Source organism: Butyrivibrio proteoclasticus P6B7 (genome assembly GCF_000622085.1).
Classification (GTDB): Bacteria; Bacillota; Clostridia; order Lachnospirales; family Lachnospiraceae; genus Butyrivibrio; species Butyrivibrio proteoclasticus_A.
The window spans coordinates 1-57671 of record NZ_JHWL01000006.1; the positions used below are offsets into that span (position 1 = coordinate 1).

Consider the following 57671-nt stretch of genomic DNA (forward strand, 5'->3'; position numbering starts at 1 on the left):
CTCTGTATCCGCTTTCCTGAAAAAGTGGGGTTATCCTTCGCATTCTTTTTATATACAGGGATATAGTCCTTTGCAAGGTAGTCTGCCTTTGATGTGTAGCTTTCTTCTGTAAGGACAAACCTTATACCATATTCAGCAAGTTTGTATCTGAGCATGTCTGCAAATATCAGCATTGGTATCTGCACAAAGTTCTGGTTATTGACATGTCCTATACCTATTTCCTTTTTCTGGTATGTGTTATGTCCCATCACCACTATGTCTACATGGTTATCCCTTGCATAGTCAGCAAGCTGTCTGCTCACCTTATGGAACTGATCCTTTATCCTTCTGTTCCTCTTTTCAGTAAGAGAATTCATCCTCCTTGTCCTGTACCTCTTGTTACATGTCATGGCACAGGAAGAGAGTCTTTTCATCTCTTTGTTGTAAAGTTGGTTGATTGACTTGATCATACCTCCCTTTATCACAAATGGTCTTGCACCAAAAGTGTTTGCTACAGCGGCTATGTTGTCAGTTCCGGGATCGATAGCCATAACTCTCAGATTTTTCAGATCCTCTACAGCCGAAAGGTCAGCGAGGATATCCTTATCAGCCATGGGGGTTATCCCTTTGTCAGGCACTGAAAGAACTACATCCAGGACAAAGCTGTTTCCACTGGGCTTTATGCGTACTTCCTTAAGGCATACTTCTTCCGGGAGCTGACCAAGAGACAGAGTATCCCTGGTTCCGGGAAACTTAAGGCAGCCATCTTTGAGCCTGCATATCTGGTTCGTAAGGACAGATGTCTTGAATGAACCGGAAGGCATATACCCCGGCATCCTGGGACGCCCCGTGAAGGCCTCAGGATTCCTTCCATATACTTTTACAGCTTCAAAGAAAGACTTATAGTCCCTAAGAAGGAGCTTTAATATCTGCTGATTAGCCTGGGCCGGAAGGGCATAGTATGCCTTATCCCTTGTTACCTTTAGCAGATGATCAAGGGCATTATATGAGAGCCACTTGCTGTCACCTAGATATTTGGTTCCAAAGAGACTATCCCTTACGAGCCTGTAAACTACCATCTGGTTTGGGAAAAGAGGCTTGAACATGGCCATTGAATCGACCGATGAAGAATACTGCCTTAAGATGAAATTTGCCCTGTTGTACAGAATGGCTGATGATCTGCAGATATCCCTGCAGTAGTCATAGAGTATGTGGTTTTTGCTTATCCTGTATTGCCTTGTTCTGTACACGGTTGAAAATTCCTTATCAGTATTCTATAGTTAGTATTATAGCACACATTTCAGAAAATCACAAACAAATGTTCTCTTAGGATAAGGAGTAAATTTATGCAGAAATCGATGCTGGAATCAGATATCCTGAACGAGTACAGAAGAGGCTCACATTCCGTATACAAACTCACTTACCATGTGATTTTCGTGACTAAATACAGAAAGAAAGTGATCACAGATGAGATCGGTGATTTCATGAAGAATTACGCCGCTTACCTCTGTGGACGCATGAACAGCAAACTCATTTCAGCAGAGACCGATGTCGATCACATGCATCTGCTGATCTCCATGCCACCTGATGTGGCTCCTGTAAAGCTCATCAACTCGTTAAAATCACAACTTTCTAAAGAAGTGAGAAATACATATAGGACTCATGTAGAAAAGTATCTATGGGGAGATTCACCCTTCTGGAGTGCAAGTTACTTCTGTGCCACTACAGGAAGTGTTTCTCTTGATACTGTTAAGAAATACATTGAAGAACAACGAACAGAAGAACACAAACGCAAATACATTAAGACGGGAAAATACAAAAAGAAAAGCTAGTGCGATTCATCCCACAACCGATTTCATCGGAAGGGGTTTTCTCGCACGTTGTTATAAGTTTTTTCTTCATGTCTTTTTCTCCTCGTTGTATCACTTACTGTATTGTTCTACTGTACTGTGCGTAGTAATACAGTTACAACACTATGCATTATATCTGTCAACAACAAGAGCTATAGTTCTTGTTTTATCTTTTTCCTGCATCTCCAACTATGGTAAAATATGGCATTGAAACATATCAAACTCAAGGAGAATCACATGGGAGTTCCCATCAATTTCAGTAATCACATACACATATCAGACAAAACCTGGTCAAATGGCGCACTGAGTTATCTTGGCTATGCAGATATAGATGATTCCATGTTAAAAGAACTTGTGGCTAATCAGAAACTTCAATACATCCAGATATCTGATTATCTGCCACCTGCTGCCTATCAGATCATTGATAGAATCCTGGGAATGCGGCCTGACCTGACATTCAGGTTATTTCACTTTCTAAATGCCAAGACTGTCGACATTTCTTTTCTCAAAGAAATGCCTCATGTTAAGCGCCTTCAGATAGACTGCATCGACTTTAGAGATAATCCAGAGAGAATCAATCTTGATGTGCTCACCAAGCTTAACTTAACGGCTCTGCACATAGACTGCTTTGACCTTCGGGATTATAGCTTTATTCAGCGTCTGGTTCCTGGGCTTGAGGACCTTGCCATCATGGCGGACACCATGGGCCCTGGCATCACCTTTGACTGCAAGTGGCTCTTAAGATTCGAAGGCCTTAAGACCCTGTTCCTTGGTAAAAAAGCTAAGAAAAACCTTGAGTGCATCAGCAACCTGCCAGACCTTAAGTCCCTGACACTTCGAGGAATCAGGCTTTCAAATTTTGCTTTTCTTAATACCATGAACCTTGACAGGCTGGCTCTTTTGTGGAATTCCAATTCAGACCTTCATGAGCTTGCAGCATTGAAGCAGTTAAAAGAGCTAGAGCTCTGGAGGATCAGCAAGTTAAGCGATATTTCTTTTATCAAAGAATTAAAAGCTCTGGAAGTCATCAAGCTCCAGGACCTTAAGCATGTCCAGAGCCTTCCTGACCTGGCAGACCACGCCAGCTTGCAGCAACTGATTCTCATCGACACGGGCATTAACGTAAAAGAACTACCTCCTTACCTTCAGGATAAAGTCAGCAACTGGGATTATAGATAAAACACTTAGAAATTCATAGAAATAATAAATAATAAAAGGGTTCATTAGCTTCCTGCTAATGAACCCTTACTATAATTCTATTCAACTCTTCTGTTTCCACATCAATTGATCCAAGCACTTCTATCATTAGGATTACTCAATCCCTATACTACCATCTGAATATGTGATTACCCAGTAGCCACCATCCGAACCACAGTCCTCATGATAGGTCTTATCTACAATTTCAGGACGGTTGGCCTTCTCATCATCCTGGTCCTTACTATTATCTCCAGTTGTCTGCTCAATCTCAGTTCCTTTTGTTGTATCCGTCACCAGACCAGTTACTCTGTCAGGATCAGTATAATCCACATCACTTCCCTTAGTATTCATCCACTCACTATCGCCATCACGATCAGCATCCACATTTCTAAACTCGCCGTCAGACAAAGGAATCTTAGGCTCTTCATCAAATGAAATAGTTGTATCTTCTTTCTTTTCATTTCCTCTTACTATTAATGCTAGCGCATCATGATAACTCGGAATGAACAGACACAAAAATACATTTATAAGAAACAAACTAAACACTGATCCAGTTACAACAAACAAAAAACCTAAGAACTTCCTCATTTCATTCCCTTCCTTGATACAAGCGGTGTCAAGCCAAATACTTATTGCTTTGGCCCGCAACCATCCTCATAGCCAACAACCTTCCGCAGCCAATACCTACCGGACAACCACTAATACTCAATCACCCAACTAGCTGATCTCTCAATAGGCCCTGCAGGGTAGCTATCGTAGGTTACTTTATAATAGCCACTACCTTTGGCGTCCTGCATCTCCGGGTCGAATACGTACCACTTGTCACTCATCTTGATCTCAACCCAGGCGTGGCCTGTTCTTCCGCCGGTGGAGGCCCTCACTGTTCCGCTGCAGACCCTGGTTTCGTAGCCAAGTCCCCTTGCAATATATCCAAAGGCCGCTGCGTATTTGTAGCAGTTGCCACTTCCATCTTTTAACATCGCCTCAGCATATGCGCCGGTCCAGTTACCTATCGGCACATCCATTTCCCTCTGGTAGGCAAAAGAGTTAACAAAATAATTAAAGCAGCTCTCAAGCTGTTTCTCCTGGCTCATGCCAGAAGTTGTGCAGTTATCAAGCACCGCTGCTACCAGCTTTTTAAGCTCTGTATCAGGCTGGATCAGAGTTCCATCCTCTTTGCGCCATTTAATGCCATACTCGGTATGAATGAAGTGAGATCCTGGAACTTCCCATTCCATGAGATTTCCTGCGGCCTGAGCATGGATAACATTACGAATTTCCTCTTTTAACCCATCTGGAACACCGTAAAGCGCATTCTCTCCAATAGAGACAACGCTGGCTGGGATCACTGCCCCAGACAAAGCAGCCGGAAAGCACAGAAGCACCGTCATATCCTTGTCATACAGACAGTTACTATAGGATGCGTAATAGGGATTATTATCGCTAACTGTAATGGATCTGAGTCTGATAAGATTTCTGAAGGCACCAGAAGTAATCTCGGTCACGTCGCTTCCGATGTGGACCGTGGTTATATCAAGCTCGTTCCTAAAGGATTTAGCACTTAATACCACACCCTCAGAGGCCTCTACCCTTGCAGCCGGGATAAAAGAGCTTACAAGTGCCAGCACCATTGCGAACGCTATAAACTTAACTTTTGCACCATGTCCCAACATTACCTTCAGAACCTTTCACTGATTCCAGACATCTATTTCACCAACTGAATCTTTCCCAATTTCCAGACATCAACTACTCTCACTGCACCTTTCTCTGGGTCTTAACGTCGAATTTCTTTCTTACCTTCGCATAGGAAACCGCGTTCTTACTGCTTCCGCCCTCGTCAGGATGCTTACCATAGCCTGCCTGAGCGAGGATTGCATCACCGTAACCCTCTTTTCCATCAACAATCACCTGACACCACTGGTTGTCCCAGGAATTGATATTCTTATGAACCCAGGTGATTCCCATGTAATCAAGGATAAGACCAAGAGCTCTTGTAGCTCCTGCGCAGGAGTACTCACCACCGATAAACACGCCGTAAGCGGTGCGGTATATCTGGCCCTCAGTAGTATATGTTCCAAGGTCGCAGTAAGCCTTTACTACGCCAGCAGCGTAGGCAACCTTCTCAACCTCTTTTACCTTATCTCCACCTGCCTCGGTAATTCCGGCAGCTATCTGTTTGGCGATACTTCTGGCCATAACCTCCTGGCCATAGGTCATTCCGCCATTATCGTGCTTGGTCTTTGGGATAACCACAACATCCTCATCCCCTGTAGGAACTACGTACTCAAGATTATCGCCGATAAGTCTGTTGGCAACTCTTCCCTCTTTTTTACCAAATACAACCCAGTGCTCAATAAGCTTATTGGCATCTGTGCCATAAGCATTTCTAAGATCCTCATAGTTGAGGTAATAGAACAGCGCATTGTACTCGTAGGAGTAGTTAACGCCATTGTATGTGGTTGTAGCCTTGGCAAGTTCAGTATATGGATCGTCCTTGGCCTCAACCTGAAGCTCTAAAAGACTCCCGCAGACTAGATAGAATACTGCAAAGAACATAATAAAAGAACTAAGAAATTTCCGAGAAATAGAATTCATACAGATCACCCCATTCTTTTCAACATACATAGCAAAGTGATTATGCTTTGCGGAAATCCCAGGACATTTTTCTGCACACAAAAAAGTGCCGATAAGATTTCACACACTAATCTTATCGACACATTTAATCAATTTCTTAATACCTTTTTCTTCTGGTTATAAACATATATGCTGCTAAAAGAGCTATCGCACATATAAACAGTCTGTACAAATCTTCTGTGGTATCTGAGGTATCCGCTCTTCTGGCTCCTAAGACTCCATCATCACCTCTTGCAGCCAGTTCATAGGTACTATTAGTAACAACCTCTGTACCATCCTCATTAACTACCTTGGTGGTAGATGCCGAACCTGTGCTATTGGCCTTGGTGGTTCTGGTATCATCACAATCTGTCCCGGTTCCCACATTCTTGGCGGCCTTGGAATTATCTACAAGTACAAGTCTTCCCTTTGTAAGGTCCACATCGTACATATAGGTCACATCATTACCCTTGGCATCTCTTATAACAAAGCTTGAAATCTCATTGCTTGTCTCTCCAGGACCTGTCTGACAACCAATGAAGCTGACCTCACAGATTGTGTGTCCCGGCATAAGTGAGCCATCGGTGATCTTGTAAGTATTGTTGGTAAGAGACTTACCATCATCATTCTTAACTGTAGTTCCCGCCTCTAAGGTGATCTCTCTCTTAGTTACCCGGACGGAGGATCTGGTTGGAACTATATCAAACTTACTTGTAAGAGCATTGCCTAAGCTGTCCAAAACATAGATATCTTCTGGAGCTATTATCGCTCCCTTGTAGTAAAAAGGAATGTCGTAATCGCCAATATCTGTAACCTCTACATAGGCTGCATCCACATTGACCCAATACTCTTCGCCATTGTACTCAAAGGTTGTTCCATGTCCATCGCTGGCATAAACCTTGGTCTCCTTAAAGACACCAGCCCAGTCGAAGATATGCTGAAGGAGAGTTTTATTTCTCATAGGATCAATAATATTGATGCTAAAACCACCTACCTTGTGAGGCTGGCCATCATACTCGATTTCCATGTCATCACAGCAGGTCTTGATCTCAATGATTACTTCTGGAGGTCCGGACTCTTCTTCCTTAGGCTCTTCTTTGGTTTTCTCCTTATATGGTTCCTCTTCAGGAACTAGCTCTTTTTCCAGGATAACGCCATCTACATGATAGAAAACATCGTAGTTGTCGCCACCTGTTGTCGCCCATTTGTAAACGTACCATTTAACGTAGTGCTTGGAAGGGTCAAAGCCCTTCACTACGCCTGCGATCTGCTCTGCTGAAGGTACAGCTGCCAAAGCGTTTGTAACCTCGTTGGCAACAGTAAAGCCGTCATCCATAAAGTCTTCCTTAGTGGTGTCGGCAACTACTGCTTTACTGCCCATTCCAGCATTGTTAATCCTGATCGCATCTGAGTAATCCCCTGAAAAGTGATTACTCGGTTCGTAAGGGATGTCTCCCTCCCCAATCTTGCCTCTGATAAAGAAACATACATCCCTGTAACCTACTTTATCTACTGGAGCCACAGCCTCTTTCGTAAGGCCCGGAACATCTTCGCTTACCTCGTCTGTACTATCCTCCGTGGTGTACTCTACCTCTTCCTCAGATATATCTTCATAAGATTTCTCTTCATCCTCATCTACCTCTGAAGGAACTAAAGATGTATCTAAATCCGCAGCATAATCCGATGATACTTCCCCTGCATCATCAGCTTCTTTCTCATAATTGTCATCTGTGACATCCCCATTAGTCACTTCATCTGACAATTCCCCATTTGTTGATTGTACGCCCTCACTAGCATAGACAGAGATAGTGGAGTAGCTATTCTGGAAAACCGCTACACCAATAGCCATACTCATAAGAAGAGCAATCCTTGCATGCTTATGGTTATTCACCGTTCCGACTCCCTAAAATCTATATAAATCATACTGTTATATCATAGCAAATAAAACATCACATAACTCATCATATTTTGGATTATTTTTGCAATTTTTCCTGCCGTTTATGATTATAACCGCATCTTGAGATATTATCCACAAGAAATTACTAGAATTCATGCGTTATATCAGCGCCATAGCATCCGCAACTGAAGAAACACCGCGGATTTCAATATCTTTAAAGCTCTTCTTGAGCTTGCTCTCTAACGCCTTAGGCACAATGCAGACTTTAAAGCCCAGCTTCTGAGCTTCCTGAACTCTGCTCTCCGCCATATTAACTGAACGCACCTCTCCAGAAAGACCTACCTCTCCAAAGGCAATTGTATCCTCACTTATAGGCTTATTCTTAAAGCTGGATATGATAGCAAGGCATATTCCAAGGTCCAGAGATGGCTCAGCTATCTTCATTCCGCCTGCCAGGTTAACATAGGCATCCTGATCCCCCAGCATAAGGCCGATTCTCTTTTCAAGAACCGCCATAAGCAGGTTAACTCTGTTATAGTCCGTTCCGTTGGCCTGGCGTCTTGGGATACCAAAGTTACTACGGCACACAAGGGCCTGAATCTCAATAAGGATGGGCCTTGTTCCCTCAACAGAGCAGGTAACAATAGATCCGCTGGCATCGTGAGGTCTTCCATCTATCATAAACTCCGATGGATTGGACACTTCCATGAGACCCTTTTCCTCCATCTCGAAGACTCCGATCTCATTGGTGGAACCAAATCTGTTCTTAACAGCCCTTAAGATCCTGTAGGAGGCGTGTCTGTCTCCCTCAAAATAAAGAACTGTATCCACCATATGCTCAAGGACTCTTGGACCAGCCACCTGACCTTCCTTAGTAACGTGACCTACGATAAATATGGAGATATTCATGCTCTTGGCAATCCGTAGAAGTACAGATGTGGACTCCCTTACCTGGGATACGCTTCCAGGAGCTGAAGAAACCGCCTCATTATACATGGTCTGTATGGAGTCAATGATAATAACATCAGGATTACTCCTGATAATAGCCTCTTCAATGGTGCCAAGATTAGTCTCACACATGAACTTGAGACTTTCCTTAAACTCACCTATTCTGTTGGCCCTTAGCTTGATCTGCTTAAGAGATTCCTCACCTGATATATAAAGAACTTTCTTATCATCGCCCGAGAGATTTCCCGCCACCTGAAGAAGAAGGGTAGACTTACCAATACCAGGATCTCCGCCCACAAGAATAAGAGATCCCTTTACAAGACCTCCACCCAGGACTCTATTAAGTTCACCAATGTGGGTATCAGCTCTTTCCTCATCAGTCATCACGATCTCTGAAAGTGAAAGAGGCTTGGAATTAGAAGAAGAGGAAGCTCCCCTGCTATCCTTAGCACTTCCCGACTTAGACGGAACCTTAACAGGCTCCTCAACAAAGGTATTCCACTCTCTACAGCCTGGGCACTGTCCCATCCATTTAGATGATTCATAGCCACAGCTCTGACAATAGAACACGTTCTTCATCTTAGTTGCCATACATACTCCCCCAATTAAAATGGAGCTTCTTAGTTACCTAAAAAGCTCCACCTCTGATCTTTAATCTTTAATCTTATTTCTCTACTCTAACCTGCGCTTCTCCCTTACCAGAAAGTTCAACGCTAAGATTAAGCTTTCCTCCAAGGTTGGTGCTCATCTTTCCAATACTATTTCCGTTAACATATACGCTGTATTCAGTATTTTCCAAAAGACCTAATGTGATCTGAGCATCGCTCTCACCCTCTACGTTAAAGCTTACTCCGTTCTCTGTCTCCTTAAATCCTGTAACTGCTGTTCCTGGTACTGATTCATAAACAAAGTTTTCATTGCTTTCAAGTTTAGTGATATCCTTGTAAGTCTTAACCTTAAGAACGTTGCCGTTGTGCTCGAAGTTCTCAAGTTTTTTCTTTTCTGGAAGCTGGTAATTACCAAAGCTGATGCTTCCATCCTGTTCTGCTCTTATCAACTGTTCTACGACAGCCATACTAAATCCTCCTGCAATCTGAAAATCTATCCATTAGTGCCATGAATAGAAAACTCCTTAATGTTACTTACATTATAATTCATGACGGCCTAATGTAAAATTAAATTTTCATTACTTTTTGTTATTCTTTTTGGTGGCTGTTTTTGCCTTATTTACGGGCTTTACTGCGGTTTTCTTAGCAGCAGTTTTCTTTGCCGTTGTTTTCTTTGTAACTGTCTTTTTAGCTGTAGCTTTTTTGGCTACAGTCTTCTTAGCTGCTGTCTTGGTCGCTGCCTTCTTAGCTGTGGACTTGAACTCGATCTTGTCCTTGTTAAGGGTAACAGTTACATCTGTGTCGACCTTGATATTGCCCTTTAAGAGCTCCTCTGCCATTGCATCCTCGATGGTTGACTGGATAGCTCTTTTAAGAGGTCTTGCACCCATCTTGGCGTCAGAATGCTTCTCTACCAGGAACTTCTTAACAGCTGGAGAGATTGTAAGGTTAATACCCATCTGGGTCTTACATCTCTTGCTAAGGTTCTGTGAAAGCAGGGTCACGATCTCCATCATCTCCTTCTCAGTAAGGGTATGGAATACCATGATCTCATCAATTCTATTGATAAACTCAGGCTTAAAGAGCTTCTTGACCTCTTCCATTACGCCTGACTTCATATCCTCGTAGTCCTTCTTGGCATCATCGCCAGCGCCAAAGCCAAGCTTCTTAGGATCAACAATTCTCTGGGCACCAACGTTGGATGTCATAATGAGGATTGTGTTCTTAAAGCTTACCTTTCTGCCCTTGGAATCTGTAATGTGTCCATCATCAAGAACCTGAAGGAGCACGTTAAAGATATCAGGATGAGCCTTCTCAATCTCATCAAAGAGGATTACTGAGTAAGGATGTCTTCTAACCTTCTCAGAAAGCTGACCGCCATCGTCAAAGCCCACATATCCTGGAGGTGATCCGATCATCTTGGATACGGAGTGGCCTTCCATGTACTCTGACATATCTACTCTGATAAGAGCGTTCTCATCACCAAACATAGCCTCAGCAAGGGCCTTGGAAAGCTCTGTCTTACCTACACCGGTTGGTCCAAGGAACAGGAAGGATCCAATTGGTCTGTTAGGATCCTGAAGACCTACTCGGCCTCTTCTGATAGCCTTAGATACTGCCTTAACAGCATCCTCCTGACCGATAACTCTCTTATGAAGGATGCTCTCAAGCTTAAGGAGCTTCTCTGATTCCTTCTCTGCAATCTTCTTAACAGGGATTCTGGTCCACTGAGCCACAACCTCTGCGATGTCGTTCTCATTAACAATATAGCCTGAGCCGTTCTCTTTGCGCTTCTCAGAGTTCTTGACTCTTGAAAGCTTGGCCATGAGCTGATTCTGCTCCTTGTTAAGTTCGCCAGCCTTCTTAAAGTCTGAAGCCTTAAGGGCTTCCTCGATGGCTGAATCAAGCTCTTTTATCTTAACCTCAATGTCCTTAACCTTCTGTGGAGCTCCCATAGTGCGAAGTCTTACAGCAGAAGCAGCCTCATCAATAAGATCGATGGCCTTATCTGGAAGGTTACGGTCATTGATATATCTCTCAGAAAGATCTACAGCAGCCTTCAGAGCTTCCTCTGTAATAGTAACCTTGTGGTGCTCCTCGTACTTACTTACAACACCCTTAAGGATCTCTGTAGCCTCTTCCTTGGTAGGTTCATCCACGTTAACTGGCTGGAATCTACGCTCTAAAGCTGCATCCTTCTCAACGTACTTGCGGAACTCACTGATGGTAGTGGCACCGATCATCTGAATCTCGCCTCTTGCAAGAGAAGGCTTAAGAATGTTGGATGCATCAATGGCACCCTCTGCGCCGCCGGCACCAATAAGGGTGTGCATCTCATCTACGAAAAGAATGATATTGCCGTCATCAGCAACTTCCTTGATAACCTTCTTGATACGCTCTTCGAACTCACCTCTGTACTTGGAGCCTGCGATCATACCTGAAAGGTCAAGGGTCATAAGACGCTTATTCTGAACTGTAAGAGGAACATCTCCTGCTGCGATTCTCTGGGCAAGCCCCTCTACAACTGCAGTCTTACCAACGCCTGGTTCACCGATAAGGCAAGGGTTATTCTTGGTTCTTCTACTAAGGATCTGGATTACGCGCTTGATCTCGCGTTCTCTTCCGATAACGGGATCCAACTTATTCTCAACAGCAAGAGCTGTCATATCTCTACTATACTGAGCAAGAATAGAAGCCTTCTTGCCAGTCTTAGGTGCTACCTTCTTGCCAAGGTCCTCTTTTACCAGATTAGGGTCCTCGCCCATGGCAGCCAGAGTCTCTGCATAAATCTTCTGAGCAGGGACGTTGAGTGTGCTAATAAGTCTTACAGCAACGTTCTCTCCCTCCTTAATAAGTGCCAGAAGAATATGCTCTGTACCTGTGTTAGGAGAATGGAATCTCTCTGCCATTCTGTGGGCCTCCTCCAGAACCTTCTCAGCTCTTGGAGAAAAGCCGTCCCTATCCAGGGTACGTACATTACTATCAGGCACGATAAGATCTCTTATCATGTCCATCATACGATTCTCATCTATTCCATTATCTATAAGAATCCTTGAAGCCACACTTCCATCTTCCAAGATAAGTCCCATTAAGATATGCTCTGTTCCAACATAGTTAAGTTTGAGACTTCTAGCTGTCTTCTTGGCAAGCTTAAGTGCGTCCTCAGCCATGACTGTAAACTTAGAATTCATATTAGTCAGTCCTTTCCCGAGTATTAACTGTTCTCGTAATCATCATATAGTTTGTCAACTAGTCCGTGAATATCCTGTCTGTTAAGGCCCTTACATATGGCTCTTGCAAGAACCACCGCCAGTTCTGATTCTGCCTGACTAAGTGCCTTAAGCTTATTGATATCTATGGCTATTACCGCGCCTCTTCTGCGGTCTATCTTAACAAAGCCCTCCTGCTGCAGGATCGAATATGCCTTGTTGACCGTATGCATGTTGATACCAATTGTCTCAGCAAGCTGTCTTACACTAGGCAATTGCTCGCCTTCACGAAACTGAGACGTGGCAATTCCCAATATGATCTGATTACATAGCTGAACGTATATGGCTTCACCACTATTAAAATCAATTTCGATGATCATATCCGCCTCCATTTCTCTGTGATATATTAAGTATAACAGATAACAGATTATAGTCAAATGACCAAGAAAGCATGTTGCTTGCAACATGCTCGCGCCGAGCGCGGTTGCATTTATGCAACATTTACCTATCGCGCGAGTACGCATCCATAGCGGAGCTTTTTTTATGATATAGGAATTTCGGAGAAATTTCCTATATCATAAAAAAGGGAGTTAAAAGAGCTATCTCTTTTAACCCCCTAAACTATTCTAATTACTTGTCATCATCAAGATCAAGGAATTCGAACTCGAAATCATCCTCGTCGCCGATGAAGTTCTTAGCTCTTCTCTTTGGAGAAGGCTTTGGTCTGTCGTAGTCATCTCTTCTGCTGTCTCTACGATCTCTGTCGTCCTCTTCAGGTCTTCTTGATGGGCGAACCTCCTCATCTCTGTCCCTTCTAAGTGGACGCTCAGGAGCTTCCTCTCTATCTCTTCTTGATGGACGCTCAGGTGCCTCTTCTCTTTCTCTTCTAGTTGAACGATTCTCATACTCGTCCTCAGATCTTCTAGGTCTTGCAGGTCTGACAGTTCTTTCTTCTCTGTCATCCTCTGGATTTCTTCTAGGGCGCTGCTTCTTAGACTCGTCGTCCTTCTCTACATCTCTGTCACGTCTTGCAGGAACACGCTCTCTCATGCCGCCATCACGTCTGTTGTCTGAGTAGCGATCGTATTCCTCCTCTTCATCCTCATAATAAAGAGAATCTCTAAGCTTAAGAGCAAGATATACAACTCCGCCAACTAAGATTGCCACAAGGATACCAAGGATAATGATGATAACTGGATATCTCTTATACTTCTCAGCTGTCTTAATTGCTGAATCTGCTTTGCCAGCAACTTCTACAAGGTCGTTAACCTTAACTCTTGTGGACTGAACGTTATCGTAAAGGTACCATACTCCGTTACCCTCTTCGTCTGTAAGATAAACAAGTGAATATGTTCCGTCGCCTACTTCACTGGCAACACCTGTACCTGAACTAGTTTCTGTCTCCTGATTCTCGCCTTCTGCATTCTCACCCTCAGCGTTCTCAGTACCTTCAGTGTTCTCTCCTTCAGCAACCTCAGTTACCTCTACTGGAGCATCTGAGATCTCAAGAAGATCGCTTCTAAGGAAGCCTGTCTTGTCGCCAAATGTGATCTGATACCAGGTCTTGGAATCTGTTCCTGTAGCCTCACCTGTAATAGTAACTGTTGTTCCCTTAGTTACCTTACCAACTACGTCGTAGCCTGTTCCAGCACCCTTTCTAACGTTAGCACTGTCAGCAAGAACTGTTGCGCTCTTCTGATCTACAGAAACAACGCTTGTCTCTGGAAGTGAAGCCGCAGAGGAATTACTTTCCGTGGTCTTGGTTGTTGTCTCAGAACTACTTGTAGAAGTGTCTGTGGTAGTTGTGGTGGAAGATGAAGAACCACCCTCCTTCTTAATAAGGTCACTTCTTACATATCCGTATTCACTCTTGTTGACTCTTATCTTGTACCATACATAGCCTGAAGCATCTGTAGCCTCGTCAACAATATCGATAACATCGCCATTCTTAAGACTTGATACCTGCTTAGCTGTTGTGCTGGCAGACTCTCTAACCTTAACATTGTCTGATGTAACAGTTCCTGTGGTAGGTGTATAAGCAAAAGCTTCAAGAGCAGCACTAAAGATGATACCTATCACAATTGCTAAAGATAGTACAATTGCTCCTATTCTCTTCCCTAACTTTTTATTCATTTTACCTCCTTCGCATCATCGATAGCCTTACCTATATCGTGACGCATATACTTATTCTCAAAGCTGACCCACTCTGTAGCCTCATAAGCTTTGGCACGGGCTTCACTTAAGGTGTCTCCCTTAGCTGTAATGCCCAAAACTCTTCCGCCATTTGTAACTACCCCCTGGTCGGTCAGTTTGGTTCCGGCATGGAAGCAGTAATAGCCATCCTTACCCTTGAAATTCTCAAGGCCGGATATAAGCTTACCCTTCTCGTATTTAACCGGATATCCTTCACTTGCAAGGACAACGCAGACAGCTGCCTTATCCTCGAATTCAAGATCAGTCTCTGCAAGCTTTCCATCAATGCAAGCTTCACACACATCAATTATATCAGTTTTGAGCCTTGGAAGCACAACCTGTGCCTCAGGGTCACCAAATCTTGCATTGTATTCAAGAACCTTAGGTCCCTCAGGTGTAAGCATAAGTCCAAAGAAGATAACTCCCTTAAACTCTCTGCCCTCTGCAGCCATAGCTTCTACAGTCTTACCATAGATGTGCTCTCTGCAGAACTTATCAACCTCTTCTGTATAGAATGGGCTAGGTGAAAAGTTGCCCATACCGCCTGTGTTAAGACCTGTGTCTCCATCTCCTGCTCTCTTGTGATCCTGAGCAGATGACATAAGCTTATAGGTCTTGCCATCTACAAATGAAAGAACTGAAACCTCTCTACCAGTCATGAATTCCTCAATGACCATGTGGTTACCAGCATCACCAAACTTCTTATCTCTCATGATCTCGTCTACACCAGCAAGAGCCTCATCCAATGTGTTGCAGATAAGAACACCCTTTCCAAGTGCCAGACCGTCAGCCTTAAGAACAATAGGGAATTTAGCATTCTTTAAGTACTCAACTGCCTTGTCGGCATCATCGAAGGTCTCATAGGCTGCTGTAGGAATTCCATACTTCTTCATAAGATCTTTTGAAAAAGCCTTGCTTCCCTCAAGTATTGCAGCATTCTTCCTAGGTCCGAATACTCTAAGGCCCTCAGCCTCAAATACGTCTACAATACCGCCAACCAGTGGATCATCCATACCTACGATGGTAAGGTCAATCTCTTTTTCCTTGGCAAAAGAAACAAGCTTGTCAAATTCCATTGGAGTAATAGGCACACACTCTGCAAGCTCAGCAATTCCGCCATTACCTGGTGCGCAATAAATCTTATCTACTCTCTTACTTCTAGAAACTGCTTCTGCAATAGCGTGCTCACGGCCGCCTCCACCAACAATCAAAACCTTCATTACAGTACTCTTTTCCTTTCTTAATTCCCCAGATTAAACTCGTAAAACGAACAAATTACAAACTTAAATCACAATATCCGTCGATTACAACCTTGTTATCCACAATCTTAACCCTGTTATTAGCAATAAGATCGATAGCCATAGGAAGAATCTTCCACTCAGCCTGCTCCATGATGCGCTTCTGAAGAACCTCTGCTGTATCATCAGGCTGTATCATAACGGGCTTTTGCAAAATAATAGGTCCTGTATCTGTTCCCTCGTCCACAAAGTGAACTGTGGCTCCTGATACTCTGACACCTCTCTCCAGAGCCTTCTCATGAACCTTAAGTCCATAGAAGCCTGTTCCACAAAATGATGGAATAAGAGATGGATGAATATTGATTATTCTGCCTGCAAATTCCTTAACCACGCTCTCTGGAATAACCACAAGGCATCCAGCCAGCACGATGAGATCTGGATTTGCATCCTTAAGTATCTGTAAAAGAGCTTCATTAAAATCTTTTCTGTCTGCGAATTCCTTAGGGCTCTTAACTGCATAAGGAATTCCTGCCTTCTTAGCTCTTTCTATAGCATAGGCATTGGGATTATTACTATATACAAGACAGATCTCAGTATTAGTGATCTTCCCGCTGTCTATTGCATCTATAATTGCCTGGAGGTTGGTACCGCCACCAGACACCATTACTGCGATTTGCATTTACTCCGTCCCTTCGTAAATGTATTCGCATGCACATTCCAGTTGCCTTTGGCAAGTGCATGCTCACTCCTGAATCATGTACTCACGCCCTCATCAGCGAGTGATTCGGGCTGCTGCATCAGATAAGCTCTACGCCCTTATCACCTGCAGCGCACTTACCAACTACCCATGCCTTGTCGCCAGAAGCCTTGATAGCTTCCATTGTCTTGTCAACGTCAGCTGGATCAACTGCCAGCACCATGCCAAGGCCCATGTTGTAAGTGTTGTACATCATGTGATCCTCAATCTGTCCCTTCTTCTGCATAAGAGTAAAGATTGGAGGAATATCATAGCTGTTCTTCTCAACAACAGCCTTAATTCCATCAGGAAGCATTCTAGGGATGTTCTCATAGAAGCCGCCACCTGTGATATGGCTGCAGCCCTTAACCTTAACCCCTGCATTCTTAATGGACTTCATCATCTTAACGTAAATTCTTGTTGGAGTAAGAAGTGCCTCTCCAAGAGTTGTGCCAAGCTCATCATAGTAAGTCTCAAGGCTCTCTTTAGTCATATCAAAGACCTTACGTACAAGAGAGAAACCGTTACTATGAACACCTGTTGAAGCAACACCGATGAGAACATCGCCGTCCTTAATAGTGCTGCCGTCGATCATGTCCTTACGATCAACAACACCAACAGCAAAACCAGCTACGTCGTACTCATCCTCAGGCATAAGACCTGGATGCTCAGCTGTCTCACCGCCAATAAGAGCAGCATCAGACTGCTTACAGCCCTCGGCAACACCCTTTACGATTGCTGCGATCTTCTCAGGAATATTCTTGCCACAGGCAATATAATCAAGGAAAAATAATGGCTCACCGCCAGCGCATGCAACGTCGTTAACGCACATCGCAACTGCATCGATTCCTATGGTATCGTGTTTATCAAGGAGAAATGCAAGCTTGATCTTGGTTCCAACACCATCAGTTCCTGATAAAAGAACCGGGTCATCCATCTCTTTGATCTTGCTAAGAGAAAAAGCTCCTGAAAATCCTCCAAGGCCACCAAGTACCTCTTCTCTCATTGTCTCCTTAACATAAGCCTTCATAAGTTCTACAGACTTATATCCTGCCTCAATGTCTACGCCAGCTTTCTTGTAATCCAGTGCCATAATAACTCCTCATTTCTTATAAATTATATATACAGAGCTGCACCAAACAGAAAGCTGATGCAACTTTTGTATCAAGTTATGTTACATCAATAGGCTTCGTAACCTACTTTCTGAAGTCTTGCGTCCTTAGCCACCACGCTGTCCTTAAGGGACGCTGTATACGCTTTAAGTTTAGATAGGATTTCTTTATCACTTGTTGCCAGAATCTTGGCTGCCAAAATACCTGCATTGGCTCCGCCATTTATTGCAACTGTAGCTACAGGGATTCCTGTAGGCATCTGAACAATACTATATAATGAATCACGACCACCAAGGGAAGTTGTGTGCATTGGAATGCCAATTACAGGCATAGGGAAAATAGCTGCACACATACCTGGCAAATGAGCTGCCATTCCTGCGCCTGCTATGATAACCTTAAAGCCCTTCTCCTCAGCTGTCTTAGCATATTCAAAAAATTCATCGGGTTCTCTGTGAGCAGATATGATTCTCATCTCATAAGAAATGCCAAGCTCCTTAAGAATATCAGCAGCCTTGGCCATTACTGGCATATCTGAATCGCTCCCCATTACAATTCCAACCTGTGCCATGATCTTCCTCCAACAAAAAAATCAAGTATAAATCCCTAGTATAATAACACACCACCAAATATTGTGCCACTTATTTCTTTTCTTATTATATGTGGTGTTAAATTATCGTTTTTACATCAAACCAATAATGAATATAAACACAACAAAAACAAACGCCACAGAATTAAGTATTATTCCAAGATTCGGGAATAGCTTAAAAATGTCGCGTTCAAATCTGGACATGATGCCAAGCACCAGTCCAACTGCAGAAAATAATGCCGCAACAAGAGCTGCTACGGCATATTTAGCTAGAGCCTGTCCACCATTCTTGTATGTGAAAAAAACTGCTGCCATCAGTGTGGCTACAGATAAAGCACCTAAAATTGCTGACATTATCCCCTTCTCAGGGTGTCTATTGTCAGTAAACATGTACTTTTCTCTAGACGGTTCAAACTTTTTTAACTTGGTTTTCAGGGCTTTTAAAATCTTCATATAATTATTCTTTTTCTACTTCCTAAAAGCTTGGCTCCACTAACGATAAGAAGCACTCCAGTGGCAATTCCTGCCACGATTGAGATTACTCCAAAGGCAATATTAAGTCCGCCTGTGCTACCTAATACCTTGTATGTATGCTCATCCATAGTCTAAACCTCCTGATCAATCTCTTTTTGCGCCGTACTCAGCGTAGTATTCGTCGATAGACTTCTTGATATCCTTGGTCAAAAGAACTTCTCCATCGATTGGTCTGTTGTAGAGATAGCTTACAACGTCGTCCATAGTGACGATGGCATTTGCTGAAAATCCGTATCTCTCCTTGATTTCATCAAGGGCGCTCATATCTGAATCCTGGCCCTTCTCCTGTCTGTTAAGAGAAACCATAAGACCTACGATATCGCAGTCAGCCTGCTCCTGAATAATAGGCACTGTCTCCTCAATGGACTTACCTGATGTTGTAACATCCTCGATGATGAGAACTCTGTCACCGTCGCGAAGCTTACTTCCTAAAAGGATACCCTTATCGCCGTGATCCTTGATCTCTTTTCTATTAGAGCAGTATCTGATCTCTCTGCCGTATAATTCGCTGATAGCACAGCTTGTAACTACTGAAAGTGGAATTCCCTTATAAGCTGGTCCAAACAGAACGTCAAACTCAAGACCAAAGGTATCGTGAATTGCTCTGGCATAATAGTTGCCAAGCTTTCTAAGCTGAGAACCTGTAACATAAGCTCCAGCGTTCATAAAGAATGGAGACTTCCTGCCGCTCTTAAGTGTAAAATCACCAAACTTAAGAACATTGCTGTCTACCATAAACTCGATAAATTCTTCCTTGTACCTTTCCATACCCCTCAAACTCCTTTATTTATCTATATTTCTAGTTAATAATAAATATTGCTGTAATATTCGACATCATTATACCATAAATATCTGCACAGAAAAGACCTTTATGCACATTAGTTGAGCATTAGTCAAAAATCCCGGAAGTGGCTTAGCTATTGGTCTTGTGGAATTTACAGTAAGTCATAAACCGATAGCAGTGCTTCGTGAGCTCTTTTTCTTGGATGCATTGGATCTGTAATGCCGCTTGAATCAAGCTTCCTCTGGGAGTCTGCGATCATGTCAGCCAGAAGGCTCTTGTAGATCGCGGTTCCTGAATCCTTATCCTCTAGCCCCATCTGTATTATCTCAGGCGCAAAGCCAAGACTTGATGTGGTGTAGTAATTGCCCCTAAAGGCGCTTAGAGTCTCATCTCCCGGCAGCAGCGTTGAATGTATCTTATTGGTTAAAAGAACTATGACCATGTTGTTATCTGGATCGATCATGGTAAGTGTTCCTGTAAAGCCCTGATGTCCATAGGTTCTGGAGCTTGTCACTGAGCCAAAGTACCGGTCTCTTCCGTGATCTGCCTCTCTCCACCAGCCAAGGCCATAGGTTGGAACTTCAAGACTCTTTGGCGCCACGAACTGATCAAGAACTTCCTGTGAAAAGAACTTATTCTCACCGAAACTTCCTGTAAGCATGACGGATGCAAGGATTGCAAGATCTGAAGCATTAGAAAACATGCCTGCGTGGCCTGAAACGCCGTCCATACAATAGTAGGCATTTGGGTCGTGAACCTCTCCCCAGACAGTGTCTGTGCGGATTCCGGTGTAGTGAAGATTGCCGTCGCGGCTGTTTCCCATAAGCTCTGTAGCTACGCAGTCTTCTTTACTAAAGCCATTTTCCAGTGGATTGTAGGTCACGTGGGTAAGTCCCATGGGATCCCAGAATATTTCTTTTAGATAGTCATCAAGCCTCTTTCCTGTTATCTTCTCGATGCAGTAGCAAAGCACCATATAATCCACATCGCTGTACAGAGTCTGGGTTCCAGGCTTGTACATAAGAGGAGTCCTGCATATCTGCTTAAGAGTCTCTTCTCTTGCGGCAGCGTCTGCGCCTGTTCCTACGTAGAGGATATTTTCATTATCAGAATCAAAGTCAAAGGTGGCGTTATCGTACCTGTCATTATAGTAGTTAGGGCCTGCCGGGAATCCTCCCTGGTGCATAAGTAGGTCTTTTACGGTGACAGAGGACTTCCAGGCCTTGTTGGTCTCAAGGGATACTGCATCATACCCTTCGTAGGCGATTTCTATGGTGTCATCCGCAAACTCTTTTCCCAGAATATCAACGATTCTGGCATCCAGAGAAATCTGACCATTGGTCATAAGGTACTGGATGGCGTAGTTTACGCTGTACATCTTGGTGTTGGAAGCAAGATCATAGAGAGAATCATTGGTTACAGGGGCTTCATCCACGAGATTGCCCTTTTCGTCGTAGGTTCTTATGTTGCCCCAGCTGTTTGCATAGACCAGCTTACCATCCTTAACAATTGCAAGCTGGGCGCTGGAGAAGCCATTCTCGATGTCCGCAGTGATTATCTTGTCTATTACGTCAATGGCATCTGCTGAGATGCCGCTATCTTCAAGGGTTCCACTGATTACAACGGGGTAAGGGATTGCGACTCTTACATTTCCACTTGTCACATCACTTACTTGGATAGAGTTGATGCCATTTACGGCGATTGCGGAAATATCTAGCTGGTAATTGTGGGAAGTTTCGATGTTATCAGTAGGAATCTGGTAACCGTTGATATATAGAGAAAAGGAATCGCAGTCGGAATCTGGGCATACATAGATTACACCCTGGTCCTCATATCCATAGAAACTGACTCTGTTATTTACAGCATAGGTGCTGCTTGGCTTGTCCTGCCAATCCGGGAAGGAAACATCAAGCTGGAAATCGCCTGATGGGAGATTGTTGTTTGAGATTTCTGTGATAACAACATCTGCGCCTGAAGCGGGTGTTACGCCGGCTGCGTTATTTGCGGCGGATGAATTGCCTGAATTAGTGGCATTGCTCTGGCCCGCTGCGCCATCCTGATCTGCAGCGCCATTCTGATCTGCAGCGCCATTGATATTACCTGCATTTGCGTCTTCGCTGACAGCTGATGGATCAGCGCTGCTACCATCCCCCTGAACTGCGCTGCACCCCAGCGTTGCAGCCACCAATATAACAAGTTCAATAATTGCTATCTTTCTTCTCATATTCCCCTCCATACCTTTCTATTATAGCTCATCAATGGTACGGAGAAGAAAATAACTTCGAATATAATGAGCCATGCAGGATGATTTCCGATTGGGCCGATGGGAGCTTGCTCACAAATCGGCACATATCGGAATCAGCCTATAAGGCGACAAGACGGATGAAATAGAATGCGTCAGCATTCTATGAATTCGCCTTGTCGCGCATGGCGAGTGGTAATATACATTTCCCAGAGTTTACGGCTTTTTTAGAGCTTTTCAAATTTTGGATGCCAAGAAAAAAATGTGCTACGTCTTTATCTTTATTTTTTCTTTTTAAGCAGTACTGAATCCCACAAATTAGCTTGTAGGCAACTTTTGTACGCCTAATCTTACTGCTTAAAACAAGTTTTCTGTTTTTTAGCAGTATGCTTGCAACTAGATTAGTTCATCAGCTTCAATTCCTTACTGCTTTTTCTGGGAAATCATAAATACAGACGTTTGGCCCGAAGATTCTCTGCATCTTTTTGGGAGAAAATGAATAAAGAGCCGTAAAATCCTCCCTTTACTTTCTTAGTATCACCACTCGCTCCCGTTTTCCCTTATCTGCCTTGTACACCACGTCACAGCCCTGGACAAGCTCATCTATCTCCTCCCAGTCATATGGATGGAACAGCATTCCACCGCTCTCTTGGCATCCGCAACAATCAGGTAGTCAAATACCGCATGGGCTATGACCCCGTCAAAAGAAGCATCCTCATATCCGGTATCCAATATACTTGCGACTTTAATCTCCGCAATTCTAACAAATCATTCTTCCCCATCCAGATTCATGAACACCTGATTGGCTTTCCTGATCTGCATAAAAAAGCTGACATAATAGACTATTGCACCTACAACATAAGGAATTGTAACAGATACGAACATATCTCTATAAGCAGATGGCGCATTCTCAGTAAAATGTCCTCCAATCCAGATAGCTGCAAACACCACTCCGATCAGTAGCAGGTACTGGCCCACAACCACAGGAACAAATGGAAAGCGCTGTAAATAGTAATGAAGCGAAAGAATAGCTGTTGCAAGAACAGAGATTCCAAGGCATGTGAAAATATTCTCAGTATAGTAGATGTCTGTAAAGCCAAGGCTCTTCTCAAAAAGAAGCTTGCCACAGACGATCAGCGTAAAGCTGACGCAGACGATAGATATGAAATTGCTTCTATTTATGAGCTTCATGGCTTCTTCCTCCCCTGGAGTTTATTAAGTGCCGCATAGAACTCCGCTCTGTAGCCTCTGTTCATAACCAGGCACTCGTCATTCTTAAGATAGATCAGGGTTCTCATATTAAGGTCACCCTGAAGCCTTTTGATTTTGTAGAGATTAACCACCGAAGACTTGCTGATTCTTACAAATCCAACCTTCTCATACTCATCGATGATTCCCTGCAGGGTCTCTTTTACCTCCACGCAGGAATCCTTAGTATATCCAAAGGTCTTTCTGTCCACGGTTTCAAAGTAGAACATGTCCGCCAGTGGTACTGTAAGTTTCTTGCCATCTGCGGTTCCCTCGATATATTTAAGAGCAGGCCGCAACCTTTCCATCACTGCGGCAGTCTCCTCATCTATCTCGTCGTAATGTAATTCTAAATAGTTTTCTTCTAAATCTTCTTCTCTGGTCTTAATGAACTTCATTGTGTCCCCTTACAGAATAAACATGATGCAGAGGAATAAGTATGTAAGCTTAATGTTTCTGTTTGTAAGAAGGTATGCGCCTCCGAATACAAATCCACCGATTGCTGTATAGATGCCCATTCCAAGGGATCCCTTTGTGAACCAGTGGCCAAGGCCCCAAGTGAGACCTACAAGAATTCCTCCAAAAGGAATCTTATCATTTTTAAACCACTTTTCAAATGCGTACTGACCAAAAACGATGATCAGGGTCACCATTACAACTTCTGCAAGATAGTAAAGATACTGCATTGGGAAAAGAACGCCGTTACTCTTAATCTCTCTTAAGACCTTGCTTCCGCCCCAATCAATCCATGTGGAGATAAGACACATTACTGTTCCAGCAATGAGAAGTACCCACTGAAGAAGAGACATCTCTTTTGCGCCCTGGATAAGGCTCTTTTCCTCAATGTTCTTAAAAAGGTCAACGCCTGATTTCTTAGCGCACTCTCTAACAACGTACCATGCTCCGAACAGCCAAACAGCAATTGTAAGTGTCCAGTGAATGATGGTCTGGGTCATTGTAAATCCTGAGAAGTCACATCCATATAAGTTAAATTCGATTACGTAACCAAGCAAAAGCTCGAATCCGATAAAAGCAAAAATCTCAAGTCCGTAGCTAAGGAAATCAAGTCCCTGGAAAAATCTGTTTCTGTTCTTTGCAATAGTCATTGTTTTCATTTTAATAAGCTCCTTTTGAAGTAGTCGTTGCATTTCATATGCATACCTTACGTCAAAAGGAGCTTACTCACAATATTTATGGTGTTAAGTTGCAATCAGGGATGTCTAAGTTGCAAAAATCCCTCTACAAGTTACAAATTTACTGATCCCAGGTCCTCATATTCTTCTTAAATTCAAAGCCCAGCATAGTGATATCATCAAACTGATCCGCATCGCCCTTAAAGGCATTGACGCTGGCTGAAACCCCTGCAAGAGTGTCCTGAATGGAATCGTTCTTAACCACATTTAGAACCTCGATCATCCTGTCTGTACCATACTGCTCAACGTTCTCATTAATGGCCTCAGGAACACCGTCAGTATATACAAAGAGCTTATCTCCAGGATTCAAGGTAATCTCATACTCCTTGGCCTTTAGATTCTCCATGGCTGCAAGAGCAAGGCTGTGCTTATCCTTTAAAAGCTCGTAGTCTCCGCCGGCACGCATGATGGCAGGATACTCATGGCCTGCGTTGGCGCACTTCATAACACCGGTACAAAGATCTATGATTCCAATCCACACAGTGACAAACATCTCAGCGTCATTACCTTCGCAGAGGGCATTATTAGCCTTGTATATGATCTCTGCAGGCTCCAGTCCTGATTCAGCAAGGCTTCTTATGGCGGTCTTACTTCTCATCATGAAAAGAGCTGCCGGAATACCCTTTCCGGATACATCAGCAATAACAAGGGCCATCCTACTCATATCAATGAAAAAGAAATCATAGAAGTCGCCACCAATTTCCTTGGCAGGCTTCATGGATGCATAGAGCTCAAACTCATCTCTTTCAGGGAACACAAAGGTCTTAGGAAGAGCGTTCTCCTGAATTGTCTTAGCAAAGATAAGCTCCTGTTCAATTCTCTTTTCCGCTGCATCAATATAGCTCTTAAGAACCAGCACCGTCTGGTTAATATCATCAGAAAGAGACGCAAACTCAGAGGAGCTCCTGACCTGAACCACCTCGTTAAGATCACCATTTGTGATTTTATTAAGAGACTTATTCACAAGCTGAATGTTTATAACAACAATCTGATTAACCAAAAAGGCGATCAGCACATAAATAACCGTGAACAAAAGAATGTCTGAAAGAGCCGTCTCATAGGCCATGGCGTTTCTGTACCAGTAAACCTCTTCATCCACCATGTAAACCACAAGGAACACATCCTTATCAGCTCTATCCACCCTGATAAGATAATTGTCATCATACATCCTGCCTTCAAAGGTCTTTCCCTCATAGCTCTTTGCCAGCTTGACCTTATCTTCCGGGATTCTGACGCCCTTATGCCTCCCCTGAATGATACGGCCATCCTCTGTAAAGAAATCAAACTCCACATTACTCTGATCAGGAATATTGGTATCTCCAAGGAGATAGCGCTGTTTAAGATGTTCTGCTGACTTTTCCAGGGATAAGCAACTATTCTGATAGGCTGACTGATTCTGAAGGGTAAAAGAAAAAATGAAACTAAAGACAACAACTATGGATGTTACAAGGAACAGCCACCGCTGGAATTTCTGAGATACTGAAATAGATTCCTCCGACCGCTTTACAAATGGATTCTTCCATTCACCGGTAAAGCACTGGAGCATTATAGAACAGCAGGCAAGACCAATTCCTGTAAAGATGATCATTGGAACAGAACAGGTCTTAACCACGGTAAAGGCCATACGCATGTCGCTTCTGTGGGTCACAAAAACGACATACATGTGAAACACCTCCATTACAGCACCCATAAAGAAAGCGTACACAGGAGATGGCTTCTTGCCTCTAAAAACTTTTTTATTCATAAGAAGGGCCACAAAGCCCGCAAGACACGTGGAAACAGAGCAGGCGACCCTTGTGTAGGTACCTACACCAAAATAAGTACCAGCGATATATCTTTCTACACCGCCGATAAGACCTGCGATCACACCAGCATAAGGTGAAAAGAAAAGGCCTGCAATAAGAGGTCCCAAATCCCTTACGTTAATGATCATATCCCCGAAGGATACGCCATAATGGGTGGCCAGGATAGCACTTATTCCGTATATGATACCTATTGCCAGCTTGTGAAGTCTGTTAAGCCCATACTTTCTAGTCCACAGCCAGACCATGGCAGTGAAAAAGAGATACAACATTACCAGCAGGATCATTTTTATTATCATGATAATCATCTAACCGCGCTCCGTTTTCTATAAAGCACACTCTGTTAATTATCTGGATGAAAGAGCATCCGCTATATCTTTTTTCATATCAAGAACTGCTGCTCTGGCAGCTTCTCCAACCTTACCGTCAGCAAACTTACTGTAAGCCTCGCTCTTCCAGGCTGCAATTATTCCTCTTGAAGAATTGACGATAGCGCCAAGACCATCCTTATTAAAGAAATGAACAAGATCTGCACCCTTGCCGCCCTGAGCTCCATAGCCAGGTACAAGAATGTAGGCATGTGGCATGATATCCCTAAGAACCTTACCCATTTCTGGATAAGTAGCCCCAACAACAGCTCCAACATTACTATAAGAACCATCCATGGACTCAAGGCCCCATTTTTCTACCATTTCGCCCATATGCTCATATATAGGTCTTCCATCCACAAGCTTATCCTGAAGCTCTCCACTTGATGGATTAGAAGTCTTAACAAGAACAAAGATTCCTCTGTCCTCTTTGTTACATACATTTATAAATGGCTTAACACCATCTGAACCAAGGTAAGGATTAACAGTTGCAAAATCCTCATCAAATCCTCTAAAGCTGTTACCACCGATTGTTACACTTCCAAGATGACCGATAGCATAGGCTTCTGAAGTGGATCCAATGTCACCTCTTTTAATATCTCCAATAACTACAAGACCCTTTTCCTTACAGTAATCCACAGTCTTCTTATAGGTGATAAGTCCTGGAATACCAAGAGTTTCATACATTGCAATCTGTGGCTTAACAGCAGGAACAAGGTCGTAAATGTTATCAATTATCTCTTTATTGAACTGCCAGAAGGCTTCTGCAGCGCCTTCGAGATTCTCTCCCTTTTCCTCAAAACATCTTTTCTTGACCACGTCCGGTACAAAATCCAACTTAGGATCAAGTCCCACAACAATAGGTGCACCAGTAGCTTCAATCTTGTCAATCAACTTCGAAATCATAAAATAGTTAGTCCTTCCCCAGGTTATTTTTTGTATTCAGCTATTGCAAAGTAGTCATCAATTGATCCTATAAGCTTTTCCTTAGGCATAGACTTAAGAAGGTATTTCTCTGGCTTTAGATTAACAACCTTCATAACGCTTTCTTTATCGTCTTTTGCAGTAAGGAAAATAACGGGTAGATCTTTGAGTTTGTCGTTTTCACGGATTTCTTTAAGAACGTCCGGACCACTCATAACAGGCATCTCATAGTCAAGCAAAATGAGATCCACAGGGGTCTGGGCAAGGAAAGACAGAGCTATCTTCCCAGAACTTGCCATATAGACATGGTATTTTACAGAAAGCCATGTCTTCATCATTCTGAGCATAGCACCATCATCATCGATGATAAGTATTTTCTTTCTAAGGCTGTCATCCACGGCGCTGTAATCCACCAGTGTATCCAGCTTCTCAGCAAGGATTTTAACATCAAGAGGTCGTAGATAGGTCTCCTGAACCTTCTCCTTACCAATGATGGCAAGGGCCAGATCCAGCTCCTCTCTATTACCGATAAGATGAAGGTCGAATCGCTCAGTATCAATAGCCTCGCGAATATAGGTAAAGAGCTGTGAACCTTCCTTGGACATTTCGCCAAGATATAAAACATATATCTTAGGTCTGTCTTCGATGGCATTAATAGCCACCTGACTAGGCTCTGCACATATAACTGCATAGCCTTCCTTTTCCAGTCCTTTTGCGATTGCATTTACCATGAAACTCTTTTCATGACCAATTAGGAGAACCCGTTTATCCATAACAACATCCTTCCATAGCATGCACTACTTCTACAATATATTTAAAAGTCCATCTCTGTCAACTGCTGCCATAAGTCGCTTAACTTCGTTGTATTTCTCCTTACTTCCCTCAGGAATCTGGTAGTCATCAAGCATCTTAAGGATGTCATCAGCGCTGTCAAAATAGGAGGCTGATACAAATTCCTTGATGGATGCAAATGCACTTTCCAGCTCCTCTACAGGAATCTCAGGCTTAGCTTCTTCCTCTTCCTCGAATAAAGAGCTAAGCTTTACAAGATAGCTTCTGTAGAGCTCCAAAAGTTCTGGAGTAAGCTCTTTTATCTTCTCCTGATTCCTTTCGTTACCACAGCGTTCAAGGAATTCAGCCTGCTCTGAAAGCTCTATGGCACCAATTGCCTTGGCAGAGCTCTTAAGTCCGTGTACATAAATAGTATAGTTGTGAAGGTCTCTTTCTCTTTCGTACTTCTCGATAAGGCCGGACCTTTCGTCGATGGCCATTCTGAAATCCTTCATAACATCCCTTGCTACATCAGCAGATCCGCAGCGGGAAATTGCTTCTTCTATATCTACGCCGGTAACCTTAAGAAGATCAGCCATGGCTTCCTTCTGTCTCTCATCCTCTTCTGCTGCATCGGAGACGAATCTTTCATCTCCTGGCATGATCACCTTATCCTCAGGCAGATACATAAGGATCATCTCTTCAAGCTTCTTAGGATCCACAGGCTTACTCATATAGTTGGCAAAGCCTTCTCTTACGTACATCTCACGGGATCCTGATATAGCATTGGCTGTAAGAGCAATGATTGGCGTTTCCTTATTAAGATTATCAGATAGCTCTTCCATGGCGTGGAAGGTCTGAATTCCGTCCATCTCAGGCATTCTGTGATCAAGAAAGATAATGTCGTATTTCTTTTTCTTGACCTTCTCAATTGCTTCAATTCCGCTGGTGGCTGTATCGATGCCGATCTTGGTCTGCTTAAGAAGACCCTCGATAACCGTAAGATTGGTCTTGGTATCATCCACCACAAGGATCTTACAGTCTGGTGCATGGAAGCTTTCTCTGTAGTCGTTGGCATTTTTAAGAGACTCTTTGTAGGTCTTGGTGAAGTCGCCTATAGGTTCATAGTCAACAACTCGCTGAATAACATTGAAGGAGAATTCTGAACCCTTTCCGTATTCGCTCTTTACATCCAGCTTGGAGTCCATCATATCCAGCAGTCTGTTAACGATATTGATTCCAAGTCCGGTACCCTCGATGGTTCTGTTCCTCTTTTCATCAATTCTCTCAAAGGCTGCTGAGAGCTTATCCATATCCTCTTCTCTGATTCCGATTCCGGTATCTATGACCTTTATCTTGAGGTAGATATCCGATGTTTCCTCGAACTCATTGCTGTCGCTTTCAACTTCCTCATAGTCAACATCAAGGGTAACTTTTCCCTTCTCGGTATATTTGATGGCATTGGTAAGGATATTCATGATACACTGCTTGATCCTGACCTCATCACCAAACAAAACATGTGGAATATTCTCATTTACGTTTATGCTAAATTCAAGCTTCTTTTCATCAGCCTTAACTGTAGCCATATTAACCAGGTCGTTAATAACTGAGCTAAGATCATATTCAACTGGCACAAGCTCAAGCTTATCCGCCTCGATCTTGGAGAAGTCAAGGACATCATTGATAAGGGCCAAAAGAGTTTTACCAGAGTTCTGAATATCCCTTGCATACTGAAGCACAGTCTCATCCTTGGTCTCCCTAAGGATCATCTCATCGAAACCAAGAACTGCATTGATAGGAGTTCTGATCTCATGGGAGATATTTGAAAGGAACCTGGACTTGGCCTCGTTGGCAGATTTTTCAACCTGCAACTGATCCTCAATAGTCTGTCTTGATTTAACCAGCTCAATATATTCAATCAGTCTGTAGAAGGTCAGATCCACCGCCTTATACAAATCCTCGATCTCATCATTGGTCTCTATCTCAAGATTATGAACCTGATCAACGCTCTTGCTGATATCAGGATCCTTGGAATTATAAATAGCCGACACTGCCATAGACAATTCCATGATAGGGTTCGCAATTCTTCGTTGGGCATACCTGTTAACTAGAATAGCCATAGGTATTACTATGATAGAGATCAGCATGGCCAGCTTAACACTAAACTGGAGATTGCTAAGAAAGCCAAACATCGGTCCACTGATGCCATCCGTATATAGCTCTGCCTCCAGCTGGGCTCCTATTCTGCCCTCCAGTCTTTCAGCGTTGTATACGTCCTTCCAGCGCTCTTCGTTATAAACTTCTCTTTCCTCAGACTTGCTGTACTTCATGTTAGGAATAAGAGTATTAGAAGCTATTTCTGCGGAAAATCCAAGGATAATGGCCTCCAAAACAATGACCTGCATCACTACTCGGCCAAGCTTAGCCTTACCTTCCACCTTATATCTATCCATGTCAGAAAGATAGCTTGGGTCAACATAGTATATTCCATTTTCAAAATACAACTTGTACTTAGGTGGAAGCTTTTTAAGAATAAAGAAAACAGTAAAGCAGCCAAGAGCACATCCTGGAGTCTCATATATCAGGAACATAAATATCCTGCTAAGAGTAAGTCCACTTGCTGGGTTTCCTGCAAAAAGCCACAAGAGGACTCCCCAGAGATCCCCAACGAGAAGCTGCATTATGATCATGATAGTGACAGTTTTACTGACGGTGCTAAAGCCTTTTCTTTTAGCCACAACATCAATAAAACATGCCACAACCAGATATATAAATGTCATGTAGGAAAAACTACTATAGATAATAGAACGATATAAAAAGATAATAAGCACACTTATCATGCCTGGCACAGCTCCTCCAAGAGCGGTAACAACCATGATAGGCACGTACTTAAGGCTATAAGCAATACCTGCCACCACGTCATTAGCACTCTCGAAGTAGAAAATGTGCTTATTGTACATAATAGAGAAATACGCAGTAAACAATATCATTATCGCGTGAGCTATAGTTCTTTTTGAAGCTTTTAGCTTACTGGTAGTATTTAAAATACCTCTTCTTCCCATAGTAATCCTTTACTCATTACGAGTCACATGTCACATTGTGCCGTCTCTATGCATAGAGAATTTATCCATTGGGTAGTTCTTAAGATTTTCTAATACTTTTCTGTCGTCAGCCTTGGAGATAAGTGTCTCTCTGGCTTTATTTATTTCTGATATATGTTTATGCCTTGATGGTCCGCCTACGCATCCGCCAGGACAAACCATACCTTCTATGAAGTCTTCTTCAAGCTTACCGAATTTAAGAAGTGTGAGGGCTTTCTTACATTCAAGGCCTCCGTGGGCTGCAAGGAGTTTGATTCCTTCTGTGTCTTCGCCCCTTTCCTTCATACATTCGATTACTGCATCTGCAACGCCTCCGCTGGATGCAAAGCGTTTTCCAAATACTGAGGATTCCTGATAGCTGTCAGTCACAGGTTCAAACTTAACATCCTTAGATCTCATCAGGGCCCTTAACTCGCCGTAGGTCACTACAAAATCTGCATTGCCTTCAACAGATTTATCTGCCGCCTCTGCCTTCTTGGCGATACAAGGTCCAACAAAAACCGTTACGCAGCCAGGTCTTGTGGCCTTAAGGTATCTTGAGATGGCGCACATTGGAGAAACCGTGGAAGACATGTTCTCCTTGTACTGGTCCGGGAAGTGTTTCTTAAGCATGTTGATAAACGCTGGGCAACAGGAGGTGGTCATCTTGCGGCCTTCCTTGTGGGCCTCTGACCATTCCTCTGACTCATAGGCAGCAGTCATATCACCGCCAAGTCCTACCTCAACCATATCTGCAAATCCAAGCTTCTTAAGGCCTTCCTTAATAGATGCCATGGAGATGTCTTCTCCAAACTGGCCCTCCGTAGCCGGTGCGCACATGGCAATAACTTCTTTTCCGGACTTAATTGCTTTTATAATGTCCACCAGGAAGGTCTTACTACCTATTGCTGCGAATGGACAGCTGTGAATGCAGTGACCACACTGGATACATTTATCTTCATCAATCTTGCAGTAGCCATATTCATCATAGGTTATGGCCCCTACCGGACAAGCCTTCTTACAGGGCCTTTCAAGATGAACAATGGCGCTATATGGACAAGCCGCCGCACATCGTCCGCACTCTTTACACTTGGTTGGATCTATGTGCATGTGGGTGTCACCTGGATGAATTGCATCAAACTGACAGGAGTTAAGACAGGCCTTACCCATACAGAATCTGCAGTTATCTGTTACAGAATATGCTGAGATGGGACACTCGTCACAGGCCGGATCAATAACCTGTACAATGTTGGTGGAATCCGGATTGTACGTAGGATTCTGAGCCATTGCCAGATTAATCCTCTGTCTTACTATCTCCCTTTCCTTATAGATACAGCATCTGTACTCTGGCTTAGGTCCTGGAATAATCTTAAGGATAAGCTCCTCGATATGCTCCTGATCAAGCTTATCGTCCCAGGCGAGCCTACAGACCTGCTCCATAATATTATGTTTAAAACGGTTCATGCTGACATCATTAGTAACCATATAATCCCCTACCTTTTCCCTAACAATACTGCCATTTATATGTTTCTATTCATATCATTGACCAAACTTATCATAATGATCATTCTGCGGAAAGATCTATCACTCTGCCAAAGTTAAGACCTGTAGTATCCGTAGCTGTCATAACCAGTGGACCTGACCCCTGCTTATCTCTTATGTAATCTATAGCAAGCTTTCTGTCCTGATCATCAAGCCCTTCCAAAGGCTCATCCATTACAAGAAGGTCATTGGGTATCATTGTTGCCCTTACTATTGATACAAACCTTCTGTCTCTCTTAGACAGCTCTTTTACCTTCTTATCTATATTCTCAGGAGCTATAAACCTTGAAAGCTCTTCATAGGCCGTCTCCCTGAATATCTTCTTACTGACCATAGCCACGTTATCCACTGCTGTAAAGTCTTCGCAGAGCCTGTCGTCCTGGAAAACCGTGCCATAGCAGATGTATGGATATTTGTAATCTCCAAGGAGCTTGATGTAGCCTGTATCCGCCTTCTCAAGTCCTAAGAGGATCCTTATAAGTGTTGTCTTTCCGGAGCCCTCAGCTCCTGTAATAATGTAAGAATGCTCTGATTCTATTTCCAAACTGAAATTATCAAGTACCTTAACTGCCCCAAATGTCTTACTTACGTCTTTAATCTCGATTGTCACGTTATGTCCCTTTACTGTTAAAAAATAATATATAGTCCGATTCCAAGGATTAGTCCAATTGGCGCTCCAACTCTGATGTTCTTAAGAAATGGAGCTGTAAGTCCCGGAATATAGATGTATCTGATCTGCCTGTCTGTAGGCATCCTAAAGGTCTTGGCCATTTCCAAAAGGGCCTTGTCAATATCTTTTACCCCAAACAATGCTGTAAATGCTACTGTAAGTACAAGTCCCAGCAAAAGACCTGTCAAAATGCTGCTAAATAACGTCATTTCTAAACTCCCGCCTTACTTTTTGTTGATCATACTTGCCAGATATGCGGCCCCAAAGCCGTTGTCGATATTCACAACGCTTACTCCACTGGCACAGGAATTAAGCATTGATAAAAGAGCTGCCAATCCATTAAAGGATGCTCCATAGCCTACGCTTGTAGGAACTGCGATAACAGGACAGTCTGCAAGGCCGCCAATTACACTGGCCAGAGCCCCTTCCATTCCCGCAATTGCTATGATAACACCGGCGCTCATTATCTCATCCATGGCCTCCTTGTTAAGAAGCCTGTGGATTCCGGCCACTCCCACGTCATAGAGTCTTACAACCTTGTTACCAAAGAACTCTGCACAAAGAGCTGCCTCTTCAGCCACAGGAATATCGCTGGTTCCGCCGGTGGCGATTACTATCTTGCCAACCTGATTGCTCTTATCAATCTGATCTCCGGCTATTCCTATGTGGCAATCCTCGTGGTAGGTAAATTCTGTATTTCTTTTACCCAGCTCTGCCTTCAGATACTCTGCTGCCTCAGGCTTCATCCGGGTAATTAGTACACTCTTTTGCCCATGTTCCATGAGCTTTAAAGTGATACTAAGTATCTGTTCACTGGTCTTGCCAGCTCCGTAAATAACCTCAGGCTGTCCCTGCCTTAGTCCTCTGTGAAGGTCAACCCTGGCAAAGCCTATGTCTTCAAAGGGCGCTTCTTTAAGTCTTAAAACCGCCTCATCAATACTGGTTGTTCCATTTTGCACGGATCTTAAAAGTTCCTCAATTTGTGTCTGTTCCATGCCCATACTCTCTCCAATTTTAATCACAATATCACTTAATAACATTTTAACATAGTTAAGTCACCACGGTTTAGAAAAGAATTATTAAAGTTGCATAAATATAAAAGGCGCTGCCAAAAGCAGCGCCAAAATGTGCGTTATCATAGCTTTCCACCAGAGGTTGCAATTCCTTCGATGAACTGTTTCTGGAACAGAACGTAGATAACTATCATTGGAAGGCAGGCGATAAGAGCTGCTGCCATAAGTTCCGGATAGTTGGAGGAGAACTGTCCCTGCATCTTGGAAAGTGCGCTGGCAAGGGTTGTCTTGTTGGTGTCTGGGCAGACAATCATAGGCCACATCAGATCCTTATAGGCAAAGACTGCTGTGAAAATGCCAAGGGCCACCATTGCCGACTTGGTAAGGGGCGCCATAATAAAAAGAAATGTCTGACCAATGTTACAACCATCAAGTCTCGCCGCCTCCTCAAGATCCCTTGGAAGTCCCATGTAGGCCTGTCTTAAAAGGAATGTTCCAAAGGCGGATACAAGGCCCGGGAATAAAAGACCCATCATGGTATTGGTCCAATGCAGCTTGCTTACCATTACATACTGAGGGATGATGAAGATCTGTGATGGGATCATCATCTGGAAAAGAACCAGGCCAAACATGAAGTTCTTTCCCCTGAACTCAAGTCTTGCAAAGGCGTAGCCCGCAAGTGTAGCTGTAAGAACAGCACAGAGAACTCTAAGGATGATCATCATAATTGTGTTGAAATAAAGCTTTACAAAGTTCACGTTATGAAGAACTTCATCGAAGTTATCCAGTCGCCACTTTGATGGGAATATCACGAAGGGATCCACCTGTGTGGACTCTCCTACAGTTTTAAAGGCTGTCAGCACCATCCACGCAAAGGGAACCAGCATGATGAAGGACATTATCGCCAAAATTATATAGATAATAATCTTTTTTCCACTTATTCTCATTTTTTCACCTTCTTTTTTAATTGTAATGAACCCACTTCTTCTGACCGATCATCTGGATCGCAGTGATGATCATGATAACTATCAGAAGAACTACAACAACTGTAGCTCCGTAGCCCTTGTTACCCTGTGAAAATGAGTATTTGTAGAAAAGCCATACCAAAGACTGTGTCTTGAATAGCGCCGGATTAGTATTATCGATTATCATGTAGATTACGTCGAAGACCTGCATAGCTGCAATAAGTCGCGTAACCAGTACAAAGAAAATTGTTGGTGATACCAAAGGAATTGTGATGTTAAAGAACTGCTGAATACCAGAAGCTCCATCGATTGAAGCAGCCTCGTAGTAATCCCTTGGCACCTCCTGAAGTCCTGCCAGGAAAAGAACCATGTTGTAACCAATGATTGACCATATACCAATTACTGCGATTGAGTAGATGGCAATCTTAGGATTGGATATCCAGTTAACCCTGAATGGAAAAATGTGATTCAAAAGGCCGAATTCTGAATTGTAAAGCCATCTCCAGACCATGGCAATAGCCGCAGGTGCTGCCACCATAGGAAGGAAGAAAATTGTTCTAAAGGTGCTTTTTCCTTTGATCTTGCCATTTAAAAATACAGCAAGCACGAGAGCAATGATTATAGAAATCGGAACCTCCACAGCTGCATATTTAAGAGTATTTATAAGGGCCTGCCAGACATCCTTATCAGTAAACACCTTGGCATAATTATCAAGGCCAACAAACTTGTTGCCCTTACCAAAGTCACCTGTTTTAAAAAAGCTCTGATAGATTGTCTGGAAAATAGGCACGATGTTAAGAACGATAAGTCCTGTCATTGTAGGCAGGATAAAAAGCCATCCCCACAAGAACTCGCTCTTTTGCCTAGGTGTCATTTTGTGTTTAGTTCCCATACCTTAACTCTCCCCAAAATAATGACATAAATAGATATCTAAAGATATAAATGATATAAAGGTGCAGTAAGCAAAGGTACTGCACCTTTATATGTTATCTGTTTATTACTATTCTTCTGAAAGGGTCTGGTTCATACTGTCGCAGATTTCTTTACATACATCCTCTACGCTCTTGTCGCCTGTCCAGCACTCTTTAAGCTTCTCAGTCTGCATATCCTCCCAAACTGTTGTGTACTTTGAATATGGTCTGAAGATAAGCTCTGCATCAAGCATCTTCATGTGACCATTAAGATCAAACTTATCTGTACAGTTAACCCAAAGATCTGAGCATCCCTTGTAAGCTGACATTGTAACGCCAAGTTCTGCCTGCTTCTCCTGCATCTCCTTGCTGCCGAACCACTCGATAAGGCTCCATGCTGCCTCAGGATTCTTGGTATTAGCAGATGCTGCCCATCCAAGTCCGTTGTAGATAGATACTCTCTTACCTGTCTCTGCATCCTTAGGAAGAACTGCTACATCACAGTTAGCTGCTGTGTACTCATTGTCCTTGAAAGCTGCTACCATCCAGGATCCCTGTGTTACCATAGCAACCTTACCTGACTGGAAGAGTACGTCTGCGCCTGACTCAGAAATTGTATTAAGGTCTGGACAAGAACCTGCCTGAACCATGTCTACGAACATCTGGATAGCCTTGATTGTGCCTGGCTTGTCATAACCTGATGCCTTCTTGTCATCACTGATGATCTCTCCGCCCATTGAATAAACTGCGTTATAGAAGGAATCCTGGTTGTTTGATGGAGCAATCGCATAACCCCAATGCTGATCATTGGTAAGCTTAGCTGCCGCCTCAACAAATGTATCCCATGTCCATGTATCGTCTGGATAAGCAACGCCCATCTCATCGAAGATTGTCTTGTTGTACCAAAGAGCGATAGTATCAATATCCTTAGGTACTGCATACTGCTTGCCACCTGACTGATAAAGATCAACGATACCTTCATAGTAATTGGAAAGATCAATCTTATCGCTGGCTGCAATCTTATCTGTAAGATCCATCAGCATATCGTTTTCCATGTATTTCTGTGCCTGATTTGAATGCATCCAGAATACATCAGGAAGCTCTCCACCTGAAGCACCAGCTTCAAGAAGTGTCCAGTAATCATCCCAGCCAACTACCTGAATAGTAGCTTTAACCCCTGACTGTGCTGACCACTCGTCAATAATTGTCTGAAGACCTGGTCTCTGGTTTTCATCCCAGATAGTAACTGTAAGTTCGCCTTCAACGCTGCCCTTCATAGCTTCTGGCTGTGATTCTCCTGCGCTCTCAGATCCGGTTGTCTCTGAACCAGTATCTGTTGGAGTTGCAGGTGCGGTTCCCTGATTTCCACAAGCCATCATGGACAGTGCCATAACTGAGCTTAAAAGAATTGCTGATAGTTTCTTTGCTTTCATACATATACCTCCCATTTGGTTTGTACGTTAAATTAGTACATTACACATGATACATATATTTGCCCGGTCTTAATATGGAATAATTATCACTAAACATGTCATTTTGTGACATTGCTCTTTAAGACATAAATCTTTGATGTAAAATCGCCCTCCGTAGCATACCAAGGCTCTTCGTTCCAAATTGACGGAATGCCGCTCTCCATTAAGTAGTCGCCATAGAACTCCTTTTCACCATTTAATGTATAAAGAGCTGTCTCCTTAAGCCCCTGCAATCTAATGAGGGAAACAGGCTCATTGGGCTGCTTAATATCCTTGTAGATAGCCACAATAGCTGTACTCTGGTCCTTTGACACTACCATCCATGAGCTTAGGTTCTTTTTGAAAGGAGAGCTAAGTCTGTAGAATCTGCCAAACTGCAGAAGCTCTCTGTATTCCTTCATGAATTTGATCTGCTCTTTAACTCTTTCAAAATCCTCTTCTGAGATCTCGTTAAGGTCAAGCTCGTAGCCAAAGGTTCCAAAGCAGGCCACGTTGGCCCTTGCATCTATGGTAGTTGCTCTTCCTGTCTGAAGGTTAGGTGAAGCTGACACATGAGCTCCAATTGAAGAAATTGGATAACCATAGCTGGTGCCGTATTGTATGCGGATTCTCTCTCTGGCATCTGTATCATCTGAGCACCAGGTCTGAGGTGCATAGTGCAGAATACCTGCATCAAATCTGGATCCTCCGCTGGAGCAGGATTCAAAAAGGATCTCAGGGAAAGCCTTGCGCAGTCTCTCATACAGGTCGTATACCCCCATGATATACCTGTGATATACGGTGCCCTGCTTATCTGGATCTCCGCCAAGACTGTAGCACTCTGTGATTGACCTGTTCATATCCCACTTAACATAGCTTATATCAGTATCGGCAAAAACGCCATATAGCTGATCATAGATATTATCAACAACTTCCTTCTTAGAGAAGTCAAGAACCATCTGATGGCGGCCCAAAGTCCTTGCCCTGTCTGGCGCTCCCAGAACGTAATCCGGATGAGCTCTGTAAAGCTCTGAATCCTCATTGACCATCTCTGGCTCGATCCATATTCCGAATTTAAGGCCCAGTTCATTGATCTTTTTGGAAAGGCCTGCAATTCCGTTAGGAAGCTTGTTAGTATTTACAAACCAGTCACCAAGGCCCGCATAGTCGTTATTTCTTTTGCCAAACCAGCCATCATCAAGGACAAAGAGCTCTACTCCTGCTTCCTTACCCTTTCTTGCGATGTTAAGGATCTTCTCCTCGTCAAAATTCATCTCTGTGGCTTCCCAGTTGTTAAGCAGAATTGGACGAGGCTTATTCTTATAGTTGCTGCGAACAATGTGATTGTTAATAAAGCTGTGTATATTCTGGCTAAGGTCGTTGAGACCACTCTTGGTGTAGGTTATCATAACTTCCGGAGTCTCAAAACTTTCACCGCCCTTTAAAGGCCATGAGAACCACTTGGGATTTATGCCCATTTCAAACCTAAGTCTTCCGTAGACATCACCCTCTGCCTGAGCCAGGAAATTGCCGCTATAGAGAAGGTGAATGCCGATTGCTTCACCATTTTCCTCATCGGTGTTAGCTCTTTTGACAATGACAAAGGGATTGTAGTTGGCGCTGGAATGACCGCGCATGCTCTCAATGGCTGTGATTCCATCTGATAGATTTCTTTCTACAGGAACCCTTTCTCTTCCCCAGGCGCCCTGGAACTGAAGCCAGTTGTAGTCCTGATCCGGAAAGTCAATGCAGCAGCTAAGGGCCCTTTCTATTGTCAGCTGGTCGGTGCCCACATTTCTGATGCTGGCATGTCTTGAGATGATTGGGTACTTCTCCCAGATTGTGTAGAAAAGAACTACCTCAAGCCCCGCCACGTCATCTCTGCAGGTTATCTCCAGGGTTGTAGCCTCATCGTCACTGTTTGTGTAAGCTGCCGGAAGCCCTGGAATGCTCTTTTTACCACTGTAGATGTCGTAGCTGTGGTATGTAAGGTTAGTTACCCTTGAGCCGTTTCCCTGAAGAACCTCATAGGCCGGGGATCTGAAATCTCCATTACCAAAGGCGGGATACTCAAGAAGAGCAAGCTCTTTGGTATAATCTTCATCTTCCTTCAGGTTACACATAAGAGGTCTGATGCCACGACTTTGCAAGAGCGGCAATGTCTGATCTTCATTTATTCTTTTTCCAAAGAAAAGATGTCCCACTTCCCCATCAGGACTTACGCCAAGACAATAGCTTATCTTTTCGTTGAATAAATGAAACTGTTTTTCTTTGTCGTTATATTTAACTCCCATTACTCCTCCTTTTGCCTTTTTGCTATAATGGATTAAACAAGAGAAATTATATCGGTATAACCATTTCATGTTTATGTCTAAATTTATACTATTCATGTCACAATGTGACATGTGTCAAGGGGAGAAGGTATGGTTTCAATTAGCGGAAAACCAAGGGGGAATCTTGTCGTAACCGGTGTAGACAAGGTTAAATTCATAGATTACACCAAATCCAATGATTTTTATCTGTTTGAGGTTGGGAAGTATAAATGTTACCCAAGCTATAACTATGGTCCCATTGTCAGAACCAGGACCATCTTTCACTATGTAATTTCCGGCAAAGGTTTCCTGATATTAGAGGGAAAAAGATATGAAATCCATGGAAATCAGGGATTCCTGATTCCGGCTGGAAGTAAGGCCTACTATGAAGCGGACATGGATGATCCTTGGGAATATGCCTGGATTCACGTGGATGGGCCAAGGGCCATGGAGCTGTTTAATTCTGCAGGGGTATCCTTAGAGAATCCTATTTTTACTCCTGTTGGGGACGCCTCCGCAATAGTAGACTGCTTTGATGCAATTCTGGATAACAGTGATAAGGAGTGCTTTTGCTACGCCAAGGTATATGAGTTCTTTGACTGCATCATCTCTAAGTCTGCCAACAGGCTTCAGAACGATGTGGATCCCAGACTTAGCTACGTTAAAAGCGCTATCAACTATATCCGCCTTAAATATTCAGAGCCCATCGGTGTTGAGGAGATTGCTGCTGTCTGCGGTCTTAACAGAAGCTATCTGACAAGGCTGTTTAAGCACGCCACCGGCTACACTCCCCAGTCCTATCTTTGTAGCTACCGCATGAAGAAAGCTTCAGAGTTACTTTTGGAAAGCGCAGAAAGTGTTAATTCCATAGCCTTTCTGGTGGGATATTCTGACGCCTTTACTTTTTCAAAGGCTTTTAAAAGATATAAAGAGGAATCTCCTTCAGAATACAGAAAGAGCCACGGTATTGAGGTGGACTAATACTAATAAAACCTCAATGACCGTGGCCCCTGATAGATCAAAGGTCAACCTTTGGAAGTGTATCAAAGCTCTTCTGGAGCTCTTCGTCAGATGGGATGTAATCCATCATTACGCCGTCGTTGTACTTCTGGTAAGCAACCATATCAAAGTAACCTGTTCCTGTAAGACCGAATACGATGGTCTTCTCTTCGCCTGTTTCCTTGCACTTAAGGGCCTCATCAATGGCAACTCTGATAGCGTGTGAACTCTCTGGAGCTGGAAGGATACCCTCTACTCTTGCAAACTGCTGCGCTGCCTCGAATACTGATGTCTGCTCAACAGATACAGCCTCCATGTATCCATCATGATAGAGCTGTGAAAGGATTGGGCTCATGCCGTGGTAGCGAAGTCCGCCAGCATGGTTAGGTGATGGAATGTAGTTAGAACCAAGTGTGTACATCTTAGCCATAGGACAAACCATACCAGTGTCGCAGAAGTCATAAGCAAATTTACCTCTTGTAAGAGATGGGCAGCTTGCTGGCTCAACTGCGATTATTCTATAGTTCTTTTCACCGCGAAGCATTTCACCGATAAATGGAGAAACAAGTCCGCCAAGGTTAGATCCGCCGCCTGCGCAGCCGATGATGATGTCTGGTGTTACGCCGTACTTATCAAGGGCAGCCTTGGTCTCAAGACCGATAACTGTCTGATGGAGAAGAACCTGGTTAAGTACGCTTCCAAGAACGTATCTGTAGCCTTCTGTCTTAGTTGCCACCTCAACAGCCTCAGAAATAGCGCAGCCAAGAGAACCTGTTGTTCCTGGGTGATCTGCGTTGATCTTGCGTCCGATCTCTGTATCCATTGAAGGTGATGGTGTTACGCTGGCGCCGTAGGTACGCATAACCTCGCGTCTAAATGGCTTCTGCTCATAGGAAACCTTAACCATGAATACTTTGCAGTCAAGATCGAAGTAAGCTGATGCCATGGAAAGAGCTGTTCCCCACTGGCCTGCACCAGTCTCTGTTGTTACGCCCTTAAGGCCCTGCTTCTTAGCATAATAAGCCTGAACGATGGCGGAATTAAGCTTGTGGCTTCCGCTTGTGTTGTTACCTTCGAATTTGTAGTAGATCTTGGCTGGTGTGCCAAGGGCCTTCTCAAGGAAATATGCTCTAACAAGTGGAGCTGGTCTGTACATCTTGTAGAAATCAAGAACTTCTTCTGGAATATCAATGTATGGAGTGTCATTATCAAGCTCCTGCTTAATAAGCTCGTCACAGAATACCGGTCTTAAGTCCTCATACCCCATAGGCTCTAAAGTTGCCGGATTAAGAAGTGGTGCTGGCTTGTTCTTCATGTCAGCTCTTACGTTATACCACTGTCTAGGTATTTCATCCTCACTAAGATAGATTTTGTAAGGAATTCTTTTCTCTTCACTCATTTGTGTATCCTCCCACTTTACCGCTTTAGTGCAAAAAATATCTTTTTCCATTATATTAGTTTTTCCCTCAGTTGTATATCAGAAATATCAGGAAATTGTTATTTATGCATTTTTTTGATTAATCTCACAATTTGGACTTGATTTATTTTAATATCACTGATATATTTATACATGAAAATGAATATTTATACATCAATTATGCATAAAGCATTTTCGTTTCATTATTTTTCACGTTTAAAATTTTATTTAATTATAAGGAGGCCCATTATTATGAAAAAGAAATTATTCGCAGCAGCACTTGCAACCATCATGACAGTTTCACTTGTTACAGGATGTGGAAAGTCAACAGACACAAGCTCTCAGACTTCAGAGGATACTAACCAGACAGCCAGCGCTGATAAGTTAGTAGTTGGAACAAACGCTGAGTTCCCACCTTTTGAATATCTTGGAGATGATGGAGAGCCAGACGGCTTTGATATCGCTCTTATCAAGGCAATTGGTGAGAAGATCGGCATGGAAGTTGAGATCCAGAACATGGAGTTTGCTTCACTTGTTACTTCTATCGGAAGCAAGATTGATGTTGCAATCGCAGGTATGACAGTTACAGACGAGCGTAAAGAGACAGTTGATTTCTCAGATCCTTATTATGAAGCTGTTCAGTGCATTATCGTTCCTGAAGGAACAGTATTTGCTTCTGCTGATGACCTTAAGGGCCTCAAGATTGGTGTTCAGCTTGGAACAACAGGTGAGTTCATCGCTGAGGACATTGAAGGTGCTGAGGTTTCTACTTATAATAAAGCTGTAGACGCAGTTAACGATCTTAACAATGGCCGTGTAGACTGCGTTATCATCGACGCTAATCCAGCTTCTGTATTTGAAGCACAGTTCCCAGACAAGGTTGATGTTCTTCAGGGAACAGCTTACGGCTTTGAGGTTGAGAACTACGCTATCGCTCTTCCTAAGGGAGACACAGAGCTTGCTAACAAGATCAACGCAGCACTTAAGGAGCTTAAGGAAGACGGAACATACAATAAGCTCGTTGCACAGTACATCGAAAACTAATACAAGACACAATATCAGGAGTAATCAATTCTAATGACACTTATTGAACTAATCACAACAGGATATGCAGTGCCATGCAGCGTTCTAAGCGATTGGATTGCCAAGACCGCAGACCGTTTCAACACTGCATTCATTGAGCAAAACCGCTACATTCAGTATTTCAAAGGACTTGGCGTAACCCTGGAGGTTGCCCTCTTTGCTGGTATCATCGGTATAGTTATCGGAACCATCATGGCTCTTTTCAAACTATCTACAACAGAGGATGGCAAGCCAACAATCTGGAATTACATAGCCAGTATCTACATTGATGTAATAAGAGGAACTCCTAGTGTTCTTCAGCTTATGATAATGTACTTCGTAATCATGGCATCTGTGGACAATCAGATTCTGGTTGCTTCCCTTTCCTTTGGAATCAACTCTGGAGCCTATGTTGCCGAGATTGTTCGTGGCGGAATCCTGGCTGTTGATAAGGGACAGATGGAGGCAGGCCGAAGCCTTGGCCTTTCAAAGGCAGCCACTATGTGGCATATCATTCTTCCACAGGCTACCAAGAATGTAATTCCGCCCCTTGGAAATGAGTTCATTACTCTGATAAAAGAAACAGCTATTGTAGGTTATGTAGCTCTTTCTGATCTTACCAGAATTGCTAATCAGATTGCTTCTAAGACCTATGACGCATTTATGCCTCTTATTGGCGCAGCAGTTATATACTTTGTAATTATCAAGATTCTTACTATTCTCCTTGGTAATTTGGAAAGGAGGATGCGTAGAAGTGATAACCGTTAAGAATCTATGCAAAGAATTTAAGAACAACGACGGAACCGTAAACAAGGTTCTCTCAGGCATCAACTATGAGGTTAATAAGGGTGAAAAGATCGTTATCGTTGGTCCTTCCGGATCTGGTAAGAGTACATTTCTTCGCTGCCTTAACCTGTTAGAAAGACCTACTTCTGGAGAAATCTACTTTGACGGAGAAGAGATCACAGCTAAGAAGGTCAACATCAACAAGGTCAGAGCCCGCATGGGAATGGTGTTCCAGAACTTCAATCTTTTCAATAACCTTACTATCATGGACAACATTATCCTAGCTCCTGTAAAGCTTAAGATAATGAGTAAGGATGAAGCCAAAGCCAAGGCCACAGAGCTTTTAAAAAGAGTTAATCTTCTTGATAAGGCAGATGCTTATCCAGCTTCTCTTTCTGGTGGTCAGAAGCAGCGAATCGCCATTGTGCGTTCACTTTGCATGAACCCTGAGATGATCCTGTTTGATGAGCCTACATCAGCTCTTGATCCTGAGATGGTAGGTGAGGTTCTTGATGTTATGAAGAGCCTTGCTGATGAAGGTATGACAATGGTGGTTGTTACCCACGAGATGGGCTTTGCCAGGGAAGTTGCCACCAAGGTACTGTTCATGGATGAAGGAACTATTCTTGAAGAGAATACTCCTAAGGAATTCTTTGAGAATCCTCAGATCAAGAGACTTCAGGATTTCTTGTCCAAGGTACTGTAATGCAAATAAGTCAGTGGGGACGGTTCAGTCAGTGGGGACGGTTCTAGTTGACTCCTTTTTGAAGAAAAGGAGTCAACTAGAACCGTCCCCACTGACTGAACCGTCCCCACTGACTTATTGTAACTATCAATAACATCTGGTGCTATGGGTTACCAGTCTGTTATATCATCTCTCGTGAGCGATAGGTCCAATCTGGGAAACCAGGTTGTCGATGTGCTCGAACACGCCACTCTTTGTGGTTCCAAGCTCATTTACTCTTCCAAGCTGGATGATAAGGTCATCATACTTTCTGTTGATATCATCAAAGCCTCTTCCGATTTCTGCAAGTTCATCAGAAGCCTCGTTGGCTGTATCTGAGATCTCTTTTTGCACGGCGTTGGCGCCATTTGCACTGTTGATGATCTCTTCAAAGGTATCATGAGTCTCTTCAACTTCCTGAAGACTCCTATCCATGGCAGCTATTGAATTCTCCATGCTGACTGACAGCTTCTCACTCTCAGCGCCGGCAGCATCAATAGATGCATTAACCTGATCGATCATGACCTTGATCTCATCCGCAAGCTCTCTAACCTCTGTAGCAACTACGGCAAAGCCCTTACCTGCAGCTCCTGCTCTTGCAGCCTCAATAGAAGCATTCAGCGCAAGAAGGTTAGTCTGGGATGCGATGCTGATGATTTTCTTCATGTAGTCAGAGATCTGATCTACGGCCTGTTTGAAGTTCTCAAAGCCCTGTGACATTTCATCAAAGCTTGCTCTTACTTCGTTGGAACTGCTCTTAAGCTCTCCAACCTTATCCTGAGCTACCTGAACGCTATTAAGGATATTCACCTTAACGTCTTCAAATTTGCCTGCGCTTTCATTCACAGCGTCAAACTTCTCATTGAAGCGGTCCATCTGCTCTTTAAGCTCAGCGTTACTATCCATAACCTTATCAATGGCAAGACCCATGTCATGGATCTCTGTCAGTGAATTAACCTCATTCTGCACAAGTTCTTTTTGGAATCTCTTAATGGAGTCTGCAATAAATACAAGAGATTCCATCTTCTCTTTGTTGTTGGCTGATTCGTCAACTCTTACAACTTCCTGAACCGGCTCAGCTTTCTTTAATCCAAACATACTCTTCTTCCTTTCTAAATTCATCCTTTAAAAGGATACACGGCACAATTTATCGAGATACGTGATATCTTTTTACTCGAATACAACACAGGTCATTGTCTGGTTAACGAACTGAGTATTAAAGTGTTCGCCAAAGCCTACAAGTCCACAGGATGTTCCGAGAGTTGCGATCTTGCCAAGGTATGAATTTAATTCGCCTCTTTCTTTAAGAACCAGGTATCTGAAGATACAGTTAACGGAGAAGATTCCTGAGATGTGACTGAAATCATTCTTGATCTTGCTGACAGTTGATTCAGCAATTTCCATAGGATCTCTCATCTCAAGAAGTGTAAGAATATCAGAGTCATTTATCTGTCTGTAAAGGATAAGTCCGTTTCCTGAAACGTCCTTAAGTGATGCGATACAGATATCGTCACCCACCATCTTTCCGAATGGATTCTTGAAGGTCTGGTTAACAATGCCGCTCTCTGAGCATCCAGTAAGTTCCATATAGAACTGCTTAGCAGGACGTCCATTAAGCTCGCCAAGATAGTATTTACTCTTATCTGTCTTGGAAGCTATGAGCTGCTTGTTATCTCTAGGAACGTAGATGTTCTCCTTGTAAGAACGAACTCGTCCACCTTCGTTTTTAATTACTGCATATACCATGGCATCAGGATAAATCTTGCCATTTATTGAAACCTTTCCAGCATCGCCTGTAGCACCCATTACCTGAAGGTTATATTTATCAATAAGGGTGCTCATTGTAGTAAGAACTGCTGCGTCATTGCCTGCGCAGAAGTCGATGATTGCTGTATTTTCTTTTCCAGGATGAACAGACTCAATATCCTTAATGAGTCTGCTGATGTATCTTGCTGGCATTGTAGATACATTATCAAGAATACCTACAGCAACAGAGACACCATCGCAAAAAGCAGTTATAGAAACACCATTTTCTACAACTGTTGTGTCATATCCCATTCCTACGCAGCCTATACATGGTACGCCAGGATAGAGTTTTTCCAGTGCCTCAACATTTGCATCAAACTTATCAGCATGGCTAGTCATAATGATAAGCTTTGGAGAGCTAAGCCCTTTTACGGCTTCTGAAACGCTTCCAGATTCACTTTTACCATAATAAATTTTCATATAAAAAGTCTCCTTATTTTGTTAAAACACCACAAATATATTTTAACATTTATAAGGAGACTAAAGTCGGATAAAAAACTATATTTAGTTAAAATTTGTATTAATTTTTCATTAAGCGGAACACGTGCTTGTTGAGGTATCCACCAACAAAAGAGATTACTGGTCCAAGGCATAAAGCCATTAACACAATTCCGATATTAGGATGTCCACCAAACAGGATTCCTATTCCTATTACCATAAAATCGTAAGCCATTCTCACAAATTTAAATGGTACCTTCTTAAGGACCTTGTCAGATATGATCTGTGGCATTGCATCATAGGGTGATACGCCCATGTTGGCGTTGATGTAAAGTGAAACCGCTATGATGAAAAGGAAAAGCGCAGCCACAAAGATAACTCCTCTATAGGGAAAAGTCTTAAAGTAGTACTCTGGGATGGTCTTGGAAAAGACCCATCTAAAGAAATCTACGATATATCCAATAAGGGTCATGTTAGCAAGGGTTCCTGGTCCTATCTGCTTGATATCAAAAAGGATAACAAAGATAAACAGAAATGAATTAAGAACCAGCTGCCAGGTTCCAAAGCTTATTGGAAGTCTGTCTGATACGCTAAGGTTCATGAAGGTGCATGGGTCTGTTCCTAAGTCTACTTCAACCAGGAATGTCAAAAAGAATCCCATGAAAAACACTCCCACCATCATTACTATGAATCTCTTCATAAAATCCGGCGCAGTAAAATATGCCTTAATCTTGTCTTTAAAGCTTGTTGCCATTGTGGTTACTCCTTGTGTTACCGTTAATTTATTGGCTATCCGAAAGTCCGCTGGCAATGGGTGAAACCATGCCTCTACTCACGTTTACTCGCTGTGAGCTTCATCGGCTCATATCAGAAAACTGTCTCATTTCACGTTGTTCAGAACACTCGACAGTTTTCTGATATTTCACCGTGAATCTCAAAAGCTCCTGCAAATGATTCGTCTCGGCATGGTTTCACCCATTGCCAGCTCATCTCATCCGCAAAAGCACAAAAACAATACAGTTACTCTACTATATGAAGAGCATAATATGTATTCTTATAGTTTATTAAAACTGGTGCATTTATGAATGCTTCATCACCGATATAACAACGATCTACGTTCTTATCGAAGGTATATTTTAGGCCTTCTGCGTCGTGCTCGTTTATATAGTTAAGTGCATCATCAAGGGTTTCGTCGCCCTTACATAAATGGATGTTCATGTTTCCCTCCAATCAACAAATCGCAGTCAATTACTGATTATATGCTTCATAGAGCATTTCATCAATATAGAATTTGAAACCAGCAACAACCCAGCCCCCACAAAAAATGGGATGCCCTTAGGCATCCCATTCATTACTCACAATATTCAGTTGTTATAATAACAGGTTATCTAACCTTTACAAAAGCTACAGCCTTCTTGTTATCTGCCTTCTCAGTACGTCTAACAAGATCTGTGGTGTGAACCTGATATTCTGATGTGTAATCATCATCAAGATAATTATCAGGTCCCAGCAAGTCTAATGCCTTAAACTTGCCATAAGACAGGTTCTGCTCCTTTGCCTTGATTGCGTCTGACATGATCTCGATACAACTCTGGCTCATGCCTGTTTTTGCCTTTGCGGAACGCCTCATTATTTAATTCCTCCATCTCATAAGAAAAATTGTTTTAAATGAAACGGCTTGCGAAAATTGAAATAATGGGCCCCTCAACCCTCAAATTCTCACAACAAAATTTCATTTAATGGGAACATTATATCTCAATCATCCCTAAAAAGATAGAGTTTAAAGCACACTTTTGTCCGTTAAATCATTAAAATTTTATAAACAAAAAAATAAAATATTTATAATCAAAACACTTTATTCCGAAAATAAAATTTCACTAATGCTTTGCTTGATATTTTTTATTCTATACTAAATCTCGAACATGCATTAATTTTTCAAATGCATATTCTCGCTCTTAAATCCGCTCATCTCTGCACTCGGATTCTCTCATCTCCAGCCAGGTAACTAAGAAGGGCTTCTCTGGCATGCTCTTTATCCGTAGCTTCTACGCTTACCAGGAACTGATAGTAGTGCTTCTTGATCTCCCCATTGGCTGCGCTCTTCTCAGCTTCTTCCAAGGATCTGTCTCTGGTATCATCCCTTGTCATCTCCATGATGTCAGCAATGGCAAACTTCTTGAACAGTTCTTTGTTCTCAACATCTGAAAGGTACTTATCTATAAGAGCCAGGGTATTTCCAAGGTTAAGATAATCCCCGTGAAGAAATGCCTCTATATCCATAAGATCGCTCTCGGCATCAGGACCATCATCTTTCCAAGTCAGCTCTTTATCCATGAATTCTTTGGCTCCGTTAGGATGCTGAAGCTGCCATTCCATCACGTACCACTTCCAAATCTGCATTCGCTTTCTGTTCACTTCTCTGTCGCTTATCTCCGACATTTTCTGGCAGGCATGGCGAACACCTCTGGAAACAAGATCTTCGGTAGTTGAATGGGTGTCGTAGGTTCTGCTTTCGACGATAGTTTTTTTAACATCGTTCTCGATAGTAAGGCCCAGAGTATCCCCGGACAAGCAGCGCATAACAAGAGAGTAGTCACCGTGCCTTGCAATGACTACTGGCCTTTCGCTGAGTAAAGAGTCCTTGTACTCCATAAAAGACTTAAGTACATCATCATTTTGAATATACCTAAAAGTCCTACCCATTAATTCCTCCGAAAACAAAATTCTATCAATTACATCATAACGCTTTATAAAGCTCTAAATTCTTAAATTTTTCTATCCTGCAGGGGCGTCCGTAGAAATAGCCCATCATATCTGAAATTGGATAGCGTTTAGCCAGGCTTTCGCCATCCTCATCCTCGATTCCAGTAAAGCAGGTCCTGATGTTCAGTCTGTGGGTAAAAGAGGTAATTGCTTCAACCATGTACTGTACTGTGAGATTTTCGCCCATACCACCTGTAAGGCCTGGGGAAATGTTCACCAGATCTATAGGCAGGTGCTTGACGTAATCCAGGGAAGCAAAGTCTCCCACATCAAGACCAATCTTAAGTCCGCAGGATTTAAGGAATTCCACCTGGCTCTTTAGGTGCTCCATTCCAAGCTGACGGCTGCTGGTGGTCAGCTGGAGACAAAGAGCTGTAGCTGGATAGCCGGTTTTTCTAAGGATTTCCAAAAGGCTTGTTCTAAACTCGGATCTTTCAAGCTGCATGAATGCTAGGTTTACGCTGAGATAGAAATCTTTTTTACCCTGTCTTATTGCAAGGGCGTCCATCAGTGCATGCTCCAGAATCCAGTTACCAAGGGTGAAAAAGACAGGATCCTGCTCAAGCCATGGCACGAATTCTGAAGGTGAAACCTCACCATAGGGCTCCTTTTGCCATCTTACAAACACTTCCATACCCACCAAATGGCCATCTGCCGCAGATACGATTGGCTGGTATTCCAGGAAGAACCCTTCCATGCCGTTAAGAACACTGTTTCTTACTGCATCGACAAGCTCTATGCTGCTTCGCTTATTATCCAGCTCGTCGTTGTGGAACACGATCAAATTGCCGTGACGCTGGGTCTTGGAGTAGTCAAGTGCATACTTGGCGCTGGTGTAGATAGAGTGCTCATCCACGTTGAAATCTTTGGAGATGATAACGCCGCCGCCTATCTCCGCGCCTATCTTCTTGCCGCCCACCAGCAGGGATTCCCTGGTAAAAGATCTAAGCCTTCCATAGAGTTTTTTGAGTTCGTCTATGGTCATGGTGGGGGTGATAAAGGCCATGATGGTACCTTCACCTCTATAGCACTTGCCCTGGCCTGTGGTCTCCTGAACAAGCTTGGTGGCTGTGGCTCTAAGAATATTGTTACCAGACATATAGCCAAGTTTTCTGTTTACATCACCAAAGTCCATGAAGTTTATCATGAGTATGGAATACTCTTTTTTCTGAAGCTTAAGCTGCCTCATGTAATTCAGCATTTCATACTGGTTAGGCAAAAATGTTATTGGGTCATTATTATCAATGATTCCCTTGTTGATGATGGAACAAGCGTAAAATACCGGTCTTCCGGCATAGTCCTTGATCACAACTCCTCTGCAGGAGCAGACCACATACTCACCGTTTTTATTCTTGGAACGGTATTCAATGTTAGGATCAGCTTTTTTACCAGCATAAACGGTGCTGATGTATTCGTTGTATTTGTCTCTGTCATCGGGATGGATCCTGTTTTCCCACACAGAGGCTGCATTGTGGATATATTCCCCAGTAAGGCCAAAGTAATCCACAGCGTTTAATGACCACCTTGCGATATTCTTGGTAAGGTCATAAACGTAGACGTATCGGCTTCGTGATGTTACCGCGAAAGTATCAAAGATTCTGTTAAGTGTCTCGTAGCTTCCTCCCGCCATTCTTCACCTCGTTAAGATTTCTTTTCTGCTGCCATTCTCTTAGCCTTCATAAGTCTCTTGTTGTAGTACATTGCATCATCAGCTTTTTTCACAACATCCTCAAACTTGGTTCCGTCCTCAGGACATCTTGCAAAGCCGGCACTGATTGAAACGTTAAGAGTGACTTCCCCAATTGTCACTTCTCTTGCCACGTTCTGTCTCATTCTGGCAATTACTCCTTCGTAGAACTTCTTGTCGTGGTTGCCGTGGATAACTACTACAAATTCGTCGCCACCAATTCTGAAGGCTCTGTCTTTTTCTCTAATGCTGTTCTGAAGCCTCTTGGCCACTATATTAAGAAGGGCATCTCCTGCGTCATGTCCGTAGGTGTCATTGACCTTCTTGAAGTCGTTAAGATCCATAAAGATAAGTCCGTATGGAAGCTTTTTCTTGGAAAGCTCATCCATGTGCTCGTGGTAGCTTCTAGGGTTGTTCAGGTTAGTAAGTGCGTCTCTATAGGAAAGAACTTCCAGCTCCTTGGCATTTGCCTTCATTGAGGTATAAGAGGATGCTGCAAATGAGAACAGTCCGCTTATAACAATGGCGATGGCAAAGGCACTAAGGATTTCCCAAAGATTCATCCAATTATCTGAAGGCGCAATGCTAAGGGTCCAGTAGTTACCTCCTACTGTGCTTATCATGGCTTCAACTGGAGATGACAGTTCTTTTTCCGAGTACTCCATGATGATCCTGCTGTCGCCACTTATAGGATTGATGCCGGTAAGCTTGTATTCATAGCCCTGTTCAGAAAGGCCCTTTATATTTGTCTCTGATAAAAAAGCTGAAAGACCAATGGTCACAGATGAAAAGCCCCAGAAGGATTCTTCGTTGGTGTCCTCTCCAAGGTAGATGGGGCGCCTGATTATAAGGCCATAGCTTCCATCTTCAAGGTTCATTGGGCATATGATGATAGGTAGTCCGCTAAGCTTACTGTTATCAGCATAGGGACCCTCCAGGGAATCTTCAAAGATATTCTTTCGTTCTGCGATTCCACCCTCCATAGGATATACGTAGCTGACCACGCCCTGTGGGGCTATGGAGATATTCACAATATCAATATAGTCATTAAAAATATACTGACCAATTGACTGGAATTCCTGAATGGTCATGGCTCCATCGTTACCTTTGATCCCTATCTCCAGGAATCTGGTAACGCTGTCTCTGGCCTGAAGCTTGGCTTCTATCTGGTCCGCAACGGAATTTACTATGAATGTGGCTCGTTCCCTTCTGGAAGACGCGGTATATGAAAGGTACATGATAGCCAGAACGGTAGTCACTGCTAGTGCTAAAACAAAGGCGATGAGTCCAATAGTGATGCTTTTCTTCTTAGACATATATCACTCCTGATTTGATATCCTTGTTAGATTAGAGTTTCATGCTTGCTTGAGTTGCACGATTGCTTGGTATTTCACGCTTACTTTGCGCGATTAGCTATATAGTGTACATACATAATCATTATATCATATATTGGGGGCGATGAAATAATCGCTGATAAGTGATTTGGGGGATGTTTTGTGCAGATTACGGTATATAGGTTAGAACAACAATGAAAATACCGTAGGTACCCTCCGTTTGAATAGGTGTACCTACGGTATATAAATGATATCAAATGTTAATTCCCGTATTTTCTTGTTCTCTTCTTAAGTCCAAGGCCAAAGAAGCCTACGCCTGCAAGAGCCATGAATGGTACTGGCCACCAAACCTGACCTGTCTGAGGAAGTCTCTTGGCACCAAGAACTGCAGGAATGTCCTCCTGTCTAACAGCGCCAAGCACAGCTGGAACCTCTACTGGAGGAACAATCTCTGGTGTTGGATCAGGATCTGGAGTTGGGTTAGGACTTGGTGTTGGGTCTGGATCTGGAGTAGGATCTGGGTCTGGAGTTGGCTCTGGAGGAGGTGTCTGAGTAACCTTTCTAAGGATCAGACGATCTGATGCATTCCATCCAGTCTTAAAGAATATATTACTTGCTCGTCCAGAGAACTCAGTCACAACTGTAAGGTCATATTCTTCGCCAGGAAGCCAGGTCTTTGCTGCATTCTCAAAGTACTCATCCGGAGTCACACCGTTAAATGTGGTCTTCCAAAGCTTTGTATAAAAATATGCTGTCCAAGCCTCGTAAACATCGGTGTACTCACCGCCAGTCATATCATTGAAATACTCAAGCAACTTTTCATCTGTAATCTGTGCAATGATCTCGCTATCAGTACCTGTAAGAGGTTCTTTAGCAACTTTGCCGTCATTAAGAGGCCATTTCTGACCCTTAAAGTATCTGACGATATTATCAGTATGGTTAAGAACTGACTCGCCATTAACATTAACAACTGATGAAGGCGTATACAAAACAGCATCGCGTCCATCCTTAGTAATATTCTGAACAGTACCTGGGACAGCCCATTCTTCTTGGAATTCACTTGTATATGACCATCTCATAAGGCCATTCTGAACAAACTGATACTCTGCAGTATACTCATATTCAGAATTGTTCATAATGAAATGGAAAGTAAGAGTTGTGTCAGGCTGCACGTTGAAGTCAGCACCGCTAAGATCGATCACGATCTCGTCAAGACCAGCATTGGTGATCTCCACCTGAAGATCATATCCATAGGCACTCTTCTTAACCTTAATTACATATCCATCATCCTCTGCCTCTGTTGTTGTAGCAGCTGCAACCTTTGAATCAGTAAGAAGACTTGCGAGAGAATCTGCGCTGTTTAGTGCCTTTACGATATCTGCTGAGAGTCTCTTCATCAGTAGCTCATCCTCAGATAACTCTTCTGTCAAAAGAGCTGTCTCTTCTTCGGTAGGCTCAGCGTCTGAGTCAGTAGTAGTATCCTCTGAAGTTAATTCGTCAACTTCTCCAGTTTTATTAGCATCTAAATCACCCTCGGAATTGCCGGATTTGTTAGAAGCTGCTTTGCCTTCGTAACTGCCAGATTCATCAGCATCTGCGCCTGTCTCACCATCAGCTGTGTCAGTATCTTCTGAAGCGCCAACAGACTTAGTTCCGCTCTTGACATTATCTGAATTCTCAGAACTATCCTCAGATTCATCAGTATCCTCTGACTCCTCACCTGAATTATCTTCAGCATTTTCAGAGTCCACAGCGTCTTCTACTTCCCTTGTATCCTCGGCATCTGTCCCATTCTTATCGCCCTCTACCTGTTCTGGCACGTCGCTGACAGCAGTCTGAACTAATGATTCAGCCGCCTCATTTTCATCAGTATTCTCTTTTCCCTGATCATTGGAATTGTTGTTAGACTCAGAATCGTCTGAAGCTGACTCCACAGCTTCTACAGCTGTCTCCTCTGAAGCGTAGACTCTTCCTGCTGGAACTACTGTTGTTGCCACAAGCGTAACAACGGCAGCAGAAATTAATGCCTTAGAAAGCATCCCCTTAAGTGACTTGATTTTCATACTTTATTCCCCCATGCCTTATGATATTAATATATTTTTTCAGAGATCCTACTCGCCAAAATACAATCTCTGAAACGCCCGTTATTACTAGTTCTACCAGCGATCGCCAGCAAAACCCAAAAGAAAGATTGAAATTCCTTGCCACAGAAAATTTCAAATAATGAATTTTTATTTCACTCGGGATAAAATAAAACACTGAAAACAGTGTTATGTCTGGTACTCACTACTAAAAAATCTCCCTCTAGGACTAATGCATAAGGAAACTCCTTAATTTTAGTCCGACCAATAACGATGATACACTATAGACCTTGGAAATTCAATTCATTTTTGTATCCGAATTTGAAACTTTTTTGGGTCTTCTTACCTTGTTTCGAATTCAAATCTTTGCTATAATGTGTAGGTTTTAGCGATATAATTGTTATATTTCGAGAGGAGAATTATGAAATGGGCAACATGAATTACGATCCTATTACTGGTGAGCCTATTGACTCTATGTCACAGGGTAACGTACCAGTTAATAACATGAATAACATGCCTAATCCAATGAATAACAAGATGGGCAATGTTAATAAGCCAGGAGCTTTCAACAACCAGATGGCCGCTCAGAACGGACCATTCAAGCAGCAGGTTCCTATGGGCAACATGAATCAGCCTTCATGTAACGGCACCAACAACGCTCCATTTAAGAGCCCTTCTGCTGGCAACATGAACCAGCCAGGTGGCAATGGAATGAACGGCGCTCCAAATAACTTCGGCGCACTTCCACAGCAGAACAACAAGCCAGGCTTAAGCGGTAAGGTAATTGGTATCATCGTGGCAGCTGTACTTGTTTTCTTCCTTATTGTAGGCGTAGCTGCATACTTCATCTTCGCTAATAAGGACAATGATGACGATGCTTCAGCAGCTGCAAGCTCAGAGGTTTCTATTGATGAGAGCGATGAGGATGCTTCCGATGAAGCTGATGAGGACGCCTCTGACGAAGAGGATGAAGATGAGGATGATGACGACGACAATACACAGGGAACTGGCAAGTCCAAGAACTCTGCAGAAGCTCTTTTCACATTCTCAACTGACGATCACTCATATACACTTCCAGCTAAGGTTTCTGATTTCATCGACGATGGCTGGACCTTCAACAAGAGCTCAGATGCAACCAAGCTCCTTGGTACTAACGAGAAGGATTACATCTACTTCAATTACATTGGTGACACAAGCAGAGCACTTTCTATCACAGTTGTTAACTACTCAATGAACGCTACAGAGATTCAGGACTGCTATGTCTGCGAATTCGTTCTTTATGATTTCGATTTTGAGAAGCTTGGTGTAGAGGCTTCTGTACACGGCGGCGACGTTGTTCTTGGCGAGAGCACAATGGATGATGTTAAGGAGTTCTACGGCGAGCCTACATCAATCAGCGAGAGCTCATCTTCAACAGTTCTTTACTACTACAAGGACGGCGATGACAGCAACTACTACTCTTCACTTAGATTTGGATTTGAGGAAGGCAACGATAAGCTTAGCTACATCGGTGTTAAGAATGACGAAGCTCCAGAGGGTATGGAGGATGTGGAGGTTAGCGACGAAGCTCCTGATTACCTTAGCAACTACAAGGCTCCAAGCTCACTTGGAAACGACTTTTCTTCAGGTAATGTTGAGATCGAAGGCGTTGTTTACAACGTACCAGTTCCTATGCAGGTTCTTACTGATAACGGTTGGACTTATGATGAGGAAGATACCTTCGTAGTAGGCGCAGGTCAGGGCTACTCAGTGGCACTTGAGCAGGATGATAAGACAATCTATGTAACCTGCTACAACTTATCAACAAGCGCTACTTACCTTAAATACACAATAGTAACAAGCATCACATACTATCCATATAGCGATAACGCTGTAGACTTTAAGCTTCCTGGTGGATTGTCGGGTGAGTCCACAGATGAAGATGTTCAGAAGTTCCTCACTGACAACGGAGTTAATGATTACGAGTACACCAACAACTTAATGCTTTATAACATTCCACTTGATCAGAGCGGAAACAGCAATTCCTACGACGAGATTGAGATCAACTTCGAGGAGGACGGATCAATGTCCAGCATCTCAATTTCCAACTACGGTTGGCTCAATCAGGATTGATGCCGGTGATAACAGATTTCTGTTAAAAGAGCTATGAATCACAAATAAAACAATCCCTTCTTGCAAGCACACCGCCTGCCAGAAGGGATTTCTTTTTAATCACATTAGCTCGTATCTATATTTCAATTACATGATTTAATCAGTATAGCTTGCATCCATATCATCAAATTCAATCACTATAGTTTGTATCCATATTTGCAATTATCTGGTAATCAGGATACATCTTCTGAACTTCACCAATTGCCTCTTTAAAGATCTCTACACGATTAGGAACAAAATCAAGAACCATATCAAATCTGATATTTTTCTTTTCAAAATCCACGAAGAATCCATGCATCTGCATTATTTCTTTATGAGCAGCCACAACCTTAATGATATCTTTTCTTACGGCAGATATCTTCTCATCCTTAGTGTTAATGGAATACACTCCAACAGATATAAGCGCGATGTTGTGCTCCTCATAAACCTTATCAGTGATCTGTCTTG

At 43.0% G+C, this 57671-nt stretch carries 52 protein-coding genes (1 of these 52 running past the window's edge); 7 read left to right on the top strand and 45 right to left on the bottom strand.

What is annotated here, in order from left to right:
• Positions 1-1229, bottom strand: a 1229-nt coding sequence (locus T541_RS19055; protein ID WP_081779897.1) for an RNA-guided endonuclease InsQ/TnpB family protein, incomplete at its 3' end; no start/stop codon positions are given.
• Between the two features lie 96 nt (positions 1230-1325).
• Here T541_RS19055 and tnpA point away from each other — a divergent pair.
• Together tnpA and T541_RS0106795 are read left to right on the top strand one after the other, a co-directional pair.
• Positions 1326-1811, top strand: coding sequence for an IS200/IS605 family transposase (gene tnpA / locus T541_RS19060; RefSeq protein ID WP_051538134.1), 486 nt, complete (start codon positions 1326-1328; stop codon positions 1809-1811).
• Between the two features lie 255 nt (positions 1812-2066).
• Positions 2067-3008, top strand: a complete 942-nt coding sequence (locus tag T541_RS0106795) for a hypothetical protein (protein WP_026651978.1) — start codon at positions 2067-2069, stop codon at positions 3006-3008.
• A 132-nt stretch (positions 3009-3140) separates the two neighbouring features.
• Here the strand turns inward: T541_RS0106795 and T541_RS0106800 are convergent, their stop codons facing one another.
• The 33 genes from T541_RS0106800 to T541_RS0106960 form a co-directional block, all read right to left on the bottom strand.
• Entirely contained in the window at positions 3141-3614 is a 474-nt protein-coding gene (locus T541_RS0106800; protein ID WP_026651980.1) for a hypothetical protein, read from the bottom strand.
• 110 nt (positions 3615-3724) lie between these two features.
• Entirely contained in the window at positions 3725-4699 is a 975-nt protein-coding gene (locus tag T541_RS0106805) for a transglutaminase domain-containing protein (protein ID WP_081779885.1), read from the bottom strand.
• A 79-nt stretch (positions 4700-4778) separates the two neighbouring features.
• The gene (locus T541_RS20630; protein ID WP_026651982.1) at positions 4779-5621 is read right to left on the bottom strand and encodes a hypothetical protein; all 843 of its coding nucleotides are present in this window, start codon (positions 5619-5621) and stop codon (positions 4779-4781) included.
• A gap of 136 nt (positions 5622-5757) precedes the next feature.
• Positions 5758-7530, bottom strand: a complete 1773-nt coding sequence (locus T541_RS0106815) for a hypothetical protein (protein WP_026651983.1) — start codon at positions 7528-7530, stop codon at positions 5758-5760.
• A gap of 165 nt (positions 7531-7695) precedes the next feature.
• Complete coding sequence (gene radA, locus T541_RS0106820) at positions 7696-9075, bottom strand: DNA repair protein RadA (RefSeq protein WP_026651984.1); 1380 nt, start codon at positions 9073-9075, stop codon at positions 7696-7698.
• 73 nt (positions 9076-9148) lie between these two features.
• The gene (locus T541_RS0106825; protein WP_026651985.1) at positions 9149-9559 is read right to left on the bottom strand and encodes a hypothetical protein; all 411 of its coding nucleotides are present in this window, start codon (positions 9557-9559) and stop codon (positions 9149-9151) included.
• Between the two features lie 111 nt (positions 9560-9670).
• The gene (locus tag T541_RS19070) at positions 9671-12283 is read right to left on the bottom strand and encodes an ATP-dependent Clp protease ATP-binding subunit (protein ID WP_051538135.1); all 2613 of its coding nucleotides are present in this window, start codon (positions 12281-12283) and stop codon (positions 9671-9673) included.
• A gap of 23 nt (positions 12284-12306) precedes the next feature.
• Positions 12307-12681: a GntR family transcriptional regulator gene (locus T541_RS0106835; RefSeq protein WP_026651986.1), complete on the bottom strand. Its 375-nt coding sequence runs from the start codon at positions 12679-12681 to the stop codon at positions 12307-12309.
• Between the two features lie 250 nt (positions 12682-12931).
• On the bottom strand, positions 12932-14434 hold the full coding sequence (locus tag T541_RS0106840) for an SH3 domain-containing protein (RefSeq protein WP_026651988.1): 1503 nt from the start codon (positions 14432-14434) through the stop codon (positions 12932-12934).
• Positions 14431-15714: a phosphoribosylamine--glycine ligase gene (gene purD / locus T541_RS0106845; protein ID WP_026651989.1), complete on the bottom strand. Its 1284-nt coding sequence runs from the start codon at positions 15712-15714 to the stop codon at positions 14431-14433. Before purD ends, T541_RS0106840 begins: the two co-directional genes overlap by 4 nt.
• A 55-nt stretch (positions 15715-15769) precedes the next feature.
• Positions 15770-16411 (bottom strand): phosphoribosylglycinamide formyltransferase, encoded by a 642-nt coding sequence (purN, locus tag T541_RS0106850; protein WP_026651990.1) that lies wholly within the window; start codon positions 16409-16411, stop codon positions 15770-15772.
• A gap of 118 nt (positions 16412-16529) precedes the next feature.
• A complete protein-coding gene (gene purM, locus T541_RS0106855) occupies positions 16530-17555 on the bottom strand; it encodes a phosphoribosylformylglycinamidine cyclo-ligase (protein WP_026651991.1) in 1026 nt (341 codons plus the stop codon).
• 92 nt (positions 17556-17647) lie between these two features.
• On the bottom strand, positions 17648-18148 hold the full coding sequence (gene purE, locus T541_RS0106860; protein WP_026651992.1) for a 5-(carboxyamino)imidazole ribonucleotide mutase: 501 nt from the start codon (positions 18146-18148) through the stop codon (positions 17648-17650).
• A 111-nt stretch (positions 18149-18259) separates the two neighbouring features.
• Entirely contained in the window at positions 18260-18619 is a 360-nt protein-coding gene (locus T541_RS0106865) for a DUF6142 family protein (RefSeq protein ID WP_051538136.1), read from the bottom strand.
• Positions 18616-18768 carry a hypothetical protein gene (locus T541_RS21630; protein WP_026651994.1) on the bottom strand — a complete coding sequence of 51 codons (153 nt, stop codon included), beginning with the start codon at positions 18766-18768 and terminating at the stop codon, positions 18616-18618. Before T541_RS21630 ends, T541_RS0106865 begins: the two co-directional genes overlap by 4 nt.
• Positions 18769-18784: 16 nt before the next feature.
• On the bottom strand, positions 18785-19468 hold the full coding sequence (gene pyrE / locus T541_RS0106875) for an orotate phosphoribosyltransferase (protein WP_026651995.1): 684 nt from the start codon (positions 19466-19468) through the stop codon (positions 18785-18787).
• Positions 19469-19635: 167 nt separating this feature from the next.
• Entirely contained in the window at positions 19636-21708 is a 2073-nt protein-coding gene (gene pbp4b / locus T541_RS19075) for a penicillin binding protein PBP4B (protein WP_051538137.1), read from the bottom strand.
• A 621-nt stretch (positions 21709-22329) separates the two neighbouring features.
• A complete protein-coding gene (locus T541_RS22175) occupies positions 22330-22485 on the bottom strand; it encodes a methyltransferase domain-containing protein (RefSeq protein WP_420314800.1) in 156 nt (51 codons plus the stop codon).
• A gap of 9 nt (positions 22486-22494) precedes the next feature.
• The gene (locus T541_RS0106890) at positions 22495-22917 is read right to left on the bottom strand and encodes a DUF6608 family protein (RefSeq protein WP_026651997.1); all 423 of its coding nucleotides are present in this window, start codon (positions 22915-22917) and stop codon (positions 22495-22497) included.
• Positions 22914-23372, bottom strand: coding sequence for a LytTR family DNA-binding domain-containing protein (locus T541_RS0106895; RefSeq protein ID WP_026651998.1), 459 nt, complete (start codon positions 23370-23372; stop codon positions 22914-22916). The genes T541_RS0106890 and T541_RS0106895 overlap by 4 nt, the downstream gene beginning before the upstream one ends.
• 9 nt (positions 23373-23381) lie before the next feature.
• Positions 23382-24089 (bottom strand): hypothetical protein, encoded by a 708-nt coding sequence (locus tag T541_RS21635; protein ID WP_197025149.1) that lies wholly within the window; start codon positions 24087-24089, stop codon positions 23382-23384.
• 139 nt (positions 24090-24228) lie between these two features.
• On the bottom strand, positions 24229-26277 hold the full coding sequence (locus T541_RS20640) for a SpoIIE family protein phosphatase (protein WP_051538138.1): 2049 nt from the start codon (positions 26275-26277) through the stop codon (positions 24229-24231).
• Between the two features lie 39 nt (positions 26278-26316).
• The gene (gene pyrF / locus T541_RS0106910) at positions 26317-27243 is read right to left on the bottom strand and encodes an orotidine-5'-phosphate decarboxylase (RefSeq protein WP_026652000.1); all 927 of its coding nucleotides are present in this window, start codon (positions 27241-27243) and stop codon (positions 26317-26319) included.
• A 23-nt stretch (positions 27244-27266) separates the two neighbouring features.
• Positions 27267-28034 (bottom strand): response regulator, encoded by a 768-nt coding sequence (locus T541_RS0106915; protein ID WP_026652001.1) that lies wholly within the window; start codon positions 28032-28034, stop codon positions 27267-27269.
• 30 nt (positions 28035-28064) lie between these two features.
• Positions 28065-31094: a response regulator gene (locus tag T541_RS19085; RefSeq protein ID WP_051538139.1), complete on the bottom strand. Its 3030-nt coding sequence runs from the start codon at positions 31092-31094 to the stop codon at positions 28065-28067.
• A gap of 30 nt (positions 31095-31124) precedes the next feature.
• Positions 31125-32597 carry a 4Fe-4S dicluster domain-containing protein gene (locus T541_RS0106925; RefSeq protein WP_026652002.1) on the bottom strand — a complete coding sequence of 491 codons (1473 nt, stop codon included), beginning with the start codon at positions 32595-32597 and terminating at the stop codon, positions 31125-31127.
• A gap of 79 nt (positions 32598-32676) precedes the next feature.
• Entirely contained in the window at positions 32677-33264 is a 588-nt protein-coding gene (locus T541_RS0106930; RefSeq protein ID WP_026652003.1) for an ABC transporter ATP-binding protein, read from the bottom strand.
• Between the two features lie 17 nt (positions 33265-33281).
• Entirely contained in the window at positions 33282-33533 is a 252-nt protein-coding gene (locus T541_RS0106935; RefSeq protein WP_026652004.1) for a hypothetical protein, read from the bottom strand.
• 15 nt (positions 33534-33548) lie between these two features.
• Positions 33549-34319 carry a nickel pincer cofactor biosynthesis protein LarB gene (gene larB, locus T541_RS0106940; RefSeq protein ID WP_026652005.1) on the bottom strand — a complete coding sequence of 257 codons (771 nt, stop codon included), beginning with the start codon at positions 34317-34319 and terminating at the stop codon, positions 33549-33551.
• Positions 34320-34459: 140 nt separating this feature from the next.
• Entirely contained in the window at positions 34460-35284 is an 825-nt protein-coding gene (locus T541_RS0106945; RefSeq protein ID WP_026652007.1) for a carbohydrate ABC transporter permease, read from the bottom strand.
• A 16-nt stretch (positions 35285-35300) separates the two neighbouring features.
• Positions 35301-36194 carry a carbohydrate ABC transporter permease gene (locus tag T541_RS0106950; RefSeq protein WP_026652008.1) on the bottom strand — a complete coding sequence of 298 codons (894 nt, stop codon included), beginning with the start codon at positions 36192-36194 and terminating at the stop codon, positions 35301-35303.
• Between the two features lie 108 nt (positions 36195-36302).
• On the bottom strand, positions 36303-37646 hold the full coding sequence (locus T541_RS0106955) for an ABC transporter substrate-binding protein (RefSeq protein WP_026652009.1): 1344 nt from the start codon (positions 37644-37646) through the stop codon (positions 36303-36305).
• A 98-nt stretch (positions 37647-37744) separates the two neighbouring features.
• The gene (locus tag T541_RS0106960) at positions 37745-39958 is read right to left on the bottom strand and encodes an alpha-galactosidase (protein WP_026652010.1); all 2214 of its coding nucleotides are present in this window, start codon (positions 39956-39958) and stop codon (positions 37745-37747) included.
• A gap of 129 nt (positions 39959-40087) precedes the next feature.
• Between T541_RS0106960 and T541_RS0106965 the strand changes: the two genes are divergently transcribed.
• Entirely contained in the window at positions 40088-40957 is an 870-nt protein-coding gene (locus T541_RS0106965; RefSeq protein ID WP_026652011.1) for an AraC family transcriptional regulator, read from the top strand.
• 37 nt (positions 40958-40994) lie between these two features.
• Here T541_RS0106965 and T541_RS0106970 read toward each other — a convergent pair whose 3' ends face one another.
• On the bottom strand, positions 40995-42374 hold the full coding sequence (locus T541_RS0106970) for a TrpB-like pyridoxal phosphate-dependent enzyme (RefSeq protein WP_026652013.1): 1380 nt from the start codon (positions 42372-42374) through the stop codon (positions 40995-40997).
• A 270-nt stretch (positions 42375-42644) separates the two neighbouring features.
• On the opposite strand from T541_RS0106970, the gene T541_RS0106975 reads away from it, so the two are divergent.
• From T541_RS0106975 to T541_RS0106985, 3 genes are read left to right on the top strand one after another with little or no spacing between them, the layout of a single operon-like run.
• A complete protein-coding gene (locus tag T541_RS0106975) occupies positions 42645-43436 on the top strand; it encodes a basic amino acid ABC transporter substrate-binding protein (protein ID WP_026652014.1) in 792 nt (263 codons plus the stop codon).
• Between the two features lie 33 nt (positions 43437-43469).
• Positions 43470-44222 carry an amino acid ABC transporter permease gene (locus tag T541_RS0106980; RefSeq protein WP_081779889.1) on the top strand — a complete coding sequence of 251 codons (753 nt, stop codon included), beginning with the start codon at positions 43470-43472 and terminating at the stop codon, positions 44220-44222.
• Complete coding sequence (locus T541_RS0106985) at positions 44209-44946, top strand: amino acid ABC transporter ATP-binding protein (RefSeq protein WP_026652016.1); 738 nt, start codon at positions 44209-44211, stop codon at positions 44944-44946. The genes T541_RS0106980 and T541_RS0106985 overlap by 14 nt, the downstream gene beginning before the upstream one ends.
• Positions 44947-45111: 165 nt before the next feature.
• Here the strand turns inward: T541_RS0106985 and T541_RS0106990 are convergent, their stop codons facing one another.
• From T541_RS0106990 to T541_RS21640, 9 genes are all read right to left on the bottom strand, one after another.
• Positions 45112-46062, bottom strand: coding sequence for a methyl-accepting chemotaxis protein (locus T541_RS0106990; protein ID WP_026652017.1), 951 nt, complete (start codon positions 46060-46062; stop codon positions 45112-45114).
• Between the two features lie 72 nt (positions 46063-46134).
• Positions 46135-47190 carry an FIST signal transduction protein gene (locus tag T541_RS0106995; protein WP_026652018.1) on the bottom strand — a complete coding sequence of 352 codons (1056 nt, stop codon included), beginning with the start codon at positions 47188-47190 and terminating at the stop codon, positions 46135-46137.
• 100 nt (positions 47191-47290) lie between these two features.
• Positions 47291-47962 carry a YczE/YyaS/YitT family protein gene (locus T541_RS19090; protein ID WP_051538140.1) on the bottom strand — a complete coding sequence of 224 codons (672 nt, stop codon included), beginning with the start codon at positions 47960-47962 and terminating at the stop codon, positions 47291-47293.
• A gap of 266 nt (positions 47963-48228) precedes the next feature.
• Positions 48229-48426 carry a hypothetical protein gene (locus T541_RS0107005; protein ID WP_026652019.1) on the bottom strand — a complete coding sequence of 66 codons (198 nt, stop codon included), beginning with the start codon at positions 48424-48426 and terminating at the stop codon, positions 48229-48231.
• A gap of 166 nt (positions 48427-48592) precedes the next feature.
• A complete protein-coding gene (locus tag T541_RS0107010; RefSeq protein WP_026652021.1) occupies positions 48593-48838 on the bottom strand; it encodes a hypothetical protein in 246 nt (81 codons plus the stop codon).
• 335 nt (positions 48839-49173) lie between these two features.
• Positions 49174-49911 carry a hypothetical protein gene (locus tag T541_RS0107015; protein ID WP_026652022.1) on the bottom strand — a complete coding sequence of 246 codons (738 nt, stop codon included), beginning with the start codon at positions 49909-49911 and terminating at the stop codon, positions 49174-49176.
• Between the two features lie 34 nt (positions 49912-49945).
• Positions 49946-51601 (bottom strand): EAL domain-containing protein, encoded by a 1656-nt coding sequence (locus tag T541_RS0107020; RefSeq protein WP_026652023.1) that lies wholly within the window; start codon positions 51599-51601, stop codon positions 49946-49948.
• 11 nt (positions 51602-51612) lie between these two features.
• Entirely contained in the window at positions 51613-52974 is a 1362-nt protein-coding gene (locus T541_RS0107025) for a diguanylate cyclase domain-containing protein (RefSeq protein ID WP_026652024.1), read from the bottom strand.
• Between the two features lie 278 nt (positions 52975-53252).
• Complete coding sequence (locus tag T541_RS21640; protein ID WP_026652025.1) at positions 53253-55055, bottom strand: hypothetical protein; 1803 nt, start codon at positions 55053-55055, stop codon at positions 53253-53255.
• Between the two features lie 444 nt (positions 55056-55499).
• On the opposite strand from T541_RS21640, the gene T541_RS0107035 reads away from it, so the two are divergent.
• Entirely contained in the window at positions 55500-57185 is a 1686-nt protein-coding gene (locus T541_RS0107035) for a hypothetical protein (protein ID WP_026652026.1), read from the top strand.
• A gap of 169 nt (positions 57186-57354) precedes the next feature.
• Here T541_RS0107035 and T541_RS0107040 read toward each other — a convergent pair whose 3' ends face one another.
• Positions 57355-57671 carry the end of a cation diffusion facilitator family transporter gene (locus T541_RS0107040; protein ID WP_026652027.1) on the bottom strand. It continues 808 nt past the right edge of the window, so only the last 317 of its 1125 coding nucleotides appear in the window; its start codon lies off the right edge, out of view; its stop codon occupies positions 57355-57357.

What these genes read in the sequence shown, in the direction of transcription:
- T541_RS0107015 (WP_026652022.1), bottom strand. Translation starts at nt 49,911, where the DNA reads ATGGGTAGGACTTTTAGGTATATTCAAAATGATGATGTACTTAAGTCT.
- T541_RS0106990 (WP_026652017.1), bottom strand. Translation starts at nt 46,062, where the DNA reads ATGTTTGGATTAAAGAAAGCTGAGCCGGTTCAGGAAGTTGTAAGAGTT.
- pyrF (WP_026652000.1), bottom strand. Translation starts at nt 27,243, where the DNA reads ATGATTTCGAAGTTGATTGACAAGATTGAAGCTACTGGTGCACCTATT.
- T541_RS0106805 (WP_081779885.1), bottom strand. Translation starts at nt 4,699, where the DNA reads ATGTTGGGACATGGTGCAAAAGTTAAGTTTATAGCGTTCGCAATGGTG.
- T541_RS0106890 (WP_026651997.1), bottom strand. Translation starts at nt 22,917, where the DNA reads ATGAAGCTCATAAATAGAAGCAATTTCATATCTATCGTCTGCGTCAGC.
- T541_RS0107020 (WP_026652023.1), bottom strand. Translation starts at nt 51,601, where the DNA reads ATGGCGGGAGGAAGCTACGAGACACTTAACAGAATCTTTGATACTTTC.
- purE (WP_026651992.1), bottom strand. Translation starts at nt 18,148, where the DNA reads ATGGCACAGGTTGGAATTGTAATGGGGAGCGATTCAGATATGCCAGTA.
- purD (WP_026651989.1), bottom strand. Translation starts at nt 15,714, where the DNA reads ATGAAGGTTTTGATTGTTGGTGGAGGCGGCCGTGAGCACGCTATTGCA.
- pbp4b (WP_051538137.1), bottom strand. Translation starts at nt 21,708, where the DNA reads ATGAGAAGAAAGATAGCAATTATTGAACTTGTTATATTGGTGGCTGCA.
- T541_RS0106840 (WP_026651988.1), bottom strand. Translation starts at nt 14,434, where the DNA reads ATGAATAAAAAGTTAGGGAAGAGAATAGGAGCAATTGTACTATCTTTA.
- T541_RS0106950 (WP_026652008.1), bottom strand. Translation starts at nt 36,194, where the DNA reads ATGGGAACTAAACACAAAATGACACCTAGGCAAAAGAGCGAGTTCTTG.
- purN (WP_026651990.1), bottom strand. Translation starts at nt 16,411, where the DNA reads ATGCAAATCGCAGTAATGGTGTCTGGTGGCGGTACCAACCTCCAGGCA.
- T541_RS0106800 (WP_026651980.1), bottom strand. Translation starts at nt 3,614, where the DNA reads ATGAGGAAGTTCTTAGGTTTTTTGTTTGTTGTAACTGGATCAGTGTTT.
- T541_RS0106995 (WP_026652018.1), bottom strand. Translation starts at nt 47,190, where the DNA reads ATGAAAATTTATTATGGTAAAAGTGAATCTGGAAGCGTTTCAGAAGCC.
- T541_RS0106895 (WP_026651998.1), bottom strand. Translation starts at nt 23,372, where the DNA reads ATGAAGTTCATTAAGACCAGAGAAGAAGATTTAGAAGAAAACTATTTA.
- T541_RS0106955 (WP_026652009.1), bottom strand. Translation starts at nt 37,646, where the DNA reads ATGAAAGCAAAGAAACTATCAGCAATTCTTTTAAGCTCAGTTATGGCA.
- T541_RS19070 (WP_051538135.1), bottom strand. Translation starts at nt 12,283, where the DNA reads ATGAATTCTAAGTTTACAGTCATGGCTGAGGACGCACTTAAGCTTGCC.
- T541_RS21630 (WP_026651994.1), bottom strand. Translation starts at nt 18,768, where the DNA reads ATGGATGAGCATACATACAAGGTATTAGGTAGCACAGGCGGACTTAAT.
- T541_RS0106865 (WP_051538136.1), bottom strand. Translation starts at nt 18,619, where the DNA reads ATGAAGATTTTAAAAGCCCTGAAAACCAAGTTAAAAAAGTTTGAACCG.
- T541_RS0106835 (WP_026651986.1), bottom strand. Translation starts at nt 12,681, where the DNA reads ATGATCATCGAAATTGATTTTAATAGTGGTGAAGCCATATACGTTCAG.
- radA (WP_026651984.1), bottom strand. Translation starts at nt 9,075, where the DNA reads ATGGCAACTAAGATGAAGAACGTGTTCTATTGTCAGAGCTGTGGCTAT.
- T541_RS19090 (WP_051538140.1), bottom strand. Translation starts at nt 47,962, where the DNA reads ATGGCAACAAGCTTTAAAGACAAGATTAAGGCATATTTTACTGCGCCG.
- T541_RS0106970 (WP_026652013.1), bottom strand. Translation starts at nt 42,374, where the DNA reads ATGAGTGAAGAGAAAAGAATTCCTTACAAAATCTATCTTAGTGAGGAT.
- T541_RS0107035 (WP_026652026.1), top strand. Translation starts at nt 55,500, where the DNA reads ATGGGCAACATGAATTACGATCCTATTACTGGTGAGCCTATTGACTCT.
- T541_RS20640 (WP_051538138.1), bottom strand. Translation starts at nt 26,277, where the DNA reads ATGATTATCATGATAATAAAAATGATCCTGCTGGTAATGTTGTATCTC.
- T541_RS0106825 (WP_026651985.1), bottom strand. Translation starts at nt 9,559, where the DNA reads ATGGCTGTCGTAGAACAGTTGATAAGAGCAGAACAGGATGGAAGCATC.
- larB (WP_026652005.1), bottom strand. Translation starts at nt 34,319, where the DNA reads ATGGAACAGACACAAATTGAGGAACTTTTAAGATCCGTGCAAAATGGA.
- T541_RS0106945 (WP_026652007.1), bottom strand. Translation starts at nt 35,284, where the DNA reads ATGAGAATAAGTGGAAAAAAGATTATTATCTATATAATTTTGGCGATA.
- T541_RS0106795 (WP_026651978.1), top strand. Translation starts at nt 2,067, where the DNA reads ATGGGAGTTCCCATCAATTTCAGTAATCACATACACATATCAGACAAA.
- T541_RS21640 (WP_026652025.1), bottom strand. Translation starts at nt 55,055, where the DNA reads ATGAAAATCAAGTCACTTAAGGGGATGCTTTCTAAGGCATTAATTTCT.
- pyrE (WP_026651995.1), bottom strand. Translation starts at nt 19,468, where the DNA reads ATGGAAAGGTACAAGGAAGAATTTATCGAGTTTATGGTAGACAGCAAT.
- T541_RS20630 (WP_026651982.1), bottom strand. Translation starts at nt 5,621, where the DNA reads ATGAATTCTATTTCTCGGAAATTTCTTAGTTCTTTTATTATGTTCTTT.
- T541_RS0106925 (WP_026652002.1), bottom strand. Translation starts at nt 32,597, where the DNA reads ATGGTTACTAATGATGTCAGCATGAACCGTTTTAAACATAATATTATG.
- T541_RS0106935 (WP_026652004.1), bottom strand. Translation starts at nt 33,533, where the DNA reads ATGACGTTATTTAGCAGCATTTTGACAGGTCTTTTGCTGGGACTTGTA.
- T541_RS0107010 (WP_026652021.1), bottom strand. Translation starts at nt 48,838, where the DNA reads ATGAGGCGTTCCGCAAAGGCAAAAACAGGCATGAGCCAGAGTTGTATC.
- T541_RS0106960 (WP_026652010.1), bottom strand. Translation starts at nt 39,958, where the DNA reads ATGGGAGTTAAATATAACGACAAAGAAAAACAGTTTCATTTATTCAAC.
- T541_RS21635 (WP_197025149.1), bottom strand. Translation starts at nt 24,089, where the DNA reads ATGAAAACAATGACTATTGCAAAGAACAGAAACAGATTTTTCCAGGGA.
- T541_RS0106965 (WP_026652011.1), top strand. Translation starts at nt 40,088, where the DNA reads ATGGTTTCAATTAGCGGAAAACCAAGGGGGAATCTTGTCGTAACCGGT.
- T541_RS0106915 (WP_026652001.1), bottom strand. Translation starts at nt 28,034, where the DNA reads ATGGATAAACGGGTTCTCCTAATTGGTCATGAAAAGAGTTTCATGGTA.
- T541_RS0106980 (WP_081779889.1), top strand. Translation starts at nt 43,470, where the DNA reads ATGACACTTATTGAACTAATCACAACAGGATATGCAGTGCCATGCAGC.
- T541_RS0107005 (WP_026652019.1), bottom strand. Translation starts at nt 48,426, where the DNA reads ATGAACATCCATTTATGTAAGGGCGACGAAACCCTTGATGATGCACTT.
- tnpA (WP_051538134.1), top strand. Translation starts at nt 1,326, where the DNA reads ATGCAGAAATCGATGCTGGAATCAGATATCCTGAACGAGTACAGAAGA.
- T541_RS0106975 (WP_026652014.1), top strand. Translation starts at nt 42,645, where the DNA reads ATGAAAAAGAAATTATTCGCAGCAGCACTTGCAACCATCATGACAGTT.
- T541_RS0107025 (WP_026652024.1), bottom strand. Translation starts at nt 52,974, where the DNA reads ATGTCTAAGAAGAAAAGCATCACTATTGGACTCATCGCCTTTGTTTTA.
- T541_RS19085 (WP_051538139.1), bottom strand. Translation starts at nt 31,094, where the DNA reads ATGGGAAGAAGAGGTATTTTAAATACTACCAGTAAGCTAAAAGCTTCA.